The organism is Candidatus Zixiibacteriota bacterium (genome assembly GCA_019038695.1).
Classification (GTDB): Bacteria; Zixibacteria; MSB-5A5; order GN15; family FEB-12; genus B120-G9.
Window position 1 is genome coordinate 173,015 of sequence record JAHOYZ010000010.1, and the last position, 57,671, is coordinate 230,685.

Consider the following 57,671-nt stretch of genomic DNA (forward strand, 5'->3'; position numbering starts at 1 on the left):
AAACCAGACCGACTTCAACAGCACTTCCTTGGGTCCATTAGCCGACAATGAAGCGCGAAACTTCAGTTTCGGACCACGCGGTGAATCACGGAGGATCACTTTGCCGTCCCACCGAATACCGACTGCTTCCAATGCCGCTTCCTGAACCGCGACTACCAATCCGTCGAAGTACGGTTTCAGGTCGTGTTTTGACTGTAACAGTAGCGAATCGCGTCCGACCGCGTTGTATAGGTCCAGCATTGTACGGTATCCATCAAGGATAGCTTCGGCCCGCGCCCGGCCGTCAACACGAAGCGACGACTGTAAAGATGAGTTAAGCTGGCGAGCTTGGCGCACGAGAGTTACCCTTCTCGGACCCTGTGGCAGCAATCTTTCGAAAATGTCAACCAGGCGATTACGTGGCAGGCCAGAGAGGAAATCGGCCCCCTCCTCGGACCCAGCCGTTGTCAGGAGCTGATATCGGATCAGGCTCTGAGAAGGGTTTTTGTCTATCGCTGTATTGATTCCCAATAGAGGCAGTTCCGAACGCATCCGCTCACGATACCGACGGAGCAGTTCGGTCGCATTAAGGACAACCTGGCGACTTGAATCCATAGCGGAATTCGGATAATCGGTCTGTTCAAACATCCGTCGAATATTGAATTGATAGGAGCTTGATGGTTCCAGAGCCAGCAGGTGTTGACGGATAGTCGCAAACAGTGAGTTGTCGGTTGATGGTCCAATCAAGATGATATCCGGCCGTCGTTGCGGGAATATCTCATGCACAATCGAATCAATCATCTCTGGTTTATCGTCCGGCAGAAAAACGCGGCGCATGACTATACCCCGGCCGGGTACAGTAGTTATCGAAATACGTGGGATTGCTCTTCGTCCGGGAAGAACAATATCGATGGCACATCCATAATGGTCATTGAGATAGTAAAGAGAGGCCCAGTCGATGGTCTCTTCGTCACCGGCTAAGTACAGAATACGAACGTCACACAGAGCTTGACGGACAAGGTCGTCAACATCCGCTCGGGCCAGGGGATGAAGAATAATCAGGCAGACAATGATGGCCAACAGGAATTTCGTCACCGTCTGGCCTTTGAATCGAGAGTACGCTTTCATTGCGATGAATATATTTGTCGTTGAACGATATTGTCAAACTTCAAATGGCATATCCCTCCGCAAGATAGTCAGTCCCGCACCAGTAGACTGTCGGGAGCGTCGCCCATGACCTCATTGTATCGCGCAAACAGGGCATACGGGTCAGCGAGCAATGCTGTGAGCTCCTCCGGTTTGGTACCGTGTTCGCCGATCCGTGAAACCATCCACCATCCCAGAGTGTAGACGAGGCTCGGACGATCTGCGCCAAGCTTAGTCAGCATCCGTCGCAGTCCATAATCGCGGTATTCACGATGCAAGTACTCTCGGAGCAATTGCTGCGCTTCATTATGGTAGGTATCGGACAACCAGTTTTGCAATTGTTCCTCTGTGACCGTGTTGGTTCGCAGCTTGCCGAGCTTTTCATTCAGACTTCTGATCCAGTACGCCACTATGGCCGTGTCTTCCTTGATCGCTCGCGAAACCTCCCTGGGGGGGTTGCAGTGCATGGCGATTCCCTCGCTCACCATCCGTCGTATGAGACGGGACCGCCACTGATCCCGCCAATCATCAAACACTGCACTTATCGGTTGACCGAGGAAAGGTCGGGCATAGACATGATGGAATTCATGGGCCAGCACTTCTTCTATTTCCTGTGTCCCGATAGCCGTCAGATTTGAGAACCTCGTGTCGTAGGGCCGTTGGCTGAGAAGAACACCGAAGAGATCGAAGACAACCTGACCTTCGCGGGCAAAGGCGTCTCCATTACCGTCGAAGATCAAATGAACACTGGGGATATTGTACTCGCCCTCGGGCAGCCATTTCAGGGCGATCGAGTGGCTTTGCTGAAGATCAATTCGTGATACAATGGATTCAACCCAGTGTCGAACTGAGTCGAGATTACTCGACAGGTCAAAGAGATTGCGCGAGATGTCGGCCGGGCTTTGTATCGAACTATACGGCAGGGCGCACAGCATGCGACGATGTTTTTCAGAATCCATGTTCCTGAACTGCCGATAGTAGAGTTGATATGCTTCGGTGCTCACAAGCATCTCGATACCGGCAACGATTTCAGGATTGGCCATATTGATCTGGATCAAACTATCGAGCGTTCGTTCCCATTGGTCCCGACTCACCGAATCCTTCATGGCGACATACTGCTCGTAGTCGGGATTATGATCTATCAGTATTTGGATTACGTCCAAAAGTTGTACTGTTGGCTCTGTATTCAGGATACCTGGTGAGCACTCGTCATCGCCCTGTCCGCAGGACAGCAACAAGTTGCTGCACACAAATAGGGCAATGATGGAGCCAAAGATGTAGGGGCGACAATTCTTAGATAAGTTCATTACCGTGAACCTCCTTCTTGGTATTACGATAAGATTGGTGTTCCCACCCCAAATTGCAACCAAGAACCCATCCCTTGCTGTCCCCGCCTGATGGCGAAAGGGAGTAGTATAGTGAGATTATGCTCTGAAGGATACGGTGTCAGCCCACGTTGATAAACTCCCGAGTACATACATCAAAACGCTTGGTGGTCTTGATGGCGTCTACGGGGCAGACGTAGACGCAGGTATCGCAAAGAACGCATTCAGTCGAAAGTACCCGCTGTTCCCGTCGTGCATATTCAAGTAGCTGAATGTCCATTGGGCAGTTTTCTTCGCACTCCCCGCAATCGGTACATTCATCCATATCAATCTGCTGTTTCATCAGTGAAAAGCGAGAAGTAATTTTCATGGTGACAGGAATTGGACAGACATACTTGCAGAAAGCTCGATTGTCTTTCAGGAAAGCCGCCAGTAAAATAGCTATCACGTAATAAGCTGCATTGCCGTACAGCAGCCATGTAAACTCCGCAGCGCTATGTTCTGCGGGGCCATAGTCATAGAGAAAGATCAATCCGAGTACCAGGCCAGCCGAAACAACAAAATGGACATACCGCAAGCCGCTCCAATATTTAAGGCGAGGGCGAGCGGGCACTTTCCATGGCATGAAATCCAGGATCATCGCTGTCCAACAGCCCCAGCCACACCAGCCGCGCCCGAAATGCAATGGACCTACAACCTTAGCTATGACGTAGTGTAGTGTGGCTCCCCCAAAAATACCTGCGGCAGCATAGAAGAAAAATCCCTCCATCTGCATGTTCTCATTGGCAAGGAATCCAAGAAAACCGAGCATGAACAAACCGACCAATAGCTGAGTGATCCGTCGTCCCCAGGGTTTCTTTGCATCGGAGAGAGTCTCTGACAGATATGCACCGAGAGCTATGGAGAAACCGATATAACCAAAGATCAGAAGATAAAAGACTCCTCCCGTGGCTATATATCTCCAAATACCAATGGCGGCAAACACGGCGAAAAAGGCAAAGGGTCGTTTAAAATTATGGATGATAGGGCGGGAAGTTTTGCTCTCCATGCAACTCTCCTTGGCGTGATGCGAAACTCACTGGTGGTTCATTAATTGCCATTTACGCAGGAATGGAGCGAGAGTTGCCAGAGCAGCCTGCTGACAGTCAAATCGGTTCAGGAGTTCTCTTAGACAGACTTAATTGTTATTTAATGTATTTTAAGTAATATTTAAAACATTATTGTAACCATTTAAAATTACTTCCGTAGAACCAGTATATGGCTATACGGATAAATCTGGACGTAATGCTGGCGAAGAGAAAGATGTCGCTTACCAAGCTGTCGGGCCGAGTCGGTCTTTCACTGACGGCATTATCGTTGTTTAAGACAGGTAAGCTGAAGGGCCTGCGTTTTAAATCATTGAATTCAATTTGTCGTGAGCTTGAGTGCGAAGCAGGTGATATTTTAGAGTACGTACCGGACGAGGAGTGATATTGTTATGGGATATCTCATCCCAGATACTAAATCGAGGAGGCATAGCATATGAATAAGAACCGATACACACTGGCTGGATGGCTATCGATGTCAATGGCAGCCATTCTCCCATTGTCTATTGTGCTTGGCATTATCGAGTCGATTATTGGGAAGAAGGTCCTGGGTTGGGATGGCCCCATATTTGGCTTCAGTGATGTATTGTCATTGATCTTTGTGGCCCTGGCAGTCTATACGATCTACATGTTCCGCAAGCTACTCAAGGAGCGCTACGAATTCCACGCGGCTAACACGATTTTAATCGTCGCTATCATATGGCAAGCACTTTTTGCTATCGTGGGGTTCACATTGGAATTGTCCCTCTTTCTCCTGTGGCCAGTCGCGGAGATTCCAGCCCTGATTGTCATGCTTCTCTTCTTCATCACCGCCATGACCACCGGCGGCGTGATTGATATATTGCTGGCGTCGAAACTACTGCAATTGAAGGACAAGATGAGCGACCTGATGAAAGCTTTCGCCTGGGTTACAATGATATCGGGGGTGTTGCAAGTAACAGTGATCCTGTCGCCCTTTGCCTTAATACTCGTACCTGTCTGGTGTGTTATGTTAGGTATGATCTTCCTGCGCGAAAAAGAAGAGGTTGAATATCTGTGATGTCGAGCGATGAAGGACCATCAGGTGTGTAACCCGAACCTGAGTGAGTTCTCGATACGACGCAAGAAAACGGCCACTCCGTTGCAAGGGTGGCCGTTTTCGCGGTATCAATATTTTTCTATATGCGCTATGGACACGTTGGTGGTGTGGGTCCACCAGTAAACAGATACGCGACAAGGTAGGTCAGGTCGGCTATATTGATTAGACTACCCGAATTGTCAAGACCATCAACATTGCCTTCATCCATACATGGTGGTTCGTGGCCACCAGTGAACAGGTATGACACCAGGTAAGTAAGATCAGCTACGTTAATATATTCCCCTTCTCCGATAATGGCGTCAACATTTCCGCGTTTTCCATCGTTGTCGCAGCAGCCACCGTATGTGATCTCCACGTCATCGACGTACCAGCCCTCCTGGTGAACAGCACCATCGGAGTAGAACAGAAACATGATTTGTGCCACTCCACTGTAGCTTGACAGAGTCACCTCTTCTTGTCGCCAGTCGAATGTTCCTGAGAAACATCCGGCCCCCGGTGGCAGGCTGCTTGAGACAAATGTGTGAGTGTAGCCGCCATCCGGGATAAGCTGAGTCCATTGGCCATCGCTAGTGCCTATCCACACTGTGGCTCCATCGTAGGCAGTTGATGCTGATTCAATTTCTGCGTCAATCCAGTGCCAAAACGTTAGTCTTGCATTCAAGGGAAGTAGCAGTGGAGGAGTCACCAGGGCGGCATTAAGGTTGTCGGTATGAACATCAGCGCCCAGCCCGCCTACTTTCCAAGAAGTACTCTCACTGTTGTATTTGAACGTTTCCATGTGCCATTCGTCGTAATACGCCTCAGACGTGGGGTAGTGACGCCAATCTCCCTGACCGGCTTCCATCTGATCGGTGAAACCTTCAGTATCACCCACGAACAATTGAATAGTGTCCCTATCCATGCTGCCGCCATCACATGTAACCAGGTGCTCCAGAAGGGCTACATGGGGATCGGGACAGGAGGGGTCTACGTGCACTACGAACGGAGTCAGACCAGTCGTCTGTTGTGTCCAGGCTACATTGTCGTCATAATCAGTTGTCCCAGATACGACGGATACATACGGATCGAGAGATGTCAAATTGCCGGTGATCCCAGATGTCGGAGCTCCGTCGTTGCCGATCGTTATCGTCAATGAGATATCTTCATCGGCGTCGGCATGACCGTCACCATCCCCTCCTATTTCTGCGATAGCACACATATAGTATCTAAGGTACGGTTCGGTTTCCGGTTCGATATTAGTGACTATGAACTCCTCGTTGGCCGGGCATACGGAATCCGGCAGAACCCAATAGCAATACAAGCTGTCGAGCGTGTACCAGGCATTGAAGCCATTGCCCCAGCCGTAGTTCATGTGGTATTGGTATTGGCCGCCAATCTCGCGATAACCATCCATGACAATCGAGTGCGACCTGATACGGTACTGTCCGACCCGACCGGCATCGATCTCGGCTCGCATGATGTCAAACCATCCAGCCAGATCAATAGTGTCACGGTCAGCCTTCTCGATATTGTGGCTATACTTGAAGAACTGTGGAAACACTTCGAGGGCACGGGCTGTGGATGCTCCGGAACCGCAGGAACCATAACTCATGTTGAAAGCTACACCAACTTCGTAGTTAAGCTCGGCCAGAGCAGCCTCACTCGCGGAGGAGCAACCTTCGTCACAACTGTCGATCATATTATCCCAGTCGTACGGGTCCGAGAAATCGGCGCTGAGGGTCTGAGCATTATATCCAGGGTCGCACCGGTCTCCGCTCCAGTCGTATGAATGACTGCCGATGCCGCTGTCGGGCCATTGCCAGTAATTGATTATCTGAGCTGTGGCGGTAGCAACGCATCCCACTACACAGCGACTACCCTGGCCCATTGGGCAAAGGTCATTGTACGGTCCACGTTGATGCCAGCTGCTCGTCAGCAGAGGACCCGCCTGTTGAGTCTCGGAACGATCCTTTTGCGCCAGAACGACGGCAAATTCTTCCGGGGGCAGAGTCAGTCTCTGCCATTCCGATTCAACAGATTTGGCGGTACCAGAGTGGGCATCGAGAGAGCCGTGAAGAAGTTCAAACAGACGGACTTTTTCTTCCAGCGACTCTGTAAGAAATGCTAAAAACCCGTCGCGCTGACTATCATCCAGTCGCGACTCTCCTGAGTACGCTTTGATCGGGGGAAGAGCTTTCAATTCCGGCACTACGACGAATCCGTTTGGACTGATATCATAACAGCGGGCCAGGAGTTGATTTCCTGCCTTGAGTTCCCAAGTGTTCTCGATTTGGGGCTGGTCGGATCCTGCCCACGAGTCGAGGTCATGAACTACTTGAGTCAGCCAATTTGCACACACACGGTCTGATTCTGTTTTGGAAGCCAATTCGGCGTGAGGGGCTTGGGCGGTTATCAAGCAGATCAACACAAGAACTAAGACAGGAAGTAGCCTCATTTTGAAAACCTCTCTCTATAAGTGACTGTTAACTCCTCAACCTGAGATTTCAAGCAGATATGCCAGGAAATCGTGATTGATATGTCCATCTTTGACTAAAAATACTTGAATCCGTTCTTTGTGCCAGAGCTTTCTCAATCGTCGGTATCGTCTCCGAGTAATCACTAAACTTATCTCCCGTCACATACCGATTCCGGGCCGCCAAGGAATAGATAGGCCACAAAGTACGTCAGATCGGCAATGTCTATCGGACCACCAGACCCTATTATGCCATCTACGTTGGCTGCTGCCTGTATCGGCGGTTCTGAACCGGCAATGAAGAGATAATTGACAAGATATGTGAGATCAGCAATATCAACAGGTCCGCCTGAGCCGGTCTCGTTGTCGATGTTACCGCATGCATAAGATGCTGGGTTCATGGTAACATTAAGGTTTCGATTCTGAATCATCATCAAGACGGTATCAACTGTTTCATATCCAGCCCGGCTAAAGATGATAGTCTGTGTTCCCCCACCAACGTTTGACAAAAGAAAGTTACCATCAATGTCTGTGGTATCATAAGCTCCATCCGGTTCGACCGAAATATAAGCAGAAACATCATATGGATTACCGTCGCCAAAGCTCACTACTCCGGAAAGCTCAAGGTGATTGTCCAATGTCACAATCATCGAATCGACGATCGAATTGCCGCCTTTGTCAGTTGCTCTGGCAAAAACCGTGTAATTGCCATCGTGAAAATAGGTTGTCTGCCAGCAGAAGTTTGTATCGCTTTGCTCTACAACGGTGTCGCTATTGGTATTGGTGAGATTGAAGTAGAAGAATTGCTCACTTCCGAAAGAGGTGTTACATACGGCGTCATCCTGGTAAATGACAGAAACGTAGTCGGACATCTCAGTATACGTGCCAGTGGGCTCAGTGAAATATGTTGATACTGTCCAGGGAATCGATGAGTCACCCTCTATCTTGTATTCAATCATATAAGGAATATTCTTCCAATGGTAAGAGTGGTAAGCATCATAAGCAGCACAGACTATGTCGACTTCGCCGGAAATTGTACCTTCCTCTGAGAAATAGGTACTACCGTTATTGTCACAAAAAGCAAACAACTGGTCACCAAGTGCATTGTCAAAGTAAGGTAGATCAGAATCATCAATGATATCAATCATGTCCAGGGGATTACCACTGTAGACCCAGTAATCCCAACCATCTGCCCAATCTTGCCAGGTACCCTGGTAGCGGACAATAGACATGTGTAAGTGTATGATAATATCCGGATTGGACCAATTGACAACGAGGCCAATAAGTTCACCCTCCTCAACCCATTGATCCGGGACAAAATACGGAATGGATGACTCTACAAGGTGGGCATACATGATAGCTTCACATGGAATTGTTCCAGCGGAATCACCAATGAAAACTCGCCACATACTATAGCCCATTTCACCGGGGGGGCGAGTCATCACAGTTTTAACATATCCGGACTTAATGGCATACACCGGTGTCCCAAATGGTACCTCGATATCGATACCGCTGTGCATAAAGGGGGGGTTGCCGGGATTTTCGAGATAAGTTCCGAAGAGAGCCGACACTTTGTGAACAGAACTATCCGGTTGCACTGGCCAGCCACTACCCAGAAGACCTCCTGTCAGGCATGACACAAGGACAACAGTGTATAGAACAGTTCTGATCATATCTTGTTCTCTCGCCAAGATCGTTGGTGTCTTCTCATTTTGATGAACCTATTGAGTTCAGAACTTTCTCCATTGTGTGAAGTTTCTCGTACGGAGACTAGGGGGCGGCGATCAGCCTTTTCTAACATACATAAGATACGGAAAATTGCCCTGATTGCAAGTGGTTTCCGCTGTGCTCGGAGTGTTGGTAATGTTTTTAGAAGTGTGTAAAAGATAAAAAGGAAGAGCCGACGGAAGCTGAAGCTCAGGGCAACGTCACCATTTCTAGAGTTAAGTGTGCAGGAAACATACAATTTCCTTTGCGCAACGGCTCTAAATCGCCTAACGTCTTGACAAATTGGGGGTTTCTGGTACATTGCGGAAACAGAGGGTTATTCTCGCAAGTGCATTTTATTTTGGGGAAATGTATTGCTAAACAGATGGCAGAATTCGGACAGATGCAAATGAACAGAATCTCGAAATCTTTAACTAATCGAGTTACAGTTTGGGGATTTATCCTGACCCTGATGGTTGTTCTTACGCTGGTCTCAGATTCTAACGGAGCTGTGTTTGGTTTACTGGGTGAGAAGGCATGGGAAACTCCTGATTCGTCTGCCGTGAAAGACCAACTTCTTCAGGCCGCTTATGGCAACAGTGGCTATCCTTTGGCTTGTGGTGAAAGACCGGATGATGTTGACCAGACAAACTATGATGTTCTCATGTACGACATCTACATCAAGCTCGCCAAGGCAGACCCAGATTATATTCTGGGTCGGGTTACATGTCTGGCTCTGATTACGTCCAACAATACAGATACTATCGCAATTGATCTGGCAGCTGATATGTTCATTGACTCGGTTTACTCGCCTGCTGGCCGACTCGGGATAAAACGCGATGGTGAGGTGGTTCTGTTCGCGTTGGGAGCATCCCGAAACATCGGTGACACAATAGAAATAACAACAGTCTATGAGGGACAACCGAGTGAATGTGGCCTTTTGGGTTTTGATTTCGAGCAGCATAAGGATAGAACCGCTTCTCGCCCATGTATCAGCAGCCTATCACAGCCGTCAAGTGCCCGAAGCTGGTGGCCGTGCAAGGACCGTATGGATGACAAAGCTGACTCGTTTAAGATAGCTGTGCAGATTCCTACCGACGAAGATCGGGAGTTTATCTGCGTTTCCAACGGTCGTCGCGATTCTGTCGTTGCTCATGGCGATACATCAAGTACTTATTTCTATACTGAATCGCACCCCATGGCGACCTATCTGTTTGCACTGGCGATCTCTGATTACAACAAGAACTGGGAGGATCGCTGGATATACAACAACGGCCTCGATACGATGCCAGTTTTCTTCTATACCTGGGCATCACTTGGAGATATCGCTGTTACCTGGTCCGTCATCCCGGAATTGCTTGATTCGATGTCCAGTTGGTTTGGATTGTACCCCTTTGCCGATGAGAAATATGGTCACGTCAACACTCAAGCAGGATATGCCATAGAACATCAGACGATCAGTTCCTTCCCATGGAAAATGGCTCTTGAATGGGACACGCTTGTGGTCGTGCACGAACTGGCTCACCAGTGGTGGGGGAACATGATTACGTGTGAGTCATGGCATCACAGTTGGCTCAATGAAGGCTGGGCGAAGTATTCAGAAGCTCTCTGGCGGGAAGTAACCGGCGGAGCATACGGCTATCATGCCCTTATGGATACGATTAGGTGCACTGACACCACTCGCAGTGTATACGTCGAAGACACTACCGATATTATCTGGGATGTGTTCTACGAACCGCTCGTCTATGATAAGGGTGCCTGGGTGTTGCATATGTTGCGTCACAAGCTGGGTGACAGTCTGTTCTGGATCGGTGTTGATGCCTACTACAACTCCAAGTTCAAATGGGGCTCCGCAAACACCGATGACATGCGAGATGTCTTCGACAACGCCACCGGTGTGGATCTTGAGACCTTTTTCCAACAATGGATCTACGACAAAGGCTATCCGGTATACGAATGGTCCTATATCTATGTGCCTGACCGACCGAGTGGTTCCTCCAGCGATCTACTGGCACAATTATATGTTCATCAGATGGACGAGAAAGGGCGCCAGCGATTTGAGATGCCGGTTGATTTTGTGTTCCACTATGCAAATGGGGACAGCGACGTATTTAGATTCGATGTAGACAGCATTGACAACTGGTTCACAGTCAGAGTGGCTGATTCCATCGAGTTTGTAGTTCTCGATCCCGATCAATGGGTTCTTCACGAGGATCGACAGATCGAATGGATAGAAGACGTGATTGTTACCCGAGGCAATTCCCACGATCCCACTATTACCCTCAGCCATGGAGTCGCTGATTCGTCATATAATGATACTATCTACACGACAGTCGGTGTTGGCAATTGTAGTTTCACCTTAACTGCCGATTCCCTGCCGGAAAGATTTGAGTTTGACAACAGCACCGGCATTATCACTCTAGATAGCTGCATCCAGCTCGGGAAATGGGAATTCACAGTGACGGCCATATTCAGCACCGATCCGCTGCTGACCGATATTGCAACTATGTCTCTGACAATTGATTCGGCCATCACATTACCAGATAAGTTCAGACTCCACGCCAATTATCCCAATCCGTTCAATACTGGTACACTCATCGAGTTTGATCTGCCCCGACCAGCCTTTGTATCACTCTCTATCTACAATGTGCTGGGGCAGAAAGTACGCACTCTGATCAATAGACATTATGAGGCTGGGATCAAACACGTAGTAACCTGGTACGGTGACAACGATGGCGGACAGCCGGTGGCGACCGGTGTCTATTTCTATCGTCTGACAACCGACGGGCAAACCCAAACACGCAAGATGCTGTTGATCAAGTAGAATCCGACCGGATTGGTCGGCATCTACGGCACTGAAGTTATATTCATTCACGTCCAATATTATGCTGATATTGATATGAACTATTTTAGTGTTGCCAGCAATTTCGAGGATGATGGAGTCCTGGCGGCATCTGCGAAAGTGATGTTGATGGGTGACCTGGAAGAGACCACAACAGGAAGGAAGTAGTACGATCAGAGTAATTGTCATCTGTACCGGAAACTCATGTCGTTCACAAATGGCAGAGGGTTTTTTCCGTCACTACGGAGGTCAGAACATAGTTGTTAAGTCGGCAGGAATTTCGCCGGGAGGAGTGAACCCGTTGGCTGTCAGAGTCATGCAAGAGACAGGAATCGACATTTCCAGACACACGTCAGATTCGTTGACGGAGTATCTCAACCAATCATTTGACTACGTCATAACTGTTTGTGACAATGCTCAGAAGAACTGCCCCATGTTTTCCGGTGGTGGGACACGTCTCCATTGGTCCTTAGAGGATCCCCACAGTGCCGTCGGATCAGAGGATGAAGTTATGGACACCTTCCGGCGTATTCGGGATCAGATCAAAGTCAGAGTTCAATCCTGGCTGGTGGACCGGACCAGTCAAGCCTGAGCAGGATTCTCAGCGGCCTTCCCTTTCGAGTCGTGCCAGCTTGTTCATCTTGCCGTCAAAGGCTTTAATCGCGACTCCCACCATCTCCTCGACATCAAGGTACGCCGTGTTGAAGACCAGGTCGTACCAGCTGGGGTCATCAATATTGGCTCCAAACAGCTTGCTTATGTACTCCCGACGTTGAGCGTCCGATCGCTCGACACTTTCCTCGGCTTCAGTGGCAGAGACATTCTTGTAGGACACAAGGTTGTCGATGCGCTCCTGACGAGGACAGACGACACGGATGTGAAAACCACGCCTGGGACCGAGGATAAATCCCCCCCCTCGGCCAACCAGTACTATGCCGCCCAGTTCCGCCATTGAAAGTACGACCTGACAAAGATGACGGTAGTAATCGCCGTGATCGACAGCCTGCCCGGTCAATAGAGCGGTGACCAACGTATCAAGAACGGTGCGATAACGCTCATCCAGCGATTCAATAATACGTTTGCGATAGCCGGACGAGGAGCAGATGGCATCTATGATCTCGCGGTGAATACGCTGGCAATCCAACTTGTGAGCCAGCTTCGAGGCAAAATATGATCCGCGCGAGCCGGTCTGCCGAGACACGGTGATGATCTGCGGTGGAAGTGTTGTCGGTACCTCTTCCTTGCGAGGCTCCGATTTTAACTGTTCCCAGAGAAGGAACTGACGATTGATAATGGCTTCGATAGAAGTCATAACAAACCCTCCTTACTAATAATATAGATATTGGGAGTCTTTTTGCAATAGGAAAGAGGAGCGGCTGATCGTATCCGAATCCAGCCGGGAGTCTGCCATTGCACAGCGCGATACTTTTCTTCTATGCTCCGAGTATCTGAGGTCCGCCGCAGATTGGGCAGAGATTGAACAGGTCCAGAGTCTATGTTTGTCTGCAACCAACTTCATAATTCTGATCCTATCTGTCGCTATCGCAAATCTTTGCGCTATGTCAGATTCCCTCGTCGAGCATAGTCGCTGACACTTTCCCGCAGGCCAACCATCTGCCTTATTGCAACTTACGATCCTGTGAGAGTTGGTCTGCCAGCGTTCACAGATTCCGGCACAGCCTCTGCATAACTGCCTTTCAGAAGACAAGCAGTTCAGGAGGCAGCATGTTAGACGGACGATATCATCGCGGTTTTTCTTCGGAACGCCTGAAGGTGGCTAACGAGCCTAAGGTTCGTAAGGATGACAAGGGATATTTTATAATGTCTCTTTCGGAGAACACAAAAGTGTACTTCGAAGACTACTACGCTTTTTTGGAAAAAACGTATGCCAATGCTCGGGCCGAGCGCTCCAGTATCAATGAGAAACTCTTTACAATCACGTCGGACAAAGTAGAGACACTCTCATACTACCGGGCTCGTGGAGTTGTGATCGACCTTCTGATGAGGACAATAATCCGGTTTTACACCGATGGCGCCAACCTGGGCATTATCATGTCCCCCTGGTGTTTTGGCACCGTCATGCTGGAAAAGATCGAGGTCTATCGGGACCGGATCAGCAAGGGTGAAGTGGAAGATCCCAACGTGCCGGATTACCCATACTATGTTATCAAGTACATCGATGAGACCTACAAGAATACCCTGCTGGAAAAGTTTGATTTCCCGGAGAAGGCGTTCCAGATGCGGTGGCAGTACTCCGAACTACTCAAACGCTATTCTACAATCCTCAGCGACATAACCACGTCGCTGAATTCCGTACTTGTCACAATCAAGAATTATGGTGCCTAACGGCGCCCAATATCCTGCTTCACACCTCCTGCTACACCCTTCGACCAATCGGGTCGGAGGGTGGTTTCTTTTTAAGCTTCCCAGATATCTGTCGATAATCAAAGTATAGCTTTGATATACGGTTTGCTGTCCTGGGGACAAGATGGACCAAACAGGTACGAAATTGGGAAACATGACAACTCTTACGACTGACAGAACAACCAAAGTAGAGTATATTCCCATCTTGCTAGACTCGTTACGAGTGGACTCGATTCTCGACTTCGACCTTTATATTGAGGTTGATACGCAACAGATTCTCTATCGTTCGGCCGATTTGCCGTTTACGGATCGAACCCGACAGAGCCTGATGGATAACAAAGTCGAACGGTTGTTTATCACCAATACGAACCGGGCACGCTACCAACGCTATATTGAGTGCAACCTGCCAAAGATTCTGACTGATCCGAGCGTAAGAGAAGAGAAAAAAGCCAATATCCTCTACGACGCTTCTACCAACCTGGTACAGGATGTTCTGGAGAATCCGACCTATGGTGAGAATATCCAGCGCTCCAGTGAACTTGTTACAAGTACCGTCGGATACATTTTGCAGGGGCGTGATGCCTTCCTGAACCTCATGGCTATCTCATCATTTGACTATTACACCTACACGCATTCTGTGAATGTCTGCACTTTCTCGGTGGCGCTGGCCCAGCAACTCGGGTGTAAGGACGAGCAATCTCTCAATCAGCTGGGGGTTGGAGCTCTCCTGCACGACATTGGTAAATCAAAAGTCCCGGACCGAATCCTGCACAAGCGAGCGCCGCTCAACAACACCGAATTTGAGATTATGAAAAAGCACCCTCAATGGGGAACAGATCTTCTCGCCGAGTCAGACCACCTTGCCCCCACCAGTCACTACCCCGTCCTGCAGCACCACGAGCGCGGGGAAGGCCAAGGTTATCCCAATGGTCTTAAGCTTAGCGAAATGCACTTCTACTCCCAAATAGTGGCTATCTGCGACACTTTCGATGCAATGACCACCGTGCGTGTCTACCAGGGCGCTATCGATACCTTCCCGGCGCTCAGGACTATGTTTGCAATGCAAGGCGCCTACAACGAGAAGATCCTGCGAGCATTCGCCGCTCTCATGGGGCCAACCGGCCTGGCTGACGTTTAGTAGGTCAAGCAGCAGGCCTCTTGACGGTCAGATCCATGCCAAGCCGACAGGCAGCTTGACCTACATGACTGCCAATTCGAGATGGCGGAACCGCTAAGAGGGTTCCACCCTACAAGACTATAATATTTGGCAGGAGCACAGGGCTCCTGCCCTACCGAGCTTGGGGGCTACCTACCATTACATGCATAAAGAAACCGGGGACTGGATAACCAGTCCCCGGTGTGGGTAATCAGTAACGTGTACTTGCAGTCACTTACGGAGTGACAGTAAGAGTCAAATCATCAGTGTCAGTACCGATACCATCATCAGCAATGATATCCAAGGTGAATACGACTCCATCGTCAGCACCATTATAGGTGTAGCTGAAATCAATGGTTCCATCAGCCTGGACCGTACCACTGAATGCACCTGTTGGCGTTGCACCATTCCAAGCCCATGATTGGTTAGGAAGCGTGGCGCTTACACCATCGGCATCAGTTACAGCAGCTGTAGACCAAGCAAGGTCAGAAGCAGAAGCCGTTACCTGATCCGCATAAGCAGGACACACAGGAGCAGCGTTTGTGACGTCAAACGCCGCATCACTGACGTCAAGCACAGTAGTGGTAACGTTCTCTGTTATTCTAACCCAGCAGTTTGAGGAAACCGCCAAGTTAGCATCTGTGAACGCATTCATAACCCAGTTGAATGTTCCGCCAGCCGCTGCTACAGCGCCGCCACCAGGAACTGTGAAGTAAGTACCACCAACACCGTCGAGTGAGTACTCAAGCAACAGTGTATTGGAAATAGTACCGGCTACGGTCCAGGTGATGGCATGAGTTGTGCCATTGGCCCATGTTTCAGCACCAGTGTTAGGCGCTGTTACTGTAGCGTCGGAGACCGTCAGGGTCATTACGTCCCGGGTAGCTGCCGTGTCATTAAGACCATCGTCAGCATAAACAATGAGAGTGTATACCGTTCCGTTATCAGCGGCATCATAGGTATAGGCGAAGTCCACTGTTCCCGCGCCGTCATCGACACCGGTTATTACACCGGTCGGGGTGCCATTGACAATATCCCAAGCATACGAGACTGTCGGCAGAAGGCCGCCATCAGCATCCGCATAAGTAACAGCCCAAGCATCGTCGTCAGCCACTGTATTTCGGTTAGCAGGACAGGTCACAACAGGATCAGCGTTCGAGATTGTGAAAGCACCTGGGTTATTATCCCAAACTGTTCCCGTACCAATCTCAGAGATCTTAATCCAGGCTGTGACTGATGCCGCGAGATTAGGATCTGTTTTTGCATTCAATGTCCATGCAAATGGACTTGAACCAAGAGCAACACTGGCAGCTCCAGGGACCGGGAAGTACGTACCGTCGGAGCCATCGAGTGAGTACTCGATCTTCAACGGATTCGTAATACCTGTGGCTGAAATTTCAGTCCACGAGATGTTGTTGGCAGTACCATTCTTCCACTCAGCACCAATGGCTGGGGTGGAGACTATGATACCGGCAATATCAAACAGCGCATTACTGGCATCTACGCCAAACAGAGTTCCAGCCTGTCTGATACGAACCATAGCCAGTTCGTCAGAGGTAATGTTACCGACTTCTTCCCAGGTATAGGAACCGTCGTTGGTCTCTGCAAGTGCGATATCAATCCAGTTACCACCATCATTGAAGGTGTAAGCGATATCGACTTCATCAATGGTACCAACATTGTCCCAAGTGATTGTAGCAGAAGCACCAACGGTCCAAACATCACCACCATTAGGAGCGGTAACAGTTACACCGCCTACGGTGAAGTCATCGGAAGTAGCATACACTGCCTGGTCAACACCCCAGATACGAATCTGAGTAGTCGCCGACGGAGGTGAATCTACTGTCCAGGGATAGGTTCCGTCATTGGCAGTTGCACCACCGGAGATTTCGGTCGAGTCATCATCGGTGAAGCCAGAGTTTGACCACCAGATGCGGACATCACCGACATCGCCAGGATCGTCACAAGCCCAGGTAATGTTCTGGACGGTGCCAACCAGCCACTCGTCGTCAGCAGCAGGAGTCGTAACGGATAGACCGGTAATGGAGAAGATAGCCGTCATGAAGAGCGAGTCACCTTCAGTATTAGTGACTCTCAACCGAGTCGCGGCCATCGGCGTAGTATCCGGTACCGCCCATGCTTCCGTACCATCGTTAAGATACGAAGACATAGTACATGGCGACCAGGTAGTGTCATCCGGATCGGCTGCAACATCGATAGCTGTAAGGTAGTCAAATACCAGTACGGCATCGGCAGAGCCGGCACCCACTGTCCATACGACATCATAGTCAGCACCACCGGCAAGCGTAGCGCCTACGGCAGGAGCAGTAACCGTGATGAAATCGTAAGTAATATCAATACCTGTTTCGGTCATGGCGCCAGGACGCGAGTCACCAGCGGCAGGATTAACGTCGGTATCAGCATCGACCAACGCCAGCCAGGTACGATAGTCAGCATCCAGACTTGGCGCATGATAGTCGTACGAACCGGTGTTTTCGATCGTTGCGAGATAGATACCATCCGCTCCAAAATCAGACCAGTCTGGCTCAAGACTGTCACCATCAGTATAGTAGACATCAAGACTCTCGATACCAACCGAGGTCCAAACCATCGGAATAGTAGTCGAGTCTGTGCCCAACTGGTCATAGACGAAGGTGGTATCATCATAGTCATGAATAGCATCAAGGTTGGTGAACTGGATACCAGCGACCATGAAGTAGTCACTCCACCAGACAACACCACCATTGGCATCCTGCAATCCGACGCGAGCCAGATTGTCAGACATCCAGAAGTCCTCAAGAGGAGCCGTCTCGGAACCATTACCGTTCCTGAAGTCCTCAATAGTATCAATCAGGACCGCACCGTCATCCAGAGTCAGCCAGTAGTCAACCAGGCCAATCGTCGGGATACCGGCAGCAGTCTGAGTGATAGTAAAGCTGACCGTGTGATCCGGAGCTTCAACCGTATCAAGCACTACAGGAGCTGTGTACGTGAAGTACGGCTGTACATAATTCAAGTTCAATGTGATAGTAGTGTCGTTACCCGAGTTGTCCTCGAAGGTCAACGTCAGGGAGTCACCAGCGGCACAAACGCCAGCCGGAACGGTGAAGAAGGCGCCAGTGGCGTCTACGTCAACAAGATCGGCGTTGGCGCGACTATCGTTGCGCCAGTCCCAGGAACCATTGGCTTCTGGAAGCACATAGCTCTCGTCGCCACCGGCTTCAATGAAGTCCCAGATAGGGCCAGTGCGATCCATGTACTCAACCTGTGCATCCAACGAAATCCAGACAGTATCTTCGTCAGTGCCGACTGTATTGTCACCACTGCCATAGGTCTGGCTGAATGTAATGGTGTTGTTACCGCCGTCATCGGCATTACCGGCGCCTGGAGGCGTGGTATCCGAGAATTCAAGCGAAGCCGAGTTCTCTCCGTCACCGGCATCGTTGAAGGCGCGAATCATGAACCAGACATGGGTGCTATCGGTAAATGGCGTCTGAATACCGTCATTCTCATAGCGGTCAAACTGCACCGGAAGTGTTATATCCTCTTCCTGGTATTGTAGATAATCCGCAGGGGCGACGGTTGCAATCAGCACCCAGTCAGTGTTCGGGCGCTCATTGGCATTATCATAGGCATAGACATGATAACCTTTGGCCCGGTCGACCTTGTTCCAACGGAACTTGATCGTCTTGGTGTTCCAGTCACACCGCCAGCCAGTACCCTCAGCAAGGGACCAGCCTGTAACGGCCGCTGGTTCGTTGGGATCGATTTCAGTTGCGAATTCGATGCAACCTTCATCGTAGTCACCGGTTATGTCTGAGAAGACACCGTAGCAGACTTTATAGTCGTGGCTCATCTCAAGATCATCAACCGGGGTAATCGTTAGAACATTTCCGTCTACCGCGGAAGCAAAAGCGACCGGGTAATCAGGATCGACCGTGATATCAGTCAAGGTCAGAGTTCCATAAACCTGATCAAGAACCGGCTGCATGTTGAAAGTCAGCGTAATCGGGTCTTCAATCTGGAAATCATTGAACCAACCCGGAGCTGTTTCAACATTGGTAGCCAGCAGTCGGATACCGTCCATGGTACGGAAAGGCAGATATGTGAACTCGTTGCCTAACTGGCAACCAGACACAGACTGAGCCTGGTCGATTTCCACAACGTATTCGTACCAGGTTGACAGAGTCTGCCATGGATCGATAGTCAGCGTGGAGTCGTTTGTGCTCCAGGTGTAACTGACCGTAACCGGGGAGCCATCGGCCATAAGCTCAAACTCAAACGTCGAGGTATCCATCGGCTCTGAGAACCAGATGGTCATATTGGAGTCGTAGTGGAACTCCTGGGCCGACGTAAAGTTCCGGAACAAGATGGTCGGGACGCTCCGGCAATCAACAATGCCGTAGATGTCCGGCACTGTCAGGGCAACGTCGCACATCAGGTCAATCGTCGTATCAAACATAGCGTACGACGAATCGCCATAAGCAAATGCTGGAATCGTCAGGCCAACTTCACCGTCATACACTGGCATGTCCGTGAAAGTATAGATACCTTCTGCATTAGTAAAGGTACTGAAAGTAACCGGCGCAAAAGGAAGAGTGGCCGGATATGACAGAATGACCTGGACATTGCCAATTGGCGAGATGGCATCAAGAGCCTGACCGGGATTGTTATCCTTCGGGGCTACGTCTCCTTCGTACTCGGGAAGAGCCGAGAAGAGCTGACCCGTGACAGTAAGGTCTTCCTCATACAGATTGACGTCCGGTCCGTCTTCACCAGTGGTGAAACGGTAGTAATAATTACCGGACGGGTTGACATCAATGTCACCCTTGAGCTGGTCGAGGGTAGGAATGGTGGCAACGTAGAATGTAGTCGCGTATGTCTCATACTGCAGAGCCTGTCCGCCGATCTCACGATCGGAGGCACTCGCAACTTCGGTTCCTACATAAACAAAAGTCAGAGTGTAGTCGCCTGAGGGCAGAGGACCTTCGATGAGGAAATATCCTCTCGCGTCGGTGACTACGCTGTCGCGTACTTCGTCACTCATCCAGTGAACCCAGACGTTGGCGCCAACAGCACCGTCGCTGCATGCTCCCGCATTGGCGAGAACGACACCTTCAATTGAGCCGACTACCTTGTCAGCAATGGGGTTGTCTTCGACAGTTGTGTCATCACAACCGACAAAGGCGAATCCTACAACGCCGATCATCAGGGCCAGCATCATCAGGAGTTTCGAGTTTCGCATCATGCCTAAACTCTCCTTGTAAAACTTGTTAGTTTCTTGAATTTCATTTTCTGATTCACTTGCTCTCTTTCAAACTACGTCGAACGCGATCATTTTTCGAGAGCATCCTGATAGTCTCGGGGGCAACGCCCTCCCTTCGAGTTGTCTCAGTTACCTCCTTCATTTTTTGCATTTTGCTATCTATGTTTTCTATTCTGTTCAAAACTTACACACTATTTTATCTTAACACTCTTATCGTCTCATGCGAGCAACTTCTAAACCCTTATCGCATAGCTAAGTTACTATACGGTAATATCTCCCATAAGTGGTCAATAAAATAAAAACCGACCCGAACAGTGTCAAGGATAAAAGACATCCTCGACATTACTCAAACTATGTGCTTAACAATCTTTAATAATCATCTTTCGAGGGCGCTGTTCTACAGTCTTCCAGAATAGCCATCCCACATTTCTCCCTTCATTACGGACAGAAACGTAAGATTGATTCGTTATAAAAGCAACCAAAAAGTGTATGTATTTCGCAAATGTAACCCCCTGTTATTGTTTGTGTTAGATTGATCATTAGCCCCTTTTTCAGGTTGCGAGCAACCTGACCTATTACTCTCCGGTTATTGCTAGGCTTTCACCTCGCGGAAAAACTGTACCGTGCGGCGTAGTCCTTCCTCAAAACCGACCGTTGGATTATAGCCAAATTTGCCCAATTTATCGATAGTAGCAAACGAGTGCTTGATGTCTCCCTGGCGTGTCTCTTCGTAGTTGGCCTTTGTCTGAGTGCCTATAATGTTGCGTAATTGATCGAGCAATTGATTGAGTGTGAATTGGCCACCACAGGCAACATTGAACTGATCGCCGCGGATGCGATCATCGGTAGCGGCGAGGATATTGGCCTGGACACAGTTGTCGATGTATGTAAAATCACGCGATTGCTCGCCATCGCCATAAACTGTCGGGGGGGTATTCTCAGCCAGAGCAATGATAAACTTGGGGATTACGGCGGCATACTCGCTACCCGGGTCCTGACGAGGGCCAAAGATATTGAAATAGCGCAGTGCCACTGTCGGAAAACCATACAACTCCCAGTAGACATTCAGGTAGTATTCGGCGGTAAGCTTGGTGACAGCGTATGGAGAGAGCGGACTAGGGCGCAGTCCTTCGTGCTTGGGCAGTTCTTCCGATTCACCATAGACGGACGAAGATGATGCCATCACGAACTTCTTGACGCCAGCCTGACGGGCAGCTTCAAGAACATTGAGTGTACCGTTGATATTCACTTCGTTGGAGGTTAGCGGATTTTTGATCGAACGCGGGACCGACGGCAATGCGGCCTGGTGAAGAACGTAGTCCCTGCCATCGACCGCATTGAGCACGGTCCAATAGTCGCGGATATCTCCCTCGATGACTTCGATCTTGCCCTCCAACCCGGCTAAGTTTTCCTCATGCCCGGAGGAGAAGTTGTCCAGTATCCGTACATCGTCGCCGTTGGCTACGAGAGCTTCGGCAATGTTCGACCCGATAAATCCGGCTCCGCCGGTGATCAGAAAACGCATAGCGCTGTTTACCTGCCAGTAATTGGTTCTATTGCTTTAGTATCGGTTGCAACCGGAAGTTCGATTACTTTGACGTCTCATGATGTCTAATATGTTCTCAAATCAGATGACGTTTTTCGATTTCTTCATCTCCAATACCATTCATCTTCAAAATTGTTGTAACCACTTCAGCGGCAGTTACGACTTCCGCCACAATCACATCTGCCGCACCAGCCTCCGATAGTCGATGGACATCCTGCAAATACCTTGTGCGCACAAGAATATGCAGGTCTGACCTTACACTCCTGGCAGCTTTTACCGCTTGCTCAATGGCGCTCTGATCGTTCACAACAATCACAAATGTCTTAGCTTGCGAGGCACCAAGGAAACCCAGCACTTCAGGGCTGGTAATGTCACCAAAGAGGATCGGTTCACCCCTCTTGAGTCCAAGGCGAACATTTTCGGGGTTCATATCGACGATTACGTATGGGATATCGAAGTCACTTAGAGCTTTGGCCAAATCATGTCCCGCAAGCCCATATCCTCCGATTATTATATGATTCTTCATTTCCGAAGAACGTTCAGAAGCTTCCTGGGCAGTGGTAACATCCAATAGGCGAGTGAGAACTCGAAACTTTCCTACTCCAGCCGCCAGGGCAGGTGCCAGAGAAAGAGCAAATGGTGTGAGAAGCATTGAAAACACTGCAGCAGCCATAAGATTGCTGGCGTGGGTTGGATCGATTAATTGGTATGTTCCAGCCACACCCAGCATAACGAACGAGAACTCTCCGATCTGGGCGAGGGCTGTACCGGCCATTGCGCTTACTCGCACCGGCATACGCATCGACAGTCCAGCAATGAACACGATCAGGAACTTGCCTGCCATTAGTCCTACGAGCAGAACAACGATACCAACAATATTTGGGATTATAGCTGCCATATCCAACAGCATCCCCACGGAAACAAAGAATATTGAAATGAACACTTCTCTGAATGAAAAAATATCTGCCAACGCCTGATGCCGATATCCACTCCCACCTACTATCAGCCCCGCCAGAAAGGCTCCAAGTGCGAGAGAAACTCCAGCGCTGGCCGAAACCCAGGCTGTTCCAATACAGACGAGCAAGACGGTCATGATAAACAAATGCCGCTGCCGAGTTCGTGCGACCATGTCCATCAATTTTGGAACTACAAGTCGGGCCGCCACGAGTACGACGGCGATTATCACAAGCGATCGAGCCAAGGTTGCTATCATTCCAGTTGATATTCCCTCTGAGTCACCCAGGAGTGGAATTATCATAATCATGGGGACTACGCATAAATCCTGGAAAATGAGAATACCCATTGTAAAACGGCCGTGAGGGGCATCAATCTCACCGCGTTGCTCCAGTCCTTTGAGAACAATCGCTGTGCTGGATACAGCTACAATGAACCCGGTCAGTAGCGATGCTTCCCAGGAAAGACCCAATGATCTTGCAATCAGAAATGCAGTCCCTATGGTGAGTCCTACCTGGATAAAGCCGCCTATGAGGATAAGCTTCCAAAGACGCCGAAGTCTATCGAGAGGAAATTCCAGACCAATTCCAAATAGCAGGAGAGTGACACCAATTTCAGCGAGGACTTCTACCTGGTGTATATCATTGACCAAGCCCAGCCCTTTGGGACCCACGAACATACCGGCTACGATAAATCCTGCAATGGTGGGAATCTTGAGTCGATGGAAGATCGCAACAATGGCGACACCGAGTCCCATTATTACGACCAGATCTCTTAGATAACCCAACTCATTCATGGTGTTTCCATGTCACTTGTATTGACCGAGATGTCCATCTTTGACAGTCTGTTAACAACGTACTCTCACCGGTTCGACCACTGTGATCTATTCTAATGGCTTAGAGGGGGGCTTGTCCAGTTCAACTTTACGGTCTGGTTTTTGTTGTTTCCATTCAATAGTGTATTCTTGCAGACAAAAATTACCGTCCAGGGTATGAATGGGCGTTAAGAAAAGATGCCTGGAACTGGCATCTCCTGATGGCAGAATTATCTGTGGTCTTGTCAAACCGTATGGTGATTCGTCTGGATCTCCTGTAATAGATAGAACCTTGAACCAGTTTGTGCCGCTTCTGGATATCCAGATATCAGTCGTTGCATCAGGGTTCATCTGTTTTGAGTATCTTGAGCTTGGCTCATATGTTGTACTAAATACAAGTGTTCCGTCTTCTAACTGTGTTGAGTAATAACTCGGTTTGCCAACACTTGCAAGTCTCTCTCGTTCTCCCGTACCGACATTGTATCTATAAATATGCGATCCATCTCTATCATTGTCAGAACACCAGTAAAGGAAGTCCTCTGTAATCATGAGTGATACGATTCTCCATCCTTGATCGCCACCACCGAGAACACCGGGGCTGTGAGTATCTTCATCGATGTACATTAAGTTGCATTCATCATCCTCGTCACCGGTACAAATCAACACTCTATTTCGATAGTGATCATATTTCATAGAGTGAATGTGAAAAATCTGTCCTGCGGGGAACTCATAGTACACTCCAAAGTTAGCCCCATCCTCGGTACCCTTGAGTATTTTAATTTTATGAGAATGCTCTTTGCAGTAGTATTCCCCAAAATACACGTTATCGTCAGCGTCTACAGCAACGCCCTTATTGAAAGGATCATAGGAGCCTGTCTCGCTGAAACTATAAACCGGATGAAATGTCCTGTCATCATAAGTTGAACGATAAACGTGATCATAGAAGGTCAGGAGTGTTTGGCTTTCCAGTACTACATAGTTGTTTGCGCCAAAGGCTTTGCGATAATGACGTGAGATTCGCAAGCGAGCAACGAAATCCTTTATTCGGTCAATCATATCAGGATCACTCTTGTGGAAATGACCTAATGACTCGAAAGTGTCTGATTGAGGAGACTTCTCGTATACGTAGTGATCTTCTGTGGCATAAACAGAGCCATCCTTTATATAAGCCACTGCCAATTGTTCGATTTCGCCCACTTTTTGAACTATAACATATTCGTTCTCAAATACGGTTAACTGACATTTAGTTATCGTTGGTGTTCTGGGATGGCTTTCAAACAAAACAAGAAGGAGTACAAGGAGGGCGAGGAATACGCCGATGAGGGTAATGATTTTCCCATTATTCTCTTTGCAGCAGATAACCTTGCCAAACACTTGCTCACCTCCAATTCTTTATCTTTCGTCAATACGAAGTGTCTCGATTACCTTGAAACGACACAAGTGGTTTTTTGGGAAGGAATGTTTGTCAACCACCTGTCGCCTACGGCAGGTAGAGTGCCGGTTCTGTTGGAATGTCACCCGACCAGGTAATAGCTGTCGGGTTCCCGGCAGACATGTTTGTCTGCCGAACGCCGACTATTTCGGGCAGGCAAACTAGTTCTGTATCAGAGTTCGTTGCTCAGGTGTTGTTTGAGACGCTTAAGATCGTTTTCTACCTCTGGGGCTTTCAATACGTTATAGCAGGAAAAAGAAGGCACAATCTCTGCTCCACAGAACTTGTAAACCGTCGTATTGGCGACAAAAATTTCATCGATGGATTTGCCTTCAAACAGAATCTGATCTTTGTTGCCGAACGCTTCTTGCGGCGCATTCCAGGTCAATGAAAGCATGTGTTTCTTACCCTGCATTTTTCCGCCGGTGCCATATTGTCTGGCAGGGTCTTTGCGTGTTCTGCCATCATCAACCAGCAGACTCTGTTGAACCAGACTGGTAGTGAATACTTCGTCGATGTATTTCTTGTGAATCCATGGAGTACCGAACCAGTAGACCGGAGATTGTGTGATAATAAGATCGGCCCAGACGTGTTTTTCGATTTCTTCGTTTACGTCATAGCCTTTTTCGATGAATGTAGTTTTTACATCACACCCTTTTGCTTCGAGTTCGGCTTTCATGGTGTCGATCAATGTTTGGTTGAGTTTGCCTTCGGCAAAACCTTCATAGCGCTGATGGGCGTTTATCAATAGTACTTTCTTCATGATGTACTCCTGTAACAGTATTGTCCGATAATGACTTTAATAGGTCTAACATAACCATAAGCGTCGCATATTGACAGCTATTTGTATGAGGGAATGATTTCCTATACTCTTATTAGTCTAAGATCGATCAATGGATCTTCAGGAGTGGGTCCAATGCAGCCTCTTTAGGGGTCGGACCATCGTGGTGTTGGTAGGCTTCCTCAAGACACTGCAGCGAGCGGGTTTCGTCACCAAGTATTGCGTAGGAGCGTGCCATGCAGTAGTGTACTTCGCCGCTGTGTTTTTCGGCAGAAGCTACTTCTTCAAGCAATTCTCTTGCTATCTCTGAATTACCCATTGATGCCATAGCCAGAGCTTTATAAGCCAGGAGATCAACATTCCATTCTTCGCTCGGATCCTGTCCTTCAATACTGGCGAGACATTTTTCAAAACAGTTCTTGGCCTCGGATTCGTTGCCACAATGCCGTTCCACCATTCCCAGATAGTGCCAGGCGATAAAATCAAACTGACCAGCTTTGATTGATTCATTGAACCGAACTCGGGCGGAATCACAGTCATTCTTTATGAGATATATGTAACCGGCATCATTATAGCAGTTCGGGTCGCCTTGGTACTTAATGGCTTCCAGCAGGTTCTCCAACGCAAGATCAGGGACACCCAGTCTCATGTATACTGTTCCCAGGAGATAGTAGGCGCGACCGTAATCGGGACCCAGCTCGATGGCTCGCTGTAGGGTGGCAAGAGCCAGGGTGAATTTGCGGGCATCCATGTGAGTCAAACTTATTAACAACAGAGTTTCGAGATCAGTGGGTGCCAATTGCAGTGCCTTGCCAGCCCATTTTAGGGCGGCATCCAGATCACCTTCCATGGATTTCAACCAGGCAAGAGTGCGGTAGCCAACGGCATACTTGGGATTAAATTCAACAGCCTTCTTGAACGACTCTTCGGCGGCTTTCATATCACCGGTGAACATACAGCAGCGTCCAGTCGAACGATGTCCCTCGGGAAGCTGTGGATTGATCTGCAGGGCTTTATCAGATGCCTGACACGCGGCTGCAATTCGCTCCGGCGTACGTTCATAGTAGGCCATGTACTGAAAGGCGTACACGTCGGAGAGCCCGGTATGAGCGAGAGCAAAGTTGGGATCAATCTCCAGAGCACGTTGGAACATATCTTCAGCGAATTTAAGATCGTCCGGGCGGTTCGTCTGGTAGTAGCTATGTCCCTTGAGATAGAAATCATAGGCCGAAACGTCTGGGGTGACGCCTTCCGCAGTGGTAGTAGTGGAGGTGCCGGTTGCTTCTGCCAGCGCTTTCGCAGCTTCGTTCGCCGCCTCCGACAGCAGTCCAAAGAGCCCTTCGGCGGATCCCTCATACTTGCGATTTGAGACTACGTTTTCGCCCTGGTCGCCGAATACTCCCAGTGACAGACGTATTTGATCCTGCCATTTCAGAAGTGAACCGGTTATTACAAAATCGGACCGACAACGCTTAAACACTTCCCCTATATTACGGGGCATGGCGGTGGAAGGCTGGGCGGAAATGACCAAATCCGTACGTGCTGTCAGCTCGCCAATGATTTCTTCGGTAAAACCAAGACAGAAGTAGTCCCATGATTCATCACCAGATAGGTTCTTCAGGTCAACGACTGTGACCGTGCGGTGCCGTCGAGATATTCCGACTGCTACATCACCGGCACCGCTGACACCCAGGTTGCGCTGAAACGCTTCCGCGATCTCATGGGCCGATTCGGGACGTTCATCTGGAAGTTTCTGTAGCAGGTGGACAATGAGGTCGCAGAGCCATTCTGGAAGGGTTGGATCGATTTCCTGGGGACCTTCCGGGGCTTCGTACAGAATCGAGTACATGATACTGGCGGAATAGGCTCCCTCGAATGGTCGACGTCCCGCAAACAGTTCATAGAGTATGACTCCAAAGCTAAACAGATCAGATCGCGCTGAAACGACCTCTCCCGAGAGTTGCTCCGGGGAAGCATACAGGACAGTGCCCTCTACGTCGCCAGCTGCATCGACGCTGTCCGTTTGTTCCACTGTTGCGAGTCCGAAGTCGAGGATTTTCGGGTCACCTTCGGTCGTGATGCGAACATTCTCCGGCTTTAGATCGCGGTGAACAACTGCCTTAAGATGGGCAGCGGAGATACCCTCGGCGAGCTTACGGGCAGTATCAACCTTCTGCTCAAACGACCAATCTCCACATACTTCACGAAACTCGTTTCCTTCAACGAATTCCTGCGCGATGAAGCACGAACCGTTGACTTCGACGAAGTCGTGGACTTTGACTATGTAGGGTGAATCGATCCGGGACGCCACCTCTCGTTCGTTGGCGAGAGTTTGGCGATATTCGGCTGATTCGGCAAGATCTTCGTTTATGACCTTAAGGGCCACGACGGAATCATCCCGCAGATCACGAGCCTTATAGACAGTGCCGATCCCGCCCTGTCCGACGAGCGACTCTATCCGATATTCACCAAGTTTGTCCCCGGCGCTCAGCATTAGCAATACAAGCCTTCACAAAAAAAACTGTCCCGACCATATATTTGATCTGGAATATACATATATTTCTCGCTATATTCAACAGCACAAATCACAACTATGCAAGGAAAAGAACCTGCATGCCTGAACAGTCGCCAACCGAGGTCGAACGATTGCGAGCCGTTGTTGCAGAACTGGCCAGCTTGAACGAAATAGCTACCGCAATCAGTTCTGCCATGTCGGTGCAGAAAATCACCGAAATCATGATTGATCGCAGCCTGAAACATGTCAGGGCCAGTCAGGGTGCTGTCTTCCTGCTGCAAGATGAACAGCAGTCCGATTTGCTTAAAACATTTGTCAGGCGCTCTTCCAAAGACGATCAGGAAATGCCTATTCATTTCAACATGAATCTGACAGGCTGGATGGTTAAGAATAAGAGGCCTTTGATCGTAAACGATGTGGTCAAAGATAATCCTCTGCCCAAGGTCGACCTGGGTAAACTAGGGATAAAATCACTTTTGGCTGCGCCCCTGCTAACTCGTAACGGTCTCATTGGTGTATTAGCCGCATTCAACAAGAACGGTGACCTTGGCTTCTCACCCCAAGATGGTCGTTTTATGGGCATTCTCGGGACTCAGTGCTCGCAAGTAATCGAAGGTGCCCGACTGTATGAAGAGGAGAAAAGACTAGCCGCAATTCGTGAAGAACTCGAGATTGCCAGCTCTATTCAGCAGAGTTTTCTTCCAGACGAAGAATCATTCAGTGACGATACCAAACTATTCGGGGCTAATGTTCCGGCTAAAGAAGTGGGTGGTGATTTCTTTGATATCGTTAACCTTGATGAGAATCGTATCTTCCTGTCAATTGGAGATGTGGTTGGCAAAGGTGTACCCGCTGCACTTTTTATGTCCAATGCAATTGCTGTTCAACGCGCACATCTGAGCAATCAGGATTCGCTCGATCTTAGTGCGCTCGCCATCAATCTTAATAAGCTGCTGTGTCAATTCAACAAACCCGGTCAGTTCATAACAGCCCTGTTCGGCATTCTGGATCTAAAAGCTGATCGTTTCGATTATGTCAATGCGGGGCACCATCCACCGGCCATTGTACACGAAGGTCAACTTATGCCTCATCTTGACGAGGCCGACATTGTTCTTGGAGTACTACCTGACAATCACTATGAAATCCTCAGCGTAGCTGTTCCTAAGAATGCCATGCTATGCCTTTATACTGATGGTGTGACGGAAGCTTTCGACGAGAAGCAAGATGAGTATGGCGAGGAACGCCTCTATGAGTTTCTGATTAAAACCCATACCGAATCAGCCCGGGCCATTTTGTCCCAGCTGTTTGCAGAGCTGACTACATTCCGGGGTGCCGCACAACAGTCGGATGATGTGACGGTAGTGGTAGCTAAAACGTAGCCGGATTCCGGGCTTCCAGATGACGGTGACGTAATGACCTTACTAAATATCAAATGCCAGGGCTCTCCGATTGACTCTTAGTTACTTCAGGGAGTGGTTTCGAGGTCGTTGATCTTGGCTGGAGAGATCAAATCGTCACCTCCTGTATACGGATTGGCTGCACTGACATATACCTTCCCTTCACAGTATCGTATAGAAGCGGTGTTGGTAGTAGACGCCGACAGTGTGCCATCGTACTGAAGCTCATAGTAATTACCACCCAACGCAATGCTTGTGTCGGTGCTGAAGCCGGACGTACCATGCCGGTAAAACATCACCACCGGATTGCTGTTGGGTTGAGAATACTCACGCTTGTAACAGTTATTCCCTAGCGACGTACGTGAACCCGTCGGTTGACCAATGTTGTATTCAAAAGCCGGAAGCCACTTGATGAGTGTGTCAGTGACATAGAAATCATTGATCCCAATTCCGCCCCCCGATCCGGTGAGCATCATATAAAAATGGCCGGTGTCGGCAGCCATTTGGTAGCAACAGTATCTTTCAAATGTTGCCCTACTCCAGCCTCCCAACGCAGTGGAATCTGATGTTCCAACCATCATCCAAACAATAGCATGGCCGTCAGAATAGGTCATTGTATCCATCATGCGCCAGCATTCGTATCGACCAGTGCCCGTAGAGGTTGGCCTTAGATCCCATCCCTCACCTAACAGCATCCCGGTTCCAGTGTTTTCTATTTGTGAGATGATATTTGTGTACACACCGCCCGTTTCAACCACACCATATGCAGCTGGATTTCCGAACCGAAGCTGGTTATGGGCCGACAGGGAGTCCTCTATCTCTTGTATATACCCTTCCTCAGACAATATGATCATACTGTCAACAATGTCAGTCGTAGACATCCCAGCCCAGCCTTCAATTGCATTACGACTACCTGTTTGAAATGGGTCCGCCCCCCCAATGGGCCAACCTATTCCATGTATACCCCAGTAATGTCGGAATATCTGCATCTCATCTTCCATGATACCATCGTAAGTTGATCCCATAGCGGTCGATACCTTCCACGCCAGGTACTCCCACACATTGGGATTCTGGAACTTTGGCATCCAGCGATGAGAGTTCCAACCGCAATAGCGAACAAGCCCGTTATCATCACACATGACCGCATCATCCCCTGTACAAGGGAGACCGACCGCCTGTGCTGCCTTAATACAAACACTGGAATCCGGATATGTGAATGCATACAGCGAGTCGAGGTTGTAGCCGTTAGCTGTCGCAAAAGTACGGAGCTTCGCTGTATCTCCAGCACGGTAAGTGCTAATCGTCATGTATGCCAGAACCTTGATCGATGGATTAGCCGCTTTGATAGCAGTATAAAACGATCCGCCTGCATTTATCGACACATCATAATGACGCCCAACAAAATCAGCAGCACCTACCTGACTTCCAGAATAGGTAATAGTAGCAGTCCGAAAATGAGTGAATCTTGGCCACGTTGCTGTTCTTTCCCAGTTTGCCGAAACGGTCGCTGCGACAAACCAAGTCGTCAGGGTCAGGATTGCAAACATCGAGAGAAAACCATTCTCAGTTCTGCCGATTATCTTCTTTGACATTATTCCTCATTCCTCCAGGTATGTTCAGATCATATAAGAATACAATCAAATCACTTGCCATCGAATCTGTCGAATCCATCTTCATAAGCAATGGTGATTCAACACATTACGATCCGAGCAAAGTTCCTTCCCAATCCCTTCTGTTCATAACTTAAACCGTCAGAAGGCTCAAAAGTGCCAAACTTATCGTAAGAAGTTTGGTTACAACCGAGTAGCCTCTGTACCACAATGAAACAGGATAGCCATTCACCTAGCAAGCGAAACTTGACTGCCTGCTTACCCGCTTCATATTACAATTATCGACCTTAAGCAACGATTCTTCAAGAGGATTGGGGAAACTTGCTACGAGACTGCTATTGTTCCCTCTCGAGGATCTTCTGTGCAACCTTAGTCAGTAAGCTATCAAAAATGATCTTCCAGTCATGCTCTGGTAGCATTTGTTGAAGGCGGTCATAATCCGGCTGGAATTTTCCTGTTATGCAATCATCAACGGCCGTAACAAATTGATCTTCGGTCCTGGCTATGGAAATAATCCCCTCAAGCGGCATTACTTCGGGCATATCAATTGACACAACCTTAAGGCCAGCGGCAAGGTACTCATACATCTTCAGCGGGTTGACTCGTTCTGCAATTCCTCTCCGGCAAAAGGGATTGATACCGCAGTCAAAACCTTTTAGATAGCCCGGAAGAATCTCCAGCGGCTTCATGCCCAGGAAGTGTACGTTGGGAAGATTCTCAAGGACTTCCGGCTTGACGCCCTTTTTCAGGGGTCCTACCAATACCAGATGATAATTCGGATAAGTCCTGGCAATTCGGGCCATGAGATCATAATCAATCCAGTCCGACAAAGCGCCAACGAACCCGATTCTTGGGGAAGGAATCCTGGCTAAATCCTCCGGAATCCTGGTATGGTCCAGCAAAGCTTTCGAGAAGTGAGCCACGTCCACCCCGTTCGGAGAAAGATAGATGTGGTCTCCCAGGTGCTTTCTGTCTTCATACAGTCCGCGGGCAGTAACAAAAGCCACATCGGCGCGAGCTGTTAGATCGTAGTCAACCTTCTTGACAAAATCATAGTTGTATCCTTCAGTCTCGGCATGTTCATCCACACAGTCATACACGAGAATTGAATAATCTATTTGGTCCAGCATATCCGCCATAGCTGTGTTGGCATGAATTACGGGGAGGTAGGTAATAAGTATTGGTTTTTTTAGATTCAGAGTTGCTGCTACCCTTTTTACGCGGCGGACATAATGCCGAAAGTTGGCCCTGCGAATAAAGCCAAAACGGGCCAGCGGCCAGATGCCCCGAGGCCGAAGGATATGCAGTCCGGGTTGTTTCTCATAAGACAATTCTGATTTGCCACCGGAGTGTCCACGGCGTGCATACATTGGAAAATTTGGTTCTACATACAAAACACGACAACCGCTATCAGCCAAAATTGTCATCAGCCTCTGTTTTCTTGTCCACATTCCTTCGTATGCCATCGACGAAATACACAATATATCTCTTCCCCTGAGAACTTCTTTCCAATCTGGTTGATCGTTCATTCTTACTCCCGAACTCCGTCAACTCTGCCTTTGTTGCTAATCATTGATCATTTCTATTTGCACATGCAGACCTATTGCTTCCTTGACTTCGATCCTGGGCCGGGCGCAAGAGCATTATCCCAAGTATTCTGTGCTATTACGCAGGTCAATCTCATCCTGGGTCAATTTGCGAACTGGTCTGGCCGGGATACCAACCGCTACTGTGTATGGCTCAATATCTTTGGTGACAAGGGAGCAAGTGCCGATTTGTGCATACTCACCAATTGTTACTCCCGGCATCACTATTACGCCCTGACCAAGAAAGGCATGTTTTTTAATATGCACCGGTGCAACTGAGGGAGGCATCATCTGAGTATTATGGGCAATAATAGATCCTCGCCAACCTATAACAACACCTTCTTCGATTGTTATTAGCTCCGGGAAATTATCATCAATCCAGGTTTCTCGAGCCACATATGATCTAAGTGAGATGTTAACTCCCATCATCTTGTATAGACGATTGCGCAATGATATTGCGAACACCCAATCACGATTGATCTTGTTCAATATTTTGTAAAGTCCGCCGAATAGCCTTAATTTTCTGGGACGTGTTTTCCGGTATTCCCGGATTGGGCTATAATCAAACAACGTTCCTCACTTTCTTCTCGATATTGTCACCAGTTGGTCCAAAACCGTCCATTGCGCGTCGGGTCAAAACCGTTCAGGTTTACATTCTGGCATCGCAATCATGATGCCGTTTTCTCCTCTTGACAAGTTTTATCTCCCCTGACCGTTTCATCTTCATTCTAATCTCCTCATTTCCTGCGAGTCAATTCAGTGATGAAGTCTCAGCTTGCAACAGGTTTCAATAGTGAGAGTTGATCAAAATTATCCAGACAATGATGGGATTTGGAGTAACTATTGTTCCGGGAAGTTTTTCTCTATCAACATGGTAGCTGTGGCTTTAGTATGCCAGGGTACGATACAGGTCCTGATACTGGCTTACCATTGCAGTCAGTGACCAGTTATCTACTACTGTTTGGTGAGCTATGATACCAATGGATCGGCGAAGGTTTCCGTCATCGACAAGCTTGCTCAGGCAGGACACATAGCTATCTATATCCCCTACCGGCACAATAAATCCATTTTCCCCGGTCTGAATGATGGTCGGATTGCCACCTACATCGGTAGCCACAACCGGCAAGCCAAAAGACATCTCCTCCAGAATAGTCAGACTGATGCCTTCGCTATCAGAGCATAGGGTTGCGATATCAGCTCCGTCCAGAAGCCGGGGAACATCGGTTCTGTCTCCACAGAAGATTACGTTGCCGTCGATTCCCAGATTTGAGACCTGTGTCTGTAAATCTTGCCGAAGCTCCCCATCCCCGATAATCATCAGCTTCACATTTCCACGACCTTCTGACACCTGCTTGAACGCTCGCAAAAGAAAAGCGTGGTTTTTCACCTTTGCCAGCCGGGCCACCATTGCGATTACGATATCGCTATCGGCCAACCCAAATTCCTGTCGTACCTCAGAGCGCTGGCCTCCCGGTCTGAATCTTTCTGTGTCAATGCCGTTTCTTATGGTAATTATCTTGTCTGATGAAAGACCTACAGTGTTTACCAGGTAGTCCCGCAGAGGGGTTCCAACTGCTACCATTTTGTCGGTGAACCTGGAAGCAATTCGATCAAGAAATATGAGTTGCTTCAGTTCAGGGTAAGAACGCCCGTGATCGGTATAAACCAACTTCACTTGTGGCAGAAGTGCGCAAGCAGAGGCTACCTTGCTCCAGCAACCTGAATGCGTATGGACAATATGACAACCTGATTGTCTGATATAATTGATCAACCCGGGCGAATAGATCATCGACAAGCCTGGTATCATCCTGCCCATCAGATCAGACTTCACGCCAATTTTCAGTAACTTGTCAGACAACGGACCTATCGCCTGTAGACAAAGAAGTTTCAGATCAAATTGCGTACGGTCAATCCCAGTTGCCAGGTTATAGATGACATTTTCCATCCCGCCGGTTTCGGTGGATAGAACAATATGCAAAACAGATATTCTACTCATCGCGTTCAGAAATCATTCCAGAGTATCGGTTCTTAAGATCAACGGCATAAACCATCGTGTTTTTAACTGGTTCCGTATAACAGTTTTTCAATTAGCCAGCGCCATCCAACATATTTACGCTGGCGGGCGGAAATGTTGTCATCGGGGAGATTGCGCTCCATAAATGCCAATATTTCCGAAGCCGGCGCAAACCAGCCATTCTTGGACGCCAACCGACAGAGCAGTCTTTCGGTCTCGGCGTTCACCTTATCATGTTTGCAGAATCCCTTTCCAAAGTGCGTGTAGATCAGACAGACACCATTTTGCCGGACCAGTTTCTCTACGTTATCGTCGCTCAATAGCCGGTTGAAACTGTCCACAACACCACCATCGGATGTATGAAACCAGCGATTGACGAACTTGCGAGCAGGATCATAATACGGCATCATAGCGTTTATATTGGCCAGATTAGTTTCGTGGAAACTGTAATTGACCATGTATTTAATCTGTTTGAGAGCTATATCACCCCAGAAATATGGCGAGTCTGGGTCGTGTCCGCCGTAGTTTGGTTCGCTACGGCAAATGCGATACATTAGTCTCCTCACTAGCCCATCGACCTTGTCTACTCCCCAGTAAAGGTTATCCAGATTGCGGTAGTGATTAATGTGAATCCGGGGAGGTTCGCCAATCAGCCGCTCGTATTCGGAAAGACCACGCTCAATTTCTTCTCTGGTGGAACTTCCTCCACGAACGCCATGCAGTGCGATTTCAAAGCCGTGTCTCTTGAGTTCAAGCACATAGTCCAGATATTCTGGATCCTGTAGACTGCTGCCGGTGGAAGGAATCTCCTCCGGTTCGTTGGTTGCCAATGGCCAGACTGTTTTGGTTGAAAAAATACGCAGTTCACTCAGGAGGTTATAGATTGGTCGAATATTTGACAGCGTTGATTGATCGGTGTCATCGACAATACTGAACGCAAAATCGTGTCCGTTGGGCCAGTCCGGCAATTTGTTATTGGCAGGCCGAAACCAGAGACGAAGGAACTTGTCTATCACTGTCATCATAGTTATCGCTCGGTAGGTTCCCACATCGTTTCGCTCCGACCGGAGAAAGCTCTGGTCCAGGCCGCAAGTATAGACAGGTTGACCATGACGAAAAACAGTGGGATACGGACAATACTATGTTTTGCTCCGGTCGGGGACAGGTGTCCAATCAAAGCCAGTAGATACATAACAATCTGACCAAACAAGGTAACTGCATATATGCTCCCCAGAGATACCAGAAATGTGTTGCTAAGAAAAAGAGTAATTAAAAAATATGGCACCAGCCATCGACATAGCTTATGCGAAAACATTTGAAACGCAAAATGTCCGTACACGAACGGATTCAGGATCTGCCAAAACGTGGCAAGAACATCAAATCCATTCACGACAGTGCGGACTTTCCGTTTGAACTCAGCTGCGCTGTCCTGAGTTACGTTGTAAGATCCGATGGCACTGCTCTGTTGAACGACCCTTTGGCCCTGTATGTGGGTCATGATTGGAAGGTAGAAATCAGACGTAAGCCCCGGGTACCAATCCTGGCACAGCGATTTCCTGATCGCGAAGAAGCAACCGGATACAACCACAACTGAGCCGAGCGAGGATTCCAGTTCGCGCAGAGCCATTTCATATTTGACATAAGCGCCTTCACCGGATTCCCCAACCGTCTTATCATTGCCAGACACGCATCCAACGTCGTCATCGGCGAAAGCTGAAACGATCTCTTCCAGAGCGTTCTCCTCAAGAAAGGTCGTGGCATCGGTGAAGATGATGATCTCTCCCTTCGCAATCTTGACTCCCTCCCCCTGGCTATAGTCCTTGCCGCGCCTTTCGTTCATCGTCAGAAGCGTGATGCCATTGTCGGCATAGGAGGTGATAATCTCATTGGTTCTGTCAGTTGAACCGTCAGAAACAAAGATAATTTCTCTCAATTGAGAGGGATAGTGAACAGACAGGCAATTCTCAATCTTCTCTCTTATGTGGCTTTCTTCATTGTAGACAGTCACAATTAGAGATACCTGAGGACTGATAGGATTGGATCGGACTGGCTTGTTGGTGAAACCGTTACGGACTTTCAAGTAGATGAAATATCCGAAATAAGTCCAGAACAAGAAAAACACCGATATCCAAAAAAATAACCTCAAAACGGGGCGTACCTCACAGCTGAGCCGAAGGGCAAAATCATGATTCGTATCAGTTCAAGGTATTGGTTCATAATCTCCTATTTCAAGTTTTTTGTTTCCTGAGTTCCTGATGGACGGTGGTTTCGAACTGGTTCTCACTCAACGTTATGCACTACCCGAAAAAAGGGACTCTTCCTCTCTTGTCAATCCACCGAAATAGACTATATTCCACTGTGCCCTGCAATAGTGCAGGGCTTCAGTATTGAAGAACAGAAATGACGGTAGGAACAAATGAAAAATAAACGTGTCCTGATTACCGGCGGTGCCGGATATCTTGGGTATCACCTGGCCCAGAATCTTCCTCATCGCGGCATAGCCTTTCTGGCCGCCAATGATATTGCCCCGTTCATTAAGTCCGACTATCCCGATGATGCCCTTCTGGTCAACCAGGATGTGCGTGACGCCGACGGTATGTATCGGCTGATCCACGATAACAAGATCGATATTATTGTTCATACCGCTGCCGCGTTACCGCTGTGGAAGCGGGAAGAAATATACTCGACCAATATATCAGGTTTGCGTAATACTCTCGAACAGGCCAGCAAGTGTGGCGTTGAACACTTCATATTCATCAGTTCAACGGCTGTCTATGGCGTCCCGGAAAAACACCCGTTGGTCGAGACTGATGAGATGGTCGGAGTTGGTGCCTACGGTGAGACGAAGATCGAAGGGGAAAAAATCTGCGCCGAGTTCCGCGATAAGGGAATGTGCGTCACGATTATCCGACCTAAGACATTCATCGGTACTGCTCGCCTTGGCGTGTTTCAGATTCTGTATGACTGGGTCGATTCTGGCAAACGAATTCCGATCATTGGCAAGGGGGAGAATCTTTACCAGCTTCTCGAAGTCACCGATTTGGTGGAAGCTATTTTCCTGGCGGCGTCTGTCGATCCGAAACTGGCCAATGATGTATTCAATATTGGTGCTCAGCATTTCGACAAGGTGAAAACCGATGTCGGCGCGTTGTGTGATTACGCCGGCAACGGCGCCCGCGTACAGCCCACCAATGCCACTCTCGTCAAAGGGACACTGGCCATTTTCGAGTTCCTGCGTATCTCGCCGTTGTACAAATGGATATATGGCACCGCTGACAAGGATTCTTATGTCTCGACAGAGAAGATCGAGAAGCAACTTGGCTGGAAAGCGAAATTTTCGAACGAAGACGCCTTGATCTCTTCACATAAGTGGTATCTTGAGCACAAGGATGAAGTACAGCATCTTGATTCTGGCGTCACGCATCGAGTCGGCTGGGATCAGGGCATTCTCAAGCTCATCAAGAAATTCCTGTAAGATTCCCCTGTGACTGACATCCTGCCAGGCAGTCCTGTGAGCGAAGTCGAAGGATGAGATAAAACAGGCTACGCCTGTGTTACTGCGCCGGGAGGCGGTCGGGGTCGGACTGGTCAATCATGTCAAGGTACCCAATTCCACGGGGGCCAAAATAGGCCTGCGGCTGGATGTACACTTTGTCCTTCAAAGCCCGGTCAAGCGTTATGAACTCATAGCCAGCCTGTTCAATAGCGGTTAGCATCTCACCAAGAAACAGAGCGTTGAGCCGATTGGCGCGTAGCTGTAAAATATGACGGCAACTGCGTCCGTTGAGCTTTTTCGACAACGCTTCAGCGGTCTCAATCTGATCCAACACATGATTAACATATTCGTTGAGTAACTGGTTAAGGGAGGAAGAATCCGGTCGCGATCCAAGTTTCTGCAACGATAGATTATATAGATAATCCTCAACAACAACAGTGGCATGGACCACCATAACGCCGCGATCCTCCAAATAGCGACTTACATCCTCACGAGAAGTAACTTCCTTGCCATAATGCAGGAACGGGTAGCGGAAAAACCGAGGTTTCTGCCCAAACCCGGAAAGCATTGTTTCCAGTGCCTCAAACCCTGCTTCGGTATCCCGAATAAACTGCTCAATGCTCATTTCATGAAGATCGCTGTGAGAGAAGGTCATACTACCCATACGGTGCCCCGAATTCAACCATTCACCAAAAAGATCGTAAGCCCGACCCATGCTATGCCCAACCACAAAACCAGCCGCCCTGACTTTGTGAGCATTGAGGGTGTCGAGAATGGGTCGCATGATCCGCTCTGGCTCCTCCTCAGCGAAAGATTCGGCCACCGGGAGTTCATCGAATGTGATGCAGATTTCCTTTGGCAACGCCTTCTTGCCGCTCTTTTTTCCTTTTTCGTCAGCCCCGATATCCACCGCCGATGCCGAGACAAGTAGGAGTATGAGAGCCAGAAGGCCTGAGATAGCTTTCACATGGTTCAGGATGTACTTCACTGTCAAAACTAAATCTCCTTATCGTAAGCCAGGCATGAACGCAGACCACCTGCCATAATGACAGTTATATGGTCGATTTGTCTCCATCGACGCGATCCGATGATTGACCCAGGCAAGGATCGTCCTCATATGGCTGGAAATCAACTAAAAAGGAATTTGTCTCAATCGACCTGCTCTTTGGTGGTGATTACGGACAGGAAGGGCTTCTCGTAAGGTTCACTGTTACAGTATATTACGAGCAAGTTAGATCAGAATCACTTTTTCATGTCAGAATATTTGCTTTTCTACTGAAATTCACTATATTAAACTCAGTCACATATGACTTGGAAGTTAGTAGTAAGGTGGAGGGTCTACTAAACAACGGATTGAGGTAGATGAGCAAAAAGGTAATTATCGCGGCCAACAATATGATCTTCACTTCAAAGATCATGACTTGTCTGGATAATTGGGAAGCTGACGGGATCAAGGCAGTCAAGTCGGAGGATATTTTCTCCAAGGCACAGGAGATGATACCTGACTTGATAATTATTGATCTGAATCTCAATGGCATTGAGGCACCGTCACTTATAAATAAGTTACGTTCTTATAGCGTTACTAAGGGAATTCCGATCGTCTGTTATTCGCCAAGTGTGCTGAAGGATCAGATGAAGGCGGCCCGGACTGCGGGAGCGACGGAAGTGCTTCTCAATACCAGGATGACTTCTCGAATGACTCAGATTCTCGCCAAGTATGTAGAGAACTGAGTGATCAAAAAAACGACCGAAAAAGCCAGGCGTTGTCCTGGCTTTTTTGTTGTCTGATAGTCAGGTTAGTTATGTTATGGGCTGGACGCGCAATTGTCCCAGGATTTGTGAACCTGCACTCGCACGACGTTTCGAGCGGGTGACAAGTCGAACAATCCGTGCTGACCCTTCATGATTCCATAGAGAAACAACGTTAACAGGGGATTACCTGGGATAGGTACCGGGATCGGTTCTAATTTCCCAAGTGAGGAAACCTCTGGAGTTTACATTTGCAACCAAGGAACCGGTATGTTACCTTTTGAGTGAACTGGGAACTATAGAGTCAACACTAAGTAAGGCAAAGACAACTTGCCAAATCGTAGTCAAGATGACGACAGAACCCAGACCCATGTGATCCTGACCAAGGGCACAATGGTGGCGCACTACCGGATCGTCGAGAAGATCGGTGCCGGTGGTATGGGCGAAGTGTACCTGGCTGAGGACACCAAGCTCAAACGCAAAGTCGCTCTCAAGTTCCTCCCCCCGCATCTCTGCCAGAATGATGACTGTCGTGAGCGTTTCAAGCGCGAAGCTCAAGCAACCGCCAAGCTCAACCACCCTAACATTGTCACTATCCACGAAGTTGGCGAGTGTCAGGGACGACCGTTCTTCGCAATGGAACATGTAGAGGGGAAACCACTGCGCAGCTGCCTCAAGGAGCAAGAACTCGATCAGGAAGAAATACTCGACCTGACGCTGCAGATATGTGAAGGTTTGAATAAAGCGCACGAGATGGGGATCACACATCGCGATGTCAAACCCTCGAACATTGTGATAGATGCTGATGGTCGCCCCAAACTACTCGACTTTGGTTTGGCGGCGATTCAAGGAGTGGACCGAGTTACCAAAACCGGATCGACCCTCGGTACCATCGGTTACATGTCACCAGAACAGATACAGGCCAAGGAAGTGGACCAGCGGTCCGATCTGTTTTCGCTAGGTGTCGTATTGTACGAAATGGTAACCGGACGGCTGCCTTTCGTGGGAGACCATGAGGCGGCCGTCATGAACGCCGTGCTGAATGAGGCGGCAGAGCCTTTGTCGCGTTACAAAAGCGAGGTAGTGGATGGGCTGCAAAACATCGTGTCCAAGCTGTTGGAGAAGGACCGCGAACTTCGCTATCAAACCACTGGCGATGTCATAAGTGATCTGAAGCGACTGCGAAGAGATTCTGCGACATCAATCGTATCTCACACACCAAGAGCGCGCACAACCAAAACAACCAGGTATCTGGTTCCGGCGCTGTTCATTATAATTGTGGCGATCGTTCTTATCCTCAAGCCGTGGCAGTTTGAAGTAAGGTCCACACATGAAGCCGTGGCCGATGACAACCGCCTGGCCATAATGTATTTCGACAACCTGGCTGATCCTACTGACAGCCAAAAGCTGGGAGAGATTGCGACTAATCTGTTGATCACTGATCTGTCGGAGTCACGCTATATACAGGTAGTGTCAAGCCAGCGGCTTTACGATATTCTGAAGATGCTGGGACGTGAGGGGGAGAAAAAGATCGATCCCGGAGTCGCATCGCAGATCGCAAAGAAAGCAAAAGCCACGTGGATGCTTCAGGGTAGTATACTGCGAATGGAACCGAAAATCGAACTGACTGCACATCTGGTCGAAGTATCAACCGGCAACGCTGTAGCGTCGCAGCGTATCACCGGAGAGCAGGGTGAGACCATCTTCACCGTCGTAGACAAGCTGACAGTGGATCTGAGGGACGATCTGTCGCTTCCGGATGAGGCCAGGGCCGAGCTGGATCGCCCTGTGGCCGACGTCACAACGCGTTCTCCTGAAGCCTATAGGTACTACCTGGAAGGTGTCGACTATGGCTACAAACATTATTTCTCCGAAGCACGACAGAGCCTGAAAAAAGCAGTCGAGCTGGATTCAACCTTTGCCATGGCCTATTTCCGTCTGGCCGGTCTGAGCAGCGGGGCTGAGCTCAAGGAATATCGTCGTATGGCAATGAAGTACTCCGAAAAAGCCAGCCACAAAGAAAGATCGTATATATTGTGTTATGAGGTTTTCTATTCAGGTGAGCATTTACGAGCCCTGAAAATGCTGGAGGAGATCATTGATCGCTACCCTGACGACAAAGAGGCCTATTATTTCGCCGGCGTTATGTCTCAATACAATCAGGACGAAGACCACAAGGCCATCGAGTATTTCAGGAAGGCTATCGAGATCGATTCGCTCTACGGAACTGCTTACAATTCACTGGCTTATTCCTACAATGAGATCGGCGATTTGGAGAACTCAATCTGGGCTATCAACAGATACATCGAACTCGCTCCTGATGAGGCCAACCCTTATGATACAAGAGCCGATCTTTATGCTCGCAACGGCGAGCTTGAAAAGGCTATCGAATCATATGAAAAAGCACTTGAGATCAAGCCCGATTTTCATTCGTCGAGGCTCAAGTTGGCGTATTTGTACCTTTTTGCCAGACGATATGACATTGCGGAAAAACTCTATCGCGGGCTCTGTTCTGACAGCAATGCTAATAGGCGGTCCCTTGGAAGGCTGCTGTTGACTTACATTCCGATATATCAGGGGAGACTGGATGCAGCTCTCAAGACATTGGACGATATGGTTATCGCAAGACGAGTTGAACAGGATAAGATGGGGGAATCGGATTTCCATCTTGTGAGGGCAAGTATATTCGAGGAAAAGAATGAGTTGGAGACGGCTCTGACAGAGATGGAAAAGGCCACGGAAGAATTCTTCAAGACCTATCCCGACGAACGGTATTATTCTCTCCATATCTACATTCGACTGCTTGCAGAGAACGCTCATTTTGAAAAAGCCCGGTCAGAATGTGAGATGTTTCGCGACGAAATCGAGAGACATGACTCATCGGCGATCTGGACCTACTGGTTTGCACTGGGTTGTGTGGAATTCGCACAGGAGAATTATGAGGAGTCTATAGCTCGTTTAGAAAAGGCGGCTGAAAATGAGGCCGATTTCTCGACTCAATATATGCTGGGCAGAGCCTACTTAATGTCAGGCAGGCTGGGTGAATCGGTGAACCAGTTTGAATCGACCCTGAACAGATATGAGGCCAGCAGGGCGGGATCAACCATTTGGTCGGTTAAGATCCATTATTACCTCGGTCAGGCCTACGAAGCATCAGGTTGGAACAAGAAAGCGATTGAACAATACGAGACGTTTCTTGACATTTGGAAAGATGCCGACGAGGGACTGAAATCAGTTGAAGATGCTAAAGAACGGCTGGCGCGATTGAAAAACGAATCGTAGGACAGGCATGAATAGCGATGACGACAAGACCCAGACCCATGTGATCCTGACCAAGGGCACGATGGTGTCACACTACCGGATTGTCGAGAAGATCGGCGCCGGTGGTATGGGCGAAGTGTACCTGGCGGAGGACACCAAACTCAAGCGCAAGGTCGCCCTCAAGTTCCTCCCCCCGCATCTCTGTCAGGATGACGATTGCCGTGAGCGTTTCAAGCGTGAGGCACAAGCCGCAGCCAAACTAGATCATCCGAACATAGTCCCGATTCATGAGGTAGGAGAGTTCAACGGACGGCCGTTCTTTGCCATGGCGCTTATTGAGGGTCAATCTCTCAGGGAAGTAATCAAAGAGGGCAAACTCACAGTTTCAGATGCGGTCAATCTGACCATGCAGATATGTGAGGGGTTGCACAAGGCGCATGAGTCTGGCATAGTTCATCGGGATATAAAACCTGCAAACATAATTATCGACAAAGAGAACAGGCCACGCCTGCTTGATTTTGGCCTGGCAGCCATTAAGGATACAGACCTACTCACAAAAACAGGCTCAACACTTGGCACTGTCGGTTACATGTCGCCAGAACAGGTTCAGGGGAGAGACACAGACCAAAGGTCCGATCTGTTTTCCCTGGGTATCGTTCTATATGAAATGATTGCCGGTAGATTGCCATTCAAAGGTGACACTGAAGCGGTCACCATGAATTCTGTTATTAACGAATCTCCAGAACCGCTTTCACGATACAAAAGCGGAGTGTCGAGTAAGCTTCAGGATATCGTCTCGAAACTGCTTGAGAAAGACCAGTCATTGCGATATCAAAGTGCGGTAGGAGTGATAAGTGATCTCAAGAGACTCGCAAAGGATCCCGTGTCCTATTCAGGAAACGAAGTCACTCCGCCATCCATTGCCGTACTGCCCTTCACAAATCTCAGCGCCGACCCTGAACAGGAGTACTTTTGTGATGGTATGGCGGAAGAGATTATCAACGCCTTGACCCGTGTTGAAGGACTACGTGTTGTTGCCAGGACATCGTGCTTTGCCTTTAAAGGCAAGAATGAAGATATTCGTAAGATTGGGCAAAAACTCAACGTTGATAATGTACTTGAAGGCAGTGTTCGAAAGGCTGGAAATCGAGTCAGGATCACCGGTCAGCTCATCAAGATATCAGACGGTTATCATCTCTGGTCCGACAAGTATGACCGTGATCTGGAAGATATATTTGAGGTTCAGGACGAGATATCCCTGGCCATTGTGCGAGAATTGAAGGTCAAACTGCTTGGTGATAGCCACGGCGAGCTTGTAAAACGCCCGACTGACAACCTTGAGGCTTATAGCCTATATCTGAGAGGGCGTTTCTTCTGGAACAAACGTCTGGAGCCAGAACTCATCAAGGCGATTGAGTATTTCGAACAGGCTCTTCAATGCGACCCAGAGTTCGCTCTTGGCTGGGCAGGTAATGCGGATGCTCATGTTGTACTGGCAGATCACGACCATTTGACGAGAAAAATGCATCTGATGCTGGCGGAGAAATCTGCACTCAAAGCTCTTGAATTGGATAATACTATTGCTGAGGCTCATACCGCTCTGGCGCAGGTAAGGTTTAATCAGTGGAAATGGTCCGAGGCTGAGGCGGGGTACCTCAAAGCCATTGAACTGAATCAGCGTTATGCTACTGCCCATCATTGGTACGGTCTTTTCCTTGCGGTCAGTGGACATACGGACCAATCACGAGAGCATCTGAAACTGGCGCGGGAGCTGGATCCGTTATCATTGGCTATAATCATGGGACAAGCATTTGTATTTATCATCTCTGGTCAAAGCGACAAGGCAATAGACGTATGCCACGAAGGCATTGAACTAACTCCGGATTTTCCTGCGTATCAAATGCTCATTGGATGGGCTCTCATAGAGAAGGGAGACTACTCCGCGGCAATAGAGCATTTCAATCTTGGTCTCAAACTTTCGGAAAAAGAAATGCCTGGAGAGAAGGATCCTCTGGTCATCAGACCTTATATTGGAATGACCTTGGCGTTGATGGGCGAGGTTGAGAAGGCGAGAGAAATCCTCAAGGATTTGATTGAGGAAGCGAAAAACGGACACATTCCTTTTTTTGATATTGCGGCTATATGGATTGCTCTGGGGGATACGGAACAAGGTTTTGAGTGGTTGGAACGGTCTTTTGAAGATCGAGATGACTGGCTTCCAATATTCTGTGCAACACCATTCTTTGATAGCGTCAGGGACGATCCAAGGTTTGTGTCGCTGATGTCCAGGATTGGTATACAGGATAAATTTCCTGAGGTATCTGATGAATAGCGAATCCTTCGATAACGACAAGACCCAGACTCACGTTGTGCTGACCAAGGGCACGACGGTAGCGCACTACCGGATTGTCGAGAAGATCGGCGCAGGAGGGATGGGCGAGGTGTACCTGGCGGAGGATACCAAGCTCAAGCGCGAGGTCGCCCTCAAGCTACTATCTCCCCACCTGTGTCAGGATGAAGAATGTCGCGAACGTTTCAAACGTGAAGCTCAGGCAGCGGCCAAACTCGACCATCCCAACATTGTCCCGGTCTTTGAGGTCGGTGTCTTCAAAGGACGGCCGTTCTTTGCCATGGCACACATTGAGGGTCAATCTCTTGGGGAAGTAATCAAGGAGGGCAAACTCACAGTCTCAGAAGCGATCAATCTGACCATGCAGATATGTGAGGGGTTGCACAAGGCACATGAGTCTGGCGTGGTTCATCGGGATATAAAACCTGCAAACATAATTATCGACAAAGAGAACAGGCCACGCCTGCTTGATTTCGGTCTGGCGACTGTAACAGGTGCGAAGAAGCTGACCAAGACCGGCTCGACAATGGGTACGCTTGGTTATATGTCGCCGGAGCAGATACAGGGAGAGAAGACGGATCATCGCTCTGACTTATTCTCAGTGGGTGTCATCCTGTACGAGATGATTGCGGGGAGGACGCCATTCGAGGGGGAGTATGAGGCGGCGATTCACTTCAACATCGTCCATGAAGAGGCTGAGCCTCTTTCTCGTTACAAATCCGGCGTGAGCGGAGAACTACAGCAGATCGTCGGCAAGGCCTTGTCCAAAGATGTCTCGCTTCGTTACCAGCACGCTGATGGGATAGTAGCGGATCTGAAGCGACTCGAAGTTGGCTCCGGTCCGGCAAAGAAAAGCAAGCTTGGCCTGTGGGCAGCGGTGGCTGTTGTAGTAATTCTGGCTGGGTACTTCACGGTTGACCGATTCATGCATCCAGACATAGAAACGACCGAGGGGTGGACCAACTCTGTTGCGGTACTGGTTTTCCGTAATCTCAGCGGCGATCCCGAGCAGGACTATTTCTGTGAAGGTATGACCGATGAAATCATCGGACGGCTGGGCACGATAAAAGGTCTTAAGGTCACCTCCATGCAGTCAATGTTACGCTTCAAGGGGACCGACCTTGATCTCAAGAAGATCGGCAAAGAACTAGGTGTTGAGAATATTCTTGAGGGGCGCATCCAGATTAGCGGTGACGATATACGTGTCCGGGCGCAGTTGATTCGAGTTGAAGACGATGCCCATATTTGGACCGAGAAATACGACCGTGAACTTAAGTCTGTCTTCGCTATTCAGGATGATATCTCGCGGGCAATCGCCAAAGTACTCGAGGCAACCCTCGTAGACAGCAAAGAGTCCTTCGCCTCTCGCCACGGCACTGACGATATTGAAGCATACAATGCTTACGTTCGGGGTCGGCACTTCTGGCGTAAGCGAACTGACGAGAACCTCGTGAAGGCCATCGAGCAATTCGAGTTGGCGATTAGCTTGGACGAAAACTATGCCCAGGCCTGGAGCGGTTTAGCTGACGCCTGGATGTTGCGCCCTGGGTACGGCAACGTAACTCAGAAAATTGCCTACCCCAAGGCTGATTCCGCTGCAAGAAGGGCACTCGAGTTGGGGCCGCATTTGGCCGAGGCGCACTCATCATGGGCGCGCTATCTCGGCCGTCGCGGTCTGCTTGAGAAAGCAGAACAGTCGTATCTCAAGGCTCTGGAGCTCAACCCGGGCTATTCCTGGGCACACATGTGGTACTATACATTTTTGCTCGGAATGGGCCGTGATCCCGCATTGCAGTTCCACCACTTAAATACTGCCTATGAGCTCGATCCCGTTTCTATTCCCGTTCTCGGCAATCTGGCACACTACTACTACACAGAAGGTGACTTAGACAAAGCGGTTGATTTCTGTAGGCGCCAATTGGAGCTGGCTCCCACTTCATATCATGCCTACAGCACCATGGCATGGAGCTATGTGGCTCTCGGCGATACTATGATGGTCTATCGAACGCTTGACTCTCTGGAGCATTATGCGGCCGAGACCTGGCAGGCGCACACCTACAGGGCGGAAGTGCTGAACCAGTACGATGAGAAACAAGAAGCAGAAGTCGCATACCGCAAGGCTATAGAGGTGGCCCCTGACAACTGGCAACCGTACGACCGGCTCGGCCGTTTCTATTCTGAATCACAAAGGAAGTACCAGGAAGGGGAGGATTGTTTCTTGCGGGCTATTGCCCTCGACTCAACCCAACCCGCACCGCACTCCGGCTACGGCCACAACTTGCGCATGCAGGGGCGAATGGATGAGTCGATCGAGCAGAGTCGATTGGCTATGGAACTGGCTCCATACGACCCCGAGACTTTCCGGGCATATGGCTGGGCTATAGGAAATGGTCTGCGCCGATACGACGAAGCTATCACGTATATGGAGAAGGCCCTGCATTTGAACCCCAGGCATTTGTTTACACTGACCAGCATATCACTCATGTATGCCAATGCAGGTCAGTTTGAGGAGGCGATACAAGCAATCAACGACGCCATTGATGTTGACAGAAGCTATACCTTCGCCCAGTTTCGGAAAGCCAATATCCTGGTGATGGCAGGAGAGTATGACAGCGCCGGCGCCTGCTACCGGACCTTGCACGACCTCCTGCCGACTGACACCTGGTCGCTGATCCGGCTCGGGCAAATCAGCGCGCAGCTCGGCGATTTCCAAACTGCCGATAGCTTCTTCACTATCTGTTGCAGTCTCTCCGAGCCTTGGAGCCGGGCTAGATGCAGATACTATGCCCTCGATCCGCTTCTTCGCCAGGGTATGATCAGTGCTGCGATCGCGCAGGCAGAGAACGGCATCCGCCTCGACAGCGAGGAAGTTGGGGATCACCACCTGATGCTCTGGAAGTACATTAGCATCATCGATGAGAGTCTCCGTCTTCTTAGTAACCATGCCAAGACTCTTCGGTATATCGAGCAAGCAGAAGCTTTGGTCGGTAGACTTGGGTCAGGTGGGTTGAGGGAGGATGCGTCATTGATCTCATTTAGAGCGACGATCCTGACCTACATGGGTGAGCCGGATAGTGGCTTGGCGATGCTTCGAGACGCAATGAAGGACCCCAAAGCGACGTCCAGAGACGTCGACGGCTTATATCGACTCACCCTCGCCGATCTTCTCGCGACATCGGGAAAGTTCGATGAGGCGGTCGATATCGTGCGAAAATTGACAGACGATGAACCGGATTTTCAAAATCAAGTACATCTTGGTTTCCACTACCTTCAGGCTGGTCGACATGATGAAGCTGTCACTGCACTGGAGGGAGCCCTGGCAACATGGGATGAGAATCGACTCAATAGCGCTAGAACTAAGCAGGTAATGGCTGTCTACTACCTCGGTCAGGCTTACGAGGGCGCGGGGCGCACGGACGAGGCAATCGAACAATACGAGACCTTCTTGGACATTTGGAAAAACGCCGATGAAGGGCTGAAATCAGTTGAAGATGCGAAAGAACGGCTGGCGAGTTTGAAACATGGAACCTGACGACGACAGAACCCAGACCCACGTGATCCTAACCAAGGGCACGATGGTGGCGCACTACCGGATAATCGAGAAGATCGGCGCCGGTGGGATGGGTGAGGTGTATCTGGCTGAAGACACCAAGCTTAAGCGGCAGGTCGCCCTCAAGTTCCTTCCTCCGCATCTGTGCCAGGATGACGATTGTCGTGAGCGTTTCAAACGTGAGGCACAAGCCGCCGCCAAGCTCAATCATACGAATATAGTACACATATACGAAGTGGCGGATTTTCAGGGTCGTCCTTTCTTTGCTATGGAACACATTGAAGGCCAGTCGCTCAAAGACATGATCAAGACCGAAGAGTTGAGCCTGAAGCGCATCTTTGATCTGTCAATCCAGATTTGCGAAGGGCTTGCTGAGGCGCATGAAAAAGAAGTTGTGCACCGCGACATAAAGCCATCCAATATCGTTCTGGATACGAAAGGTCGACCACGCCTGCTTGATTTTGGACTCGCCGTTGTCCGAGGTAAAGACCCCTTGACTCGGCCGGGTTCGACCATTGGCACTGTCCAATACATGTCGCCCGAGCAAGCGGAAGGAAAGGAAGTCGACCATCGCAGTGACCTTTTTTCATTTGGTGTCGTTCTTTACGAAATGATAACGGGACATGGTCCTTTTGAGAGTGACAATGAAGCCGCCACACTGCATGCCATAACTCACATCACACCGCCTCAACTTGCCCGATACCGATCTGATGCAACCGATGCTCTGCAGGCAATTATAGACAAAGCACTGGAGCGTGATCCGGCCATTCGCTACCAGACCGCGGCTGGTCTAATCAGTGATCTCAAGAGAATTGCTCGAGGTACAAAAGCCCATGTCGTTGCAACGGCGCCCAAACCATCCATCGCCGTACTTCCTTTTGTGAACCTGAGTGCCGACCCGGAGCAAGAGTATTTCTGCGACGGTATGGCCGAGGAGATAATCAATGCTTTGACTCATATAGACGATCTCCGGGTAATAGCCCGCACATCCGCGTTTGCCTTCAAGGGAAAACAGGAAGATGTGCGCGAGATTGGCCGCAAGCTCGACGTCGAAACCCTGCTTGAGGGCAGTGTACGCAAGGCGGGTAATCGTCTGCGTATCACTACACAATTGGTCAAGGTGGCTGATGGCTCCCATATCTGGTCCGAGCGGTATGATCGTGAGATGGAGGATGTTTTTGCCATTCAGGATGACATCGCCCAGGCCGTCGTAGATAAGATGAGAGTCAAGCTAGTAAGAAAATCCGGCGAGCCGGTGGTTCGGAAACATACTGATAACCTTGAGGCTTACAGCCTGTTCCTCAAGGGTCGCCATCACCTGTATCAGTTTACGGCAGAAGGCTGGAAGAAAAGTTTGGAATGTCTGAACCGCGCCATTGAGCTTGATCCTGACTATGCTATGCCTTACGTCTGGAAGGCGATTGCGTATCAGAGCCAGGTCTTCTGGGGAGGGATGGCTCCTGACGAGGCTTTCGCAAACTCAACCGCGGCGATTGAGAAGGCTTTACAGCTTGATGATTCGATCGCCGATGCCTACAACTTGCAGGCAGTGACCAGTTTTTCGCATGACTGGGATTGGGATAAGGCTGAGAGGACTTTCAAACGAGCGCTGGAACTTGCGCCAACTGTAGCTCTGATCCACACCAACTACTCTCTCTTTCTGATGGTCCTGAAGCGTTATGATCAGGCTCTCGAGGAAGCCGACATCGCCCGGAAACTTGATCCGCTTTCGAGTATGGTCAATACGTGGGCGGCAATCGTACCTCTGTTCGCGGGACAGGTTCAGGATTCCATTGACCAACTGAAGGCAATCATCAAGACAGACCCGGATTACTGGCAGCCCAACTATCACATGAGCGTAGCCCTCCGGGAAATCGGCCGGATGGATGAAGCCATTGCATCGGCAAAACGAGCCTTTGAGTTGTCCGGGGGAGCGCCGATTACTCTCACTCAGATCATCTGTTGCTACTATCTGAATGGAGATGTGATCGAAGCAGAGAAGTCCTATGACGAACTCGTGCAATTGGCCCAAAAGTTATATGTCCCGCCTATGTTCTTCGCCTGGATAAGCTTCGTCAGGAACGACCTTGAGGAAGGCATCGCCTGGCTGGATAAGGCGGAACAGACTCATGACTACTGGCTCTGCTGGGCGGCATCCTCGTCCTTTATTGACCGTGAAGCCGATCCGAGAATCGATGCCCTAATAAAAAGGATCGGGCTGACTTAGTAAGTAGGGCGAAACCCCCTGGTGGTTCCGCCAGGCATCTGAGGACATACTCCCGAGGCCCGAGAATCTCAAGAATGTTTTTGAAGGATTTGAGCGGATGTTTGATAAAGGTGAGTAAATGAGACATTTGATGCCGCATTACAGACTCAATCCTGAACTGGAGCCGAACAAAGCGTTATGAAATTCACCAGAATCTATGCCGACGAATACGGGGAGTCACACTTCGAGGATGTTGAGGTCAATTTCGATACGATTGATTTCGCTCCCCCTGCCCCACCATTGGGTGTCTCTCAACCGACCCCGGCCCAGCGGTACCGTTATCTGAGAGGGCCGGCCGGCTGGGTTGGGGACTGGCATCCCGCGCCGGAGCGCCATCTAATGATATACTTGTCGGGCGAAGTTGAAGCCGAAACCAGCGATGGAGAAATCCGTCGTTTTGGACCCGGTAGCGTGATCCTATTAGAAGACACTTTCGGCCGGGGGCACCGGAGCCGTGTGCTGGGACTGACCGACGTGCTGGTGGCGGTTGTGCAGTTGGACGTTCCCCCGGAATAGCAGAACCTCGTTACCTGTTCAAGAAGACAGGCTTACCTGTGGCGGTTTTTGCCTTGCATCAATCGTAATCGACAGTTTACTTGCCTCGTATGAAACGTGCTCTTCTGATCCTTATTGTTATTATGCTGGCAACCGGTGCTGTGGCCCAGGAAACGTTCTACTCTATGTTTTCCTACACCCACTATGTCCCCAGCGTGTTAATCAATGACAGGTCCGTGTCGCTTCAAAGTGACCTGTACCCGCAATGGTACCACGAACACTCGGCGGTGCGAGACATGCGTTGGGTACGGCAGAACGATAGCGCCATTACTGCCTTCTGGGAGATTCAGGGAGACACAATCCTGCATATCCTCTGCGAGTTGTCCGGTGTCGAGTGGCAGGAAAGTGACATCGACATTCACCTCGTACGGTATTTTCCGTCAATGGGTTCATCGGAGCCGCTTATCATTCCCCTCGGCGGAATCATGACCGGCGCATTAATTGAGGCGGTGCCCACCGACCGGCGCCTTAAGCTCAATCTTGTTTACCAACTGGCCAAGCGCATTCTGGCCCAGACGGTTCAGCCCCGTTTCAATGTTACCATGGGTATTGCCGGCCATCCCCTTATGCGGCCCGGTCCTTACCGGCGGGACAACCTGGCCCTGCTATTGGCTCTGGCCACCTGCGAGAATGTACTGGGCATGGATTCGACCTTTGATGCCTTCCAGTCTAACTGGTGGCAACGCCAGGCTCCGGGTCGGGAGATTCTCAAACGCCATTTCCTGCAGCAATGGATTCTTACCCCCGAACAGACACTGGCTGACTGGATTACACAGGAGCCGTACGGTTCACATTTGGTTGCCCTGACCCGACCGCCGAGACTACCCCAACGAACAACAGCAGAACCACCGAAGCACTTCGTCGAAGGCCTGCCGCTCAAGGGTCTCCTTGGTTTTTCGGTAAGCATAGACAGTCAGGGATTCCTGGTAGTGGATTCAATGGATATTTATCGTCTTGGCTATGCCTGTGGGCTGCGGTCCGATGACCGTATTCGCACGGTTGATGCGGTTCGTGTGCGAAGCCATAAGACACTGGTCGAAAAGATATTCGAGACTTACTCCAACGGCGGTGCGACGCTTAGGGTAGTCCGCGATGACCAGACAATTTCAGTCATCATTCAGCCTATGCTCCTGCCGTGGTTGGAGGATGATGAGGAATACTATGACGATGAGTACTTCATGGACGACTACCCGATCGATCCAGACTCATTGCCTGTGACGACTGATTCTGTATCTTCCGACTACTTCGACGATTGATTCGGGGTGTAGACCGATAATCCCACGCCCGCAGATAGACCATCCATCCCATACCGAAACCTATAGCGTTTTCAAAACCTGTTAGTTATAATTCCGCCCAAATAAGCAAATTATCCGCCTTCTCAGGCGGCGAATTTATCGGAGTGATACAAGATGAAAGAACTGGTTGTCAACCTCCTGCCCGAGGTTAAAGAAATCAAGGATCAGAACCTGCGGGACAAAGTAATCGCCTGCTGGACAGACGCCATTGAGTTTCGTGGCTGGTCCGAAGAATTGCTGCGCAGCATGCCGTTTACGCTGTTGGCAGAAAATGTAGAGATTACATTCATTGACCATGTCCGGGCTGTGTGCCGTATGTGTATGGCTTGTGACGATGTTTTAATCAATGTCCACGAAGATCGCCGCACTAAAGTGAACCGTGATTATCTCATAGCCGGAGCATTGGTCGCCGATGTCGGCAAACTGATGGAGTTCGAGATCGTTGACGGCAAGCCGGTCAAATCCGACTATGGCAAACATATCCGTCATCCGTTCAGTGGTGTCGGACTGGCTTTTAAGCACGATATGCCCTCGGAAGTAATGCACGTCATCGCGACTCACTCAAAAGAAGGAGCCGGCGAGAAACGTCTACCGGAGAGCATCATTTTCCACCACTGTGATTTCATTGATTTTGATTTGGTAAAGTAGGGGAACTGATATGAGTGAGGGTATAGAGGGACTTGTTCCAACCAATGATGACAGCTCAAAGGTCATTGAGTTGCTTTCCTTGATTTCTAGCGCCGTACCTTACCTTGGTGGACCGCTAAGTAACATCCTTTCGGGTCAGTTGGTCAAAAGGCGATTCGAGCGCGTAGACGGATGTCTCCGGAACTTGGCAACTCGGCTAGATAGGCACCAATCCGATGTGACTGAGAATTACGTTAAAACGGAAGAGTTCGATGAACTGCTTGAACAAACGCTTAGGCGGGTTTCCGAAGAGCGAAACGAAGAGAAGAGGAAACTGTATCAGTCGTTCTTGTATCACGACATTTCTTTACCTCAGGGGCAATATGATGATAAGATGAAGATGCTTAGGCTAATTGAGCAGGTGAGCCCCCGTGGCATCATGCTGCTCAAGGCATTGAATTATCCACCTGATCCCAATCCACCCGGGTGGGGTGGATCACCCGGTGACACTCTGAGAAGGCGTCTTGACTCCGGTATCCACCAATACATTCCCGAACTCTTAGCAGAGTTGAATCGACTTGGAATGGCGAGGGCAGGCGGACTGAACACGATGATGACATCAGGCGGCGCGGAAGAGTTGCATAACTGGATACAGCCTCTCGGGACCGAACTTCTAAGATTCATCGAAAGCCCATAGCTGCGACGGACTAGCCGATATGTTCGAAGAGTGCACCAAACATACGAGACACACTTATGACACAAAACCTGGTTGAAAAAATCACCCAGCGCTTCGCCCTTGATCTGCCTGAGGGGTACATTGTCCGGGCGGGAGACTATGTTTCCATTCGTCCGGCCCATATCCTTACCCACGACAACACCGGCGCAGTTATGCCGAAATTCAAAGCTATTGGTGCGACAAAGATAGCCAATCCGCGCCAACCAGTCTACGCGCTGGATCACAACGTTCAGGATACGAGCGAAGCCAACCTGGCCAAGTATGTCCGGATCGAAGCCTTCGCCAAGGAAATGGACGTCGATTTCTACCCGGCCGGACGAGGTATCGGCCATCAGATTATGTGCGAGGAGGGTTACGCCTTTCCGGGCACAATGGTGGTCGCATCCGACTCCCATGCCAACATGTATGGCGGGCTGGGTTGTCTGGGTACACCGGTTGTACGCACCGATGCCGCCGCTATCTGGGCAACCAGTCGAACCTGGTGGCAGGTGCCGCCGGTAGCTCGATGCACCCTGACGGGCAAACTCAAACCGGGCGTGACGGGCAAAGATGTGATCATTACGTTGTGCGGTTTGTTCAACAATAACGAAGTACTCAACCATGCCGTCGAGTTCGCCGGACAAGGAGTGTCTTCTCTATCTGTTGACGAGCGACTGGCTATTGCGAATATGACCACCGAATGGGGCGCGTTGGTGGGGTTGTTCCCGATAGATGGCATAGCCATTGATTGGTTGAAGCGTCGTATAGATGTAGTGGCGCGGCGCGGTTTGGCGGGAGTGCCATCCGATGTCGATGGTGGTGGAACCACCCATCCTCGTTTGAACAGGCAGCGTCTGAGCCAACTACAGGGCGAGAACCTCGCTGCAGATGAAAGCGCTGTGTACGCCCGAGTGGTCACGCTTGATTTGTCTACGGTTACACCTCACGTGGCAGGACCGGACAACGTCAAGACGATGTCCTCGGTGGCTGAGATGGCCAAGCAGAAAATGACAATCCACAAAGCGTATCTGGTTTCGTGTGTAAACAGTCGCCGCAATGATATTGCCGAAGCTGCCAGAGTCGTGAAAGGCAAGAAGGTGGCCGATGGAGTTGAGTTCTATGTGGCTGCTGCATCCAATGAAGTACAGGCCGACGCTGAAGCTGACGGGTCATGGAATGATCTTTTGGAAGCGGGCGCTATTCCTCTCGCACCGGGGTGCGGACCTTGTATAGGATTGGGTGTTGGTCTCCTGGGCGAAGACGAAGTCGGCATTTCAGCCACAAATCGCAATTTCAAAGGCCGAATGGGCGCACCAAGCGCCAAAGCATTTCTGGCCTCACCCGCTGTAGTGGCGGCGTCAGCTGTCGCCGGGTTTATAACCGGACCAACCGAGTTTGAACAGGTCGAAGCGATTCGCTCCTATAAAGAGAACGCGCCTGTAGAAACAAGTGATGATGTCACCGTTTCAATCGTCGATGGCTTCGCTGAGAGAATAACCGGACGTATCATCTTCTGCCATCAGGATAATCTCAACACTGATGGTATCTATCCCGGCAAGTATACTTACATCGATGATTTCACGCCCGAACAGCAGGCCGGGGTCGTGATGGAAAACTACGATCCTGAGTTTACGAAGCTGGTAGATAAAGGTGATATCGTAGTTGGCGGGTTTACATTTGGATCGGGTTCCTCACGCGAACAGGCCGCGACGGCGTTCAAGTATCGCGGTATCAGCATGGTGATTGCCGGATCGTTTTCCCAGACCTATAAGCGCAACGCGATCAACAATGGTTTCCTGGTGATTGAATGTCCGGAACTGGTAAACGAACTTCGTTCGACCTATGGAACCGACAAGCTGACAGTGGTCACTGAGTTGACCATGACAGTAGATTTCGCTAAGGCAAAGATAACAGTTGGAGACAAAGTGTATAAGATAGCTCCGTTGGGGGCAGCGGCTCAGGAATTGGTCGTCACGGATGGTTTGGAGAATTGGGTGAAGGCGAGGTTGTAGAAAGAGTTATTAGGAAGGGACAAACAATGTCTGTCATTCCTGCGAAAGCAGGAATCTAGGGAGATCGAATGGACATCATACTTTGTGAAGTAGTCTATGGGCAAAGATAAGCCACCTTTTACACCTACTATTGAGGGCTTTAAGTTCTCAGATATTTTTGAAAATTTCATGGCTCAGGCAGGGATGGCTAGACTATTCCTCACGGTCGTTTCCTCAGGTATCATACACGGGGGGGACCAATACAGGAAGAGTCTGTCAGGCACTTTTGAAGAAATGCGACCGGGAGGACCGCTTGCACATCTGCTGGTAGACGCCAAGGAATTCTTTAAGTCTGGTGAAGCCAAGATCTTGCTTGATAAAGCCGTCGCAGGTGCTATGGAAACATCTCAGCAGGCGACGGCCAGTGCTGCGCTCGTCTACGCTCACTCAGCGTTGGAGGCGCTAGTTGATGCCTTTCTGTCTCTAGCTTCTGAGGTCGATCAGACGGTCTTCGAGAGGATCATTGCGAAGAAACAAGTGAAGGTGGGCGAGGTGGTTGATAAAGGTATTGATCGTATTCTGTCTGAATGTACCCGTGATTATGTCTGCAAGCAGAAGAAGGAATCTCTGCGAAAAAAGACAAGTCTGCTGAGTACAATTTGCGCACCAGCACAAGCTGACTTCAACACGGGAAAGTACAAGTACTCCCAGAATACGATTGATGGCATTGACAGGAAGCGCCATGCAGTGATCCATCAACTCGATTT

Annotated in this window: 38 protein-coding genes (2 of these 38 running past the window's edge); 19 read left to right on the forward strand and 19 right to left on the reverse strand. The window is 49.5% G+C overall.

Annotated features, from left to right (window positions below):
- The 3 genes from KOO62_04795 to KOO62_04805 form a co-directional block, all read right to left on the reverse strand.
- Positions 1 to 1,107, reverse strand: the 5' end (the start) of a protein-coding gene (locus KOO62_04795; protein MBU8933306.1) for a hypothetical protein. It extends 1,149 nt beyond the left edge of the window; only the first 1,107 of its 2,256 coding nucleotides appear in the window; the start codon lies at positions 1,105 to 1,107; its stop codon lies beyond the left edge, outside the window.
- Positions 1,108 to 1,175: 68 nt separating this feature from the next.
- Positions 1,176 to 2,432: a hypothetical protein gene (locus KOO62_04800; GenBank protein MBU8933307.1), complete on the reverse strand. Its 1,257-nt coding sequence runs from the start codon at positions 2,430 to 2,432 to the stop codon at positions 1,176 to 1,178.
- 139 nt (positions 2,433 to 2,571) lie between these two features.
- Positions 2,572 to 3,498 (reverse strand): 4Fe-4S binding protein, encoded by a 927-nt coding sequence (locus KOO62_04805; GenBank protein ID MBU8933308.1) that lies wholly within the window; start codon positions 3,496 to 3,498, stop codon positions 2,572 to 2,574.
- Positions 3,499 to 3,707: 209 nt separating this feature from the next.
- Here KOO62_04805 and KOO62_04810 point away from each other — a divergent pair, with 209 nt between their 5' ends.
- Positions 3,708 to 3,920: a helix-turn-helix transcriptional regulator gene (locus KOO62_04810; protein ID MBU8933309.1), complete on the forward strand. Its 213-nt coding sequence runs from the start codon at positions 3,708 to 3,710 to the stop codon at positions 3,918 to 3,920.
- Positions 3,921 to 3,971: 51 nt separating this feature from the next.
- On the forward strand, positions 3,972 to 4,574 hold the full coding sequence (locus tag KOO62_04815) for a hypothetical protein (protein MBU8933310.1): 603 nt from the start codon (positions 3,972 to 3,974) through the stop codon (positions 4,572 to 4,574).
- Between the two features lie 127 nt (positions 4,575 to 4,701).
- Here KOO62_04815 and KOO62_04820 read toward each other — a convergent pair whose 3' ends face one another.
- Both KOO62_04820 and KOO62_04825 read right to left on the reverse strand, forming a co-directional pair.
- Positions 4,702 to 7,047 (reverse strand): C10 family peptidase, encoded by a 2,346-nt coding sequence (locus KOO62_04820; protein MBU8933311.1) that lies wholly within the window; start codon positions 7,045 to 7,047, stop codon positions 4,702 to 4,704.
- 170 nt (positions 7,048 to 7,217) lie between these two features.
- A complete protein-coding gene (locus KOO62_04825; protein MBU8933312.1) occupies positions 7,218 to 8,738 on the reverse strand; it encodes a peptidoglycan DD-metalloendopeptidase family protein in 1,521 nt (506 codons plus the stop codon).
- Between the two features lie 443 nt (positions 8,739 to 9,181).
- On the opposite strand from KOO62_04825, the gene KOO62_04830 reads away from it, so the two are divergent.
- Both KOO62_04830 and KOO62_04835 read left to right on the forward strand, forming a co-directional pair.
- Positions 9,182 to 11,596 (forward strand): T9SS type A sorting domain-containing protein, encoded by a 2,415-nt coding sequence (locus tag KOO62_04830; GenBank protein ID MBU8933313.1) that lies wholly within the window; start codon positions 9,182 to 9,184, stop codon positions 11,594 to 11,596.
- Between the two features lie 235 nt (positions 11,597 to 11,831).
- Positions 11,832 to 12,206 carry an arsenate reductase ArsC gene (locus KOO62_04835; GenBank protein ID MBU8933314.1) on the forward strand — a complete coding sequence of 125 codons (375 nt, stop codon included), beginning with the start codon at positions 11,832 to 11,834 and terminating at the stop codon, positions 12,204 to 12,206.
- 9 nt (positions 12,207 to 12,215) lie between these two features.
- Here KOO62_04835 and KOO62_04840 read toward each other — a convergent pair whose 3' ends face one another.
- Positions 12,216 to 12,926, reverse strand: a complete 711-nt coding sequence (locus KOO62_04840; GenBank protein MBU8933315.1) for a cytidylate kinase-like family protein — start codon at positions 12,924 to 12,926, stop codon at positions 12,216 to 12,218.
- A 413-nt stretch (positions 12,927 to 13,339) separates the two neighbouring features.
- Here KOO62_04840 and KOO62_04845 point away from each other — a divergent pair, with 413 nt between their 5' ends.
- Together KOO62_04845 and KOO62_04850 are read left to right on the forward strand one after the other, a co-directional pair.
- Positions 13,340 to 13,960: a hypothetical protein gene (locus KOO62_04845; GenBank protein MBU8933316.1), complete on the forward strand. Its 621-nt coding sequence runs from the start codon at positions 13,340 to 13,342 to the stop codon at positions 13,958 to 13,960.
- 223 nt (positions 13,961 to 14,183) lie between these two features.
- Entirely contained in the window at positions 14,184 to 15,116 is a 933-nt protein-coding gene (locus KOO62_04850; protein ID MBU8933317.1) for an HD domain-containing protein, read from the forward strand.
- Positions 15,117 to 15,369: 253 nt separating this feature from the next.
- On the opposite strand, the gene KOO62_04855 is transcribed toward KOO62_04850, so the two are convergent.
- The 6 genes from KOO62_04855 to KOO62_04880 all read right to left on the reverse strand — a co-directional run bounded on the left by KOO62_04855 (position 15,370) and on the right by KOO62_04880 (position 28,427).
- Complete coding sequence (locus KOO62_04855; GenBank protein MBU8933318.1) at positions 15,370 to 20,382, reverse strand: Ig-like domain-containing protein; 5,013 nt, start codon at positions 20,380 to 20,382, stop codon at positions 15,370 to 15,372.
- 610 nt (positions 20,383 to 20,992) lie between these two features.
- The gene (locus KOO62_04860; GenBank protein MBU8933319.1) at positions 20,993 to 21,925 is read right to left on the reverse strand and encodes an SDR family oxidoreductase; all 933 of its coding nucleotides are present in this window, start codon (positions 21,923 to 21,925) and stop codon (positions 20,993 to 20,995) included.
- A 97-nt stretch (positions 21,926 to 22,022) separates the two neighbouring features.
- Complete coding sequence (locus KOO62_04865; GenBank protein MBU8933320.1) at positions 22,023 to 23,696, reverse strand: cation:proton antiporter; 1,674 nt, start codon at positions 23,694 to 23,696, stop codon at positions 22,023 to 22,025.
- Between the two features lie 87 nt (positions 23,697 to 23,783).
- Entirely contained in the window at positions 23,784 to 25,088 is a 1,305-nt protein-coding gene (locus KOO62_04870; GenBank protein MBU8933321.1) for a hypothetical protein, read from the reverse strand.
- A gap of 230 nt (positions 25,089 to 25,318) precedes the next feature.
- On the reverse strand, positions 25,319 to 25,909 hold the full coding sequence (locus KOO62_04875; GenBank protein ID MBU8933322.1) for an NAD(P)H-dependent oxidoreductase: 591 nt from the start codon (positions 25,907 to 25,909) through the stop codon (positions 25,319 to 25,321).
- Positions 25,910 to 26,036: 127 nt separating this feature from the next.
- Complete coding sequence (locus KOO62_04880) at positions 26,037 to 28,427, reverse strand: protein kinase (GenBank protein MBU8933323.1); 2,391 nt, start codon at positions 28,425 to 28,427, stop codon at positions 26,037 to 26,039.
- Positions 28,428 to 28,540: 113 nt separating this feature from the next.
- Here KOO62_04880 and KOO62_04885 point away from each other — a divergent pair, with 113 nt between their 5' ends.
- The gene (locus KOO62_04885) at positions 28,541 to 29,821 is read left to right on the forward strand and encodes a SpoIIE family protein phosphatase (GenBank protein ID MBU8933324.1); all 1,281 of its coding nucleotides are present in this window, start codon (positions 28,541 to 28,543) and stop codon (positions 29,819 to 29,821) included.
- 86 nt (positions 29,822 to 29,907) lie between these two features.
- Here the strand turns inward: KOO62_04885 and KOO62_04890 are convergent, their stop codons facing one another.
- The 6 genes from KOO62_04890 to KOO62_04915 all read right to left on the reverse strand — a co-directional run bounded on the left by KOO62_04890 (position 29,908) and on the right by KOO62_04915 (position 37,195).
- Complete coding sequence (locus KOO62_04890; protein ID MBU8933325.1) at positions 29,908 to 31,431, reverse strand: hypothetical protein; 1,524 nt, start codon at positions 31,429 to 31,431, stop codon at positions 29,908 to 29,910.
- Positions 31,432 to 31,784: 353 nt separating this feature from the next.
- The gene (locus KOO62_04895; GenBank protein MBU8933326.1) at positions 31,785 to 32,978 is read right to left on the reverse strand and encodes a glycosyltransferase; all 1,194 of its coding nucleotides are present in this window, start codon (positions 32,976 to 32,978) and stop codon (positions 31,785 to 31,787) included.
- A gap of 114 nt (positions 32,979 to 33,092) precedes the next feature.
- Positions 33,093 to 33,524, reverse strand: coding sequence for an acyltransferase (locus tag KOO62_04900; GenBank protein MBU8933327.1), 432 nt, complete (start codon positions 33,522 to 33,524; stop codon positions 33,093 to 33,095).
- 397 nt (positions 33,525 to 33,921) lie between these two features.
- On the reverse strand, positions 33,922 to 35,031 hold the full coding sequence (locus tag KOO62_04905) for a glycosyltransferase (GenBank protein ID MBU8933328.1): 1,110 nt from the start codon (positions 35,029 to 35,031) through the stop codon (positions 33,922 to 33,924).
- 62 nt (positions 35,032 to 35,093) lie between these two features.
- Positions 35,094 to 36,098, reverse strand: coding sequence for a hypothetical protein (locus KOO62_04910; protein ID MBU8933329.1), 1,005 nt, complete (start codon positions 36,096 to 36,098; stop codon positions 35,094 to 35,096).
- Positions 36,077 to 37,195, reverse strand: coding sequence for a glycosyltransferase (locus KOO62_04915; GenBank protein ID MBU8933330.1), 1,119 nt, complete (start codon positions 37,193 to 37,195; stop codon positions 36,077 to 36,079). Before KOO62_04915 ends, KOO62_04910 begins: the two co-directional genes overlap by 22 nt.
- A gap of 270 nt (positions 37,196 to 37,465) precedes the next feature.
- On the opposite strand from KOO62_04915, the gene KOO62_04920 reads away from it, so the two are divergent.
- Positions 37,466 to 38,524 carry an NAD(P)-dependent oxidoreductase gene (locus KOO62_04920; GenBank protein MBU8933331.1) on the forward strand — a complete coding sequence of 353 codons (1,059 nt, stop codon included), beginning with the start codon at positions 37,466 to 37,468 and terminating at the stop codon, positions 38,522 to 38,524.
- 79 nt (positions 38,525 to 38,603) lie between these two features.
- Here the strand turns inward: KOO62_04920 and KOO62_04925 are convergent, their stop codons facing one another.
- Positions 38,604 to 39,539, reverse strand: a complete 936-nt coding sequence (locus KOO62_04925; GenBank protein MBU8933332.1) for a polysaccharide deacetylase family protein — start codon at positions 39,537 to 39,539, stop codon at positions 38,604 to 38,606.
- A gap of 368 nt (positions 39,540 to 39,907) precedes the next feature.
- Between KOO62_04925 and KOO62_04930 the strand changes: the two genes are divergently transcribed.
- From KOO62_04930 to KOO62_04980, 11 genes are all read left to right on the forward strand, one after another.
- Positions 39,908 to 40,276 carry a hypothetical protein gene (locus KOO62_04930; protein ID MBU8933333.1) on the forward strand — a complete coding sequence of 123 codons (369 nt, stop codon included), beginning with the start codon at positions 39,908 to 39,910 and terminating at the stop codon, positions 40,274 to 40,276.
- 390 nt (positions 40,277 to 40,666) lie between these two features.
- Positions 40,667 to 43,576, forward strand: coding sequence for a protein kinase (locus tag KOO62_04935; GenBank protein ID MBU8933334.1), 2,910 nt, complete (start codon positions 40,667 to 40,669; stop codon positions 43,574 to 43,576).
- A 7-nt stretch (positions 43,577 to 43,583) separates the two neighbouring features.
- The gene (locus tag KOO62_04940) at positions 43,584 to 45,887 is read left to right on the forward strand and encodes a protein kinase (GenBank protein MBU8933335.1); all 2,304 of its coding nucleotides are present in this window, start codon (positions 43,584 to 43,586) and stop codon (positions 45,885 to 45,887) included.
- Positions 45,880 to 49,437 carry a protein kinase gene (locus KOO62_04945; GenBank protein MBU8933336.1) on the forward strand — a complete coding sequence of 1,186 codons (3,558 nt, stop codon included), beginning with the start codon at positions 45,880 to 45,882 and terminating at the stop codon, positions 49,435 to 49,437. The genes KOO62_04940 and KOO62_04945 overlap by 8 nt, the downstream gene beginning before the upstream one ends.
- Positions 49,427 to 51,682 (forward strand): protein kinase, encoded by a 2,256-nt coding sequence (locus KOO62_04950; protein MBU8933337.1) that lies wholly within the window; start codon positions 49,427 to 49,429, stop codon positions 51,680 to 51,682. Before KOO62_04945 ends, KOO62_04950 begins: the two co-directional genes overlap by 11 nt.
- 177 nt (positions 51,683 to 51,859) lie before the next feature.
- Positions 51,860 to 52,237, forward strand: a complete 378-nt coding sequence (locus KOO62_04955) for a cupin domain-containing protein (protein ID MBU8933338.1) — start codon at positions 51,860 to 51,862, stop codon at positions 52,235 to 52,237.
- Positions 52,238 to 52,326: 89 nt separating this feature from the next.
- On the forward strand, positions 52,327 to 53,532 hold the full coding sequence (locus KOO62_04960) for a hypothetical protein (GenBank protein MBU8933339.1): 1,206 nt from the start codon (positions 52,327 to 52,329) through the stop codon (positions 53,530 to 53,532).
- 153 nt (positions 53,533 to 53,685) lie between these two features.
- Positions 53,686 to 54,219 carry a hypothetical protein gene (locus KOO62_04965; protein ID MBU8933340.1) on the forward strand — a complete coding sequence of 178 codons (534 nt, stop codon included), beginning with the start codon at positions 53,686 to 53,688 and terminating at the stop codon, positions 54,217 to 54,219.
- 10 nt (positions 54,220 to 54,229) lie between these two features.
- Positions 54,230 to 54,895 (forward strand): hypothetical protein, encoded by a 666-nt coding sequence (locus KOO62_04970; GenBank protein MBU8933341.1) that lies wholly within the window; start codon positions 54,230 to 54,232, stop codon positions 54,893 to 54,895.
- Positions 54,896 to 54,951: 56 nt separating this feature from the next.
- Positions 54,952 to 56,925: a homoaconitase gene (lysF, locus tag KOO62_04975; GenBank protein MBU8933342.1), complete on the forward strand. Its 1,974-nt coding sequence runs from the start codon at positions 54,952 to 54,954 to the stop codon at positions 56,923 to 56,925.
- Positions 56,926 to 57,021: 96 nt separating this feature from the next.
- Positions 57,022 to 57,671 carry the 5' portion of a hypothetical protein gene (locus KOO62_04980; protein ID MBU8933343.1) on the forward strand. The gene runs 157 nt beyond the window's last position, so the window shows 650 of its 807 coding nt (coding positions 1–650); the start codon lies at positions 57,022 to 57,024; its stop codon lies off the right edge, out of view.

Coding starts and splice junctions, on each gene's coding strand:
- KOO62_04960 (MBU8933339.1), top strand. CDS start 52,327: ATGAAACGTGCTCTTCTGATCCTTATTGTTATTATGCTGGCAACCGGT.
- KOO62_04830 (MBU8933313.1), top strand. CDS start 9,182: ATGAACAGAATCTCGAAATCTTTAACTAATCGAGTTACAGTTTGGGGA.
- KOO62_04890 (MBU8933325.1), bottom strand. CDS start 31,431: ATGTCAAAGAAGATAATCGGCAGAACTGAGAATGGTTTTCTCTCGATG.
- KOO62_04885 (MBU8933324.1), top strand. CDS start 28,541: ATGCCTGAACAGTCGCCAACCGAGGTCGAACGATTGCGAGCCGTTGTT.
- KOO62_04820 (MBU8933311.1), bottom strand. CDS start 7,047: ATGAGGCTACTTCCTGTCTTAGTTCTTGTGTTGATCTGCTTGATAACC.
- KOO62_04950 (MBU8933337.1), top strand. CDS start 49,427: ATGGAACCTGACGACGACAGAACCCAGACCCACGTGATCCTAACCAAG.
- KOO62_04810 (MBU8933309.1), top strand. CDS start 3,708: ATGGCTATACGGATAAATCTGGACGTAATGCTGGCGAAGAGAAAGATG.
- KOO62_04905 (MBU8933328.1), bottom strand. CDS start 35,031: ATGAGTAGAATATCTGTTTTGCATATTGTTCTATCCACCGAAACCGGC.
- KOO62_04965 (MBU8933340.1), top strand. CDS start 53,686: ATGAAAGAACTGGTTGTCAACCTCCTGCCCGAGGTTAAAGAAATCAAG.
- KOO62_04945 (MBU8933336.1), top strand. CDS start 45,880: ATGAATAGCGAATCCTTCGATAACGACAAGACCCAGACTCACGTTGTG.
- KOO62_04845 (MBU8933316.1), top strand. CDS start 13,340: ATGTTAGACGGACGATATCATCGCGGTTTTTCTTCGGAACGCCTGAAG.
- lysF (MBU8933342.1), top strand. CDS start 54,952: ATGACACAAAACCTGGTTGAAAAAATCACCCAGCGCTTCGCCCTTGAT.
- KOO62_04805 (MBU8933308.1), bottom strand. CDS start 3,498: ATGGAGAGCAAAACTTCCCGCCCTATCATCCATAATTTTAAACGACCC.
- KOO62_04860 (MBU8933319.1), bottom strand. CDS start 21,925: ATGCGTTTTCTGATCACCGGCGGAGCCGGATTTATCGGGTCGAACATT.
- KOO62_04840 (MBU8933315.1), bottom strand. CDS start 12,926: ATGACTTCTATCGAAGCCATTATCAATCGTCAGTTCCTTCTCTGGGAA.
- KOO62_04855 (MBU8933318.1), bottom strand. CDS start 20,382: ATGATGCGAAACTCGAAACTCCTGATGATGCTGGCCCTGATGATCGGC.
- KOO62_04875 (MBU8933322.1), bottom strand. CDS start 25,909: ATGAAGAAAGTACTATTGATAAACGCCCATCAGCGCTATGAAGGTTTT.
- KOO62_04815 (MBU8933310.1), top strand. CDS start 3,972: ATGAATAAGAACCGATACACACTGGCTGGATGGCTATCGATGTCAATG.
- KOO62_04865 (MBU8933320.1), bottom strand. CDS start 23,696: ATGAATGAGTTGGGTTATCTAAGAGATCTGGTCGTAATAATGGGACTC.
- KOO62_04920 (MBU8933331.1), top strand. CDS start 37,466: ATGAAAAATAAACGTGTCCTGATTACCGGCGGTGCCGGATATCTTGGG.
- KOO62_04825 (MBU8933312.1), bottom strand. CDS start 8,738: ATGATCAGAACTGTTCTATACACTGTTGTCCTTGTGTCATGCCTGACA.
- KOO62_04955 (MBU8933338.1), top strand. CDS start 51,860: ATGAAATTCACCAGAATCTATGCCGACGAATACGGGGAGTCACACTTC.
- KOO62_04835 (MBU8933314.1), top strand. CDS start 11,832: ATGGCAGAGGGTTTTTTCCGTCACTACGGAGGTCAGAACATAGTTGTT.
- KOO62_04940 (MBU8933335.1), top strand. CDS start 43,584: ATGAATAGCGATGACGACAAGACCCAGACCCATGTGATCCTGACCAAG.
- KOO62_04970 (MBU8933341.1), top strand. CDS start 54,230: ATGAGTGAGGGTATAGAGGGACTTGTTCCAACCAATGATGACAGCTCA.
- KOO62_04800 (MBU8933307.1), bottom strand. CDS start 2,432: ATGAACTTATCTAAGAATTGTCGCCCCTACATCTTTGGCTCCATCATT.
- KOO62_04895 (MBU8933326.1), bottom strand. CDS start 32,978: ATGAACGATCAACCAGATTGGAAAGAAGTTCTCAGGGGAAGAGATATA.
- KOO62_04930 (MBU8933333.1), top strand. CDS start 39,908: ATGAGCAAAAAGGTAATTATCGCGGCCAACAATATGATCTTCACTTCA.